The sequence below is a fragment of the uncultured Polaribacter sp. genome (assembly GCF_947503875.1).
Classification (GTDB): Bacteria; Bacteroidota; Bacteroidia; order Flavobacteriales; family Flavobacteriaceae; genus Polaribacter.
Genome location: NZ_CANNFH010000008.1, coordinates 1 through 57671, shown reverse-complemented (window position 1 = coordinate 57671; position 57671 = coordinate 1). Strand labels below are relative to the sequence as shown.

Annotated in this window: 43 protein-coding genes and 6 tRNA genes (1 of these 49 running past the window's edge); 38 read left to right on the top strand and 11 right to left on the bottom strand. The window is 31.8% G+C overall.

Going from position 1 to position 57671, the window contains the following annotated elements; genetic code table 11:
* From Q0684_RS12635 to Q0684_RS12595, 9 genes are all read right to left on the bottom strand, one after another.
* Positions 1–795: the 5' portion of a DASH family cryptochrome gene (locus Q0684_RS12635; RefSeq protein ID WP_299017408.1), read on the bottom strand. Its footprint begins 516 nt before the window's first position; 795 of the gene's 1311 nt are visible here — the first part of the coding sequence; the start codon lies at positions 793–795; the stop codon falls past the left edge of the window.
* Positions 765–905 (bottom strand): DUF2256 domain-containing protein, encoded by a 141-nt coding sequence (locus tag Q0684_RS12630; protein WP_299017405.1) that lies wholly within the window; start codon positions 903–905, stop codon positions 765–767. The genes Q0684_RS12635 and Q0684_RS12630 overlap by 31 nt, the downstream gene beginning before the upstream one ends.
* A 20-nt stretch (positions 906–925) precedes the next feature.
* The gene (locus tag Q0684_RS12625) at positions 926–2347 is read right to left on the bottom strand and encodes an SDR family oxidoreductase (RefSeq protein ID WP_299017402.1); all 1422 of its coding nucleotides are present in this window, start codon (positions 2345–2347) and stop codon (positions 926–928) included.
* A gap of 8 nt (positions 2348–2355) precedes the next feature.
* Positions 2356–2976, bottom strand: coding sequence for a flavin reductase family protein (locus tag Q0684_RS12620; protein WP_299017399.1), 621 nt, complete (start codon positions 2974–2976; stop codon positions 2356–2358).
* On the bottom strand, positions 2976–4280 hold the full coding sequence (locus Q0684_RS12615) for an AarF/ABC1/UbiB kinase family protein (RefSeq protein ID WP_299017396.1): 1305 nt from the start codon (positions 4278–4280) through the stop codon (positions 2976–2978). Before Q0684_RS12615 ends, Q0684_RS12620 begins: the two co-directional genes overlap by 1 nt.
* Positions 4281–4310: 30 nt before the next feature.
* A complete protein-coding gene (locus Q0684_RS12610; protein ID WP_299017393.1) occupies positions 4311–4961 on the bottom strand; it encodes a TetR family transcriptional regulator C-terminal domain-containing protein in 651 nt (216 codons plus the stop codon).
* 144 nt (positions 4962–5105) lie between these two features.
* Positions 5106–7559, bottom strand: a complete 2454-nt coding sequence (locus Q0684_RS12605; RefSeq protein WP_299017390.1) for an alpha-ketoacid dehydrogenase subunit alpha/beta — start codon at positions 7557–7559, stop codon at positions 5106–5108.
* A 147-nt stretch (positions 7560–7706) separates the two neighbouring features.
* Entirely contained in the window at positions 7707–10520 is a 2814-nt protein-coding gene (locus Q0684_RS12600) for an aminopeptidase (RefSeq protein ID WP_299017388.1), read from the bottom strand.
* A 42-nt stretch (positions 10521–10562) separates the two neighbouring features.
* Entirely contained in the window at positions 10563–11270 is a 708-nt protein-coding gene (locus Q0684_RS12595) for a TIGR00730 family Rossman fold protein (protein WP_299017385.1), read from the bottom strand.
* Between the two features lie 1244 nt (positions 11271–12514).
* On the opposite strand from Q0684_RS12595, the gene Q0684_RS12590 reads away from it, so the two are divergent.
* On the top strand, positions 12515–12916 hold the full coding sequence (locus tag Q0684_RS12590) for a DUF805 domain-containing protein (RefSeq protein WP_299017383.1): 402 nt from the start codon (positions 12515–12517) through the stop codon (positions 12914–12916).
* Positions 12917–13112: 196 nt separating this feature from the next.
* Here Q0684_RS12590 and uvrA read toward each other — a convergent pair whose 3' ends face one another.
* Positions 13113–15932 carry an excinuclease ABC subunit UvrA gene (uvrA, locus tag Q0684_RS12585; protein WP_299017380.1) on the bottom strand — a complete coding sequence of 940 codons (2820 nt, stop codon included), beginning with the start codon at positions 15930–15932 and terminating at the stop codon, positions 13113–13115.
* A 162-nt stretch (positions 15933–16094) separates the two neighbouring features.
* On the opposite strand from uvrA, the gene Q0684_RS12580 reads away from it, so the two are divergent.
* The 24 genes from Q0684_RS12580 (at position 16095) to Q0684_RS12465 (ending at position 38868) form a co-directional block, all read left to right on the top strand.
* Entirely contained in the window at positions 16095–16331 is a 237-nt protein-coding gene (locus Q0684_RS12580; protein WP_299017376.1) for a PspC domain-containing protein, read from the top strand.
* 3 nt (positions 16332–16334) lie between these two features.
* Complete coding sequence (locus tag Q0684_RS12575) at positions 16335–17333, top strand: potassium channel protein (protein WP_299017373.1); 999 nt, start codon at positions 16335–16337, stop codon at positions 17331–17333.
* 236 nt (positions 17334–17569) lie between these two features.
* Positions 17570–19171 (top strand): alanine/glycine:cation symporter family protein, encoded by a 1602-nt coding sequence (locus tag Q0684_RS12570; RefSeq protein WP_299017370.1) that lies wholly within the window; start codon positions 17570–17572, stop codon positions 19169–19171.
* Between the two features lie 8 nt (positions 19172–19179).
* The gene (locus Q0684_RS12565) at positions 19180–20076 is read left to right on the top strand and encodes a helix-hairpin-helix domain-containing protein (RefSeq protein WP_299017367.1); all 897 of its coding nucleotides are present in this window, start codon (positions 19180–19182) and stop codon (positions 20074–20076) included.
* A 22-nt stretch (positions 20077–20098) separates the two neighbouring features.
* Entirely contained in the window at positions 20099–21265 is a 1167-nt protein-coding gene (locus Q0684_RS12560) for an acyl-CoA dehydrogenase family protein (RefSeq protein ID WP_299017364.1), read from the top strand.
* 545 nt (positions 21266–21810) lie between these two features.
* On the top strand, positions 21811–22008 hold the full coding sequence (rpsU, locus tag Q0684_RS12555; protein WP_026777225.1) for a 30S ribosomal protein S21: 198 nt from the start codon (positions 21811–21813) through the stop codon (positions 22006–22008).
* Between the two features lie 352 nt (positions 22009–22360).
* Positions 22361–23248 carry a tyrosine-type recombinase/integrase gene (locus tag Q0684_RS12550; protein ID WP_299017350.1) on the top strand — a complete coding sequence of 296 codons (888 nt, stop codon included), beginning with the start codon at positions 22361–22363 and terminating at the stop codon, positions 23246–23248.
* A gap of 3 nt (positions 23249–23251) precedes the next feature.
* Positions 23252–23560: a ribosome-associated translation inhibitor RaiA gene (gene raiA / locus Q0684_RS12545; protein WP_299017347.1), complete on the top strand. Its 309-nt coding sequence runs from the start codon at positions 23252–23254 to the stop codon at positions 23558–23560.
* A 106-nt stretch (positions 23561–23666) separates the two neighbouring features.
* Positions 23667–23740, top strand: a tRNA-Thr gene (locus Q0684_RS12540).
* A gap of 54 nt (positions 23741–23794) precedes the next feature.
* Positions 23795–23876: transfer RNA gene (locus Q0684_RS12535), tRNA-Tyr, on the top strand.
* A 13-nt stretch (positions 23877–23889) separates the two neighbouring features.
* Positions 23890–23962 (top strand) — tRNA-Gly (locus Q0684_RS12530).
* Between the two features lie 17 nt (positions 23963–23979).
* Positions 23980–24052: transfer RNA gene (locus tag Q0684_RS12525), tRNA-Thr, on the top strand.
* A 61-nt stretch (positions 24053–24113) separates the two neighbouring features.
* On the top strand, positions 24114–25301 hold the full coding sequence (gene tuf, locus Q0684_RS12520) for an elongation factor Tu (protein ID WP_299017343.1): 1188 nt from the start codon (positions 24114–24116) through the stop codon (positions 25299–25301).
* Between the two features lie 76 nt (positions 25302–25377).
* Positions 25378–25449: transfer RNA gene (locus Q0684_RS12515), tRNA-Trp, on the top strand.
* A gap of 21 nt (positions 25450–25470) precedes the next feature.
* On the top strand, positions 25471–25659 hold the full coding sequence (secE, locus tag Q0684_RS12510) for a preprotein translocase subunit SecE (protein ID WP_299017340.1): 189 nt from the start codon (positions 25471–25473) through the stop codon (positions 25657–25659).
* A gap of 9 nt (positions 25660–25668) precedes the next feature.
* Complete coding sequence (nusG, locus tag Q0684_RS12505) at positions 25669–26217, top strand: transcription termination/antitermination protein NusG (RefSeq protein ID WP_299017337.1); 549 nt, start codon at positions 25669–25671, stop codon at positions 26215–26217.
* Positions 26218–26287: 70 nt separating this feature from the next.
* Entirely contained in the window at positions 26288–26725 is a 438-nt protein-coding gene (gene rplK / locus Q0684_RS12500; RefSeq protein ID WP_299017334.1) for a 50S ribosomal protein L11, read from the top strand.
* A 20-nt stretch (positions 26726–26745) separates the two neighbouring features.
* Positions 26746–27435: a 50S ribosomal protein L1 gene (gene rplA / locus Q0684_RS12495; RefSeq protein WP_299017332.1), complete on the top strand. Its 690-nt coding sequence runs from the start codon at positions 26746–26748 to the stop codon at positions 27433–27435.
* A 19-nt stretch (positions 27436–27454) separates the two neighbouring features.
* A complete protein-coding gene (rplJ, locus tag Q0684_RS12490; protein WP_299017330.1) occupies positions 27455–27973 on the top strand; it encodes a 50S ribosomal protein L10 in 519 nt (172 codons plus the stop codon).
* Between the two features lie 49 nt (positions 27974–28022).
* Positions 28023–28400, top strand: a complete 378-nt coding sequence (rplL, locus tag Q0684_RS12485; RefSeq protein WP_299017328.1) for a 50S ribosomal protein L7/L12 — start codon at positions 28023–28025, stop codon at positions 28398–28400.
* A 150-nt stretch (positions 28401–28550) separates the two neighbouring features.
* A complete protein-coding gene (gene rpoB, locus Q0684_RS12480; protein ID WP_299017326.1) occupies positions 28551–32360 on the top strand; it encodes a DNA-directed RNA polymerase subunit beta in 3810 nt (1269 codons plus the stop codon).
* A 103-nt stretch (positions 32361–32463) separates the two neighbouring features.
* The gene (rpoC, locus tag Q0684_RS12475; RefSeq protein ID WP_299017324.1) at positions 32464–36738 is read left to right on the top strand and encodes a DNA-directed RNA polymerase subunit beta'; all 4275 of its coding nucleotides are present in this window, start codon (positions 32464–32466) and stop codon (positions 36736–36738) included.
* Between the two features lie 163 nt (positions 36739–36901).
* Positions 36902–37213, top strand: a complete 312-nt coding sequence (locus tag Q0684_RS12470) for a DUF3467 domain-containing protein (protein WP_299017322.1) — start codon at positions 36902–36904, stop codon at positions 37211–37213.
* A gap of 143 nt (positions 37214–37356) precedes the next feature.
* Positions 37357–38868, top strand: a complete 1512-nt coding sequence (locus Q0684_RS12465; RefSeq protein ID WP_299017319.1) for an NADP-dependent isocitrate dehydrogenase — start codon at positions 37357–37359, stop codon at positions 38866–38868.
* Between the two features lie 58 nt (positions 38869–38926).
* Here the strand turns inward: Q0684_RS12465 and aroC are convergent, their stop codons facing one another.
* Positions 38927–39991 (bottom strand): chorismate synthase, encoded by a 1065-nt coding sequence (aroC, locus tag Q0684_RS12460; protein WP_299017316.1) that lies wholly within the window; start codon positions 39989–39991, stop codon positions 38927–38929.
* 241 nt (positions 39992–40232) lie between these two features.
* Here aroC and Q0684_RS12455 point away from each other — a divergent pair.
* The 13 genes from Q0684_RS12455 (at position 40233) to Q0684_RS12395 (ending at position 57465) form a co-directional block, all read left to right on the top strand.
* Positions 40233–40317 (top strand) — tRNA-Ser (locus Q0684_RS12455).
* 149 nt (positions 40318–40466) lie between these two features.
* Positions 40467–41072 (top strand): alpha-ketoglutarate-dependent dioxygenase AlkB, encoded by a 606-nt coding sequence (locus tag Q0684_RS12450; RefSeq protein WP_299017313.1) that lies wholly within the window; start codon positions 40467–40469, stop codon positions 41070–41072.
* A gap of 114 nt (positions 41073–41186) precedes the next feature.
* Positions 41187–42188, top strand: coding sequence for a GntR family transcriptional regulator (locus Q0684_RS12445; RefSeq protein ID WP_299017310.1), 1002 nt, complete (start codon positions 41187–41189; stop codon positions 42186–42188).
* Positions 42188–43675: an FGGY family carbohydrate kinase gene (locus Q0684_RS12440; protein WP_299017307.1), complete on the top strand. Its 1488-nt coding sequence runs from the start codon at positions 42188–42190 to the stop codon at positions 43673–43675. Before Q0684_RS12445 ends, Q0684_RS12440 begins: the two co-directional genes overlap by 1 nt.
* Positions 43676–43854: 179 nt before the next feature.
* A complete protein-coding gene (xylA, locus tag Q0684_RS12435; RefSeq protein WP_299017305.1) occupies positions 43855–45162 on the top strand; it encodes a xylose isomerase in 1308 nt (435 codons plus the stop codon).
* Between the two features lie 105 nt (positions 45163–45267).
* A complete protein-coding gene (gene xylE / locus Q0684_RS12430) occupies positions 45268–46686 on the top strand; it encodes a D-xylose transporter XylE (protein WP_299017301.1) in 1419 nt (472 codons plus the stop codon).
* A 25-nt stretch (positions 46687–46711) separates the two neighbouring features.
* Positions 46712–49357 carry a glycoside hydrolase family 3 protein gene (locus Q0684_RS12425; RefSeq protein WP_299017298.1) on the top strand — a complete coding sequence of 882 codons (2646 nt, stop codon included), beginning with the start codon at positions 46712–46714 and terminating at the stop codon, positions 49355–49357.
* A gap of 199 nt (positions 49358–49556) precedes the next feature.
* Positions 49557–51851 (top strand): beta-glucosidase BglX, encoded by a 2295-nt coding sequence (gene bglX / locus Q0684_RS12420; RefSeq protein WP_299017295.1) that lies wholly within the window; start codon positions 49557–49559, stop codon positions 51849–51851.
* A 151-nt stretch (positions 51852–52002) separates the two neighbouring features.
* Positions 52003–52893, top strand: a complete 891-nt coding sequence (gene rluF / locus Q0684_RS12415; RefSeq protein WP_299017292.1) for a 23S rRNA pseudouridine(2604) synthase RluF — start codon at positions 52003–52005, stop codon at positions 52891–52893.
* 231 nt (positions 52894–53124) lie between these two features.
* Positions 53125–54255: a tRNA guanosine(34) transglycosylase Tgt gene (tgt, locus tag Q0684_RS12410; protein ID WP_299017290.1), complete on the top strand. Its 1131-nt coding sequence runs from the start codon at positions 53125–53127 to the stop codon at positions 54253–54255.
* Positions 54256–54444: 189 nt separating this feature from the next.
* On the top strand, positions 54445–55536 hold the full coding sequence (locus tag Q0684_RS12405; protein WP_299017288.1) for an LptF/LptG family permease: 1092 nt from the start codon (positions 54445–54447) through the stop codon (positions 55534–55536).
* Positions 55523–56437 carry a DMT family transporter gene (locus Q0684_RS12400; RefSeq protein WP_299017285.1) on the top strand — a complete coding sequence of 305 codons (915 nt, stop codon included), beginning with the start codon at positions 55523–55525 and terminating at the stop codon, positions 56435–56437. The genes Q0684_RS12405 and Q0684_RS12400 overlap by 14 nt, the downstream gene beginning before the upstream one ends.
* Before the next feature lie 74 nt (positions 56438–56511).
* Positions 56512–57465: an acetyl-CoA carboxylase carboxyltransferase subunit alpha gene (locus Q0684_RS12395; protein WP_299017282.1), complete on the top strand. Its 954-nt coding sequence runs from the start codon at positions 56512–56514 to the stop codon at positions 57463–57465.
* The last annotated feature ends 206 nt before the right edge of the window (positions 57466–57671 follow it).

Here is a 57671-nt window from a genome sequence, read left to right as displayed (position 1 = left end):
TGTTTTGGCAGAAATGCTTCCGTTTGCTAGCCATGCAGAGAACTTGGTACTGTAATCTGTACCTACCAATCCGTTTCTTGTTTTTTTATAGAAGGCTACTTTTTTAGTTTCAAAAAAATAATTATCCAAACGCTTTAAGGCTTCATCTTCACCACCTTTAAAAGGGAAAGCCGTTTTTTCTGGAACTTCAAATGCAGCAAAACCCAACGCTTTTAATGTTGGTATTTTTGTAGTATCATCGATTATATTCGAAACTGGCAACTTAGCAATCGTTATTGCTTCTTGAATAGCAACTGTTTTTTCTAATTTTTTTCTAAAAACGGTAAATACGTTAGGTATATTAGAAAAGTCTTTAGATACATTTTCAGGATGATACAGAAATTGGTCATAATCTTCTATAAAATTAACAGAACTCGGCAATGCTTTTAAAATAGCATTATTGGTTTCAATTTCTTCTGAAGTCCACTCTTTTTGGGTATAAATATTTGATACGCTAAAATTGCTTACAATTTTTTCAATAACATTTTCTGTCGCATCAAAATAGGTGAGTAGTGTTATATTTAAATCTGCTAAGTTTTTCTTCAAGTTTTCTATAGTTTCCAACAAAAACTTCGCTCTAAACTTTGCTGTTTTTAGAAACCCAAATTTATCTTCTGCAAATTGTTTGGGGTCAAAACAATACACAGCAATTACCTTTTCATTATCTGCAATTGCTTTTTGTAATGATATATTATCGTTTACTCGTAAATTATTACGAAACCATACTAAACCTGTTTTTTCTTGTTGCTGCTGCATTTTTTACTACAATATTTTACGTTTTCCCAATTTTTCTCCCATTTTTTTCTCCAAGTGAAAGGTCTTTCACAAACCACACATATCTTTTGCGGTAAATGCTGTTTTTTCATTTTATAAAAAATAGCTTTTGCTATTTGTTGATATTATTAATCATGCCATTAAAAACAAACCAATGAAATGGCATTACTGCGTACCAATACAATCTACCCGCCAAACCATGAGGTCTAAAAGTAGCAGTTTGGTAAAGTTTATTTTCTTCTATTTTAAATTCTAACCAAGCTTCGCCTGGTAAAATCATTTCTGCATAGAGTAGGAGTTTGCCTTTTTCTTTATCGGCATAAATAACCCGCCAAAAATCTAAGGCATCACCAGCATTTAATTCAGTAGGGTGTCTTCTTCCTCTACGTAAACCTGCACCACCAAAAAACTGGTCAAAAAACCCACGAATCTTCCAAAGAAAAGTGCCATAATACCAACCAGTTTCTCCGCCAATTGCCCAAATTCTATCTAAAGCAGTTTTTTTATTTTTTACTGTTCTATTTTTAAAATCTTTAAAACAACCATGTTTTGGTACGTTTATAAATTCATGAACAAAGTTTTTTAAAATCCCACTACTTACATAAGAGTCTTTCCAACTAGAAATTATGCTGTTTTGTTCTATTTTTTTAAAGGCTAATTTTACGGCTTTTTTGTAAGACATTGGGTTTATGTCTAAAATTTTATTGATATCACTTTTTTGTCCAATAACTTCTACACCCATAGAATTTACTAAAGAACTTGCCAACTTGTAAGAAGTAGAGGTAACAAAGTACAGCCAGTAAGAAGATAGTTTTGGCGTCATTACAGGTACTGTTAAAATGTATCTTTTTAGTTTTCTAACTGCCGCAAATTGATAAAGCATTTCTTTGTACGTTAGTATTTCTGGGCCAAATACATCATAAGATTTGTTGTATAGCTCTTCTTTGCCCATAGCTCTATGTAAAAATGCTAGAACGTCTCTAATACCTAAAGGTTGTGTTTTGGTATTTAACCATTTAGGAGCAATCATAAAAGGTAGTTTTTCTACAATATCTCTTATAATTTCAAAAGAAGAACTACCAGAACCTACTATAATACCCGCTTTAAAAGTGGTAAGTGCGTAGGTTTTAGATGCTAATGTTTTTTCTACATTTTTACGTGATAATAAGTGTTTAGATAGTTTAGTATCATTAGTTATTCCGCTTAAATAAATAACTTGTTTTAATTGAGAATTTTCTGCAAACCTTTTAAAGTTAAAAGCACATTTTTCTTCTAAAACATGAAATTCTTTTGCAGAATTAGACATAGAATGTATTAAATAATACGCAATATCTATATTTTTTGGGATGTTTTTAAGTGAATCAGCATTTAAAAAATCAGCTTCTGCCAATTCAATATTGGCTCTATCTTTAAAGTAATTTTGTGCTCTTTTTTTATCGCGAACAGCACATATTACTGTATGTCCATCATTTAGTAAAAGTGGTATTAAGCGTTTGCCTATATATCCAGTTGCACCGGTTACTAAAATTCTCATACACTTTTTTATACATTTTTGGGTCTTTGGTAAGACAGTTGTTTTTTAAATTGTGGTATTGCATACGTATCTAAACCATTAATAGTTGCAATATTTCCGTTGGATAAATTTATTAAACCATCTTCTTGCAAAATTTCATCATTAACGTATAATTCTTCAATTTGTGCTACTATTAGCCAAACATTGTTAGACGGAACGTGAATTTCTTCTACAAATTTCATTGCCATTTGTACAGGTGCGCCTTTTACAAAAGGTGCTTTAAAATTCCCTTTGTATTCTTCTTCTAAATTAGTTTCATCAAATTCAGAACTGTTTTCTGGGTAAGAAGCAGAAGTATGGTGTGCATCTTCTATAATATCTTCCCAAATATGATTTATGGTAAAAACACCAGTTTCTTTTAAATTTTTGTGCGTGTTTCTTGGCACTGTTGTAGGTCTTAAAATAAAACCTAAGGTAGGTGGTTTAGAACCTAAATGGGTTACAGAACTAAATACGGCAACGTTTGTAATGCCTTCTAATGAAACAGAACCCAACAAGTTGGCAGATTTAAAACCAGAGCAACTATTAATTAAGTTTATTTTATAAAAACGTTCTAAATCGTCAATATCTTTTCTGTTGAAAAACGCCATTATAAAGAATTAAAATTATTGATTTTTACATTCTTTGCCTTTAAGTCGTGCATTAAGTTATACAAACCAAAGAAAGTTCTATTGATGTATATAAAATGTTTAGAGCCTCTATTTCCATTCATGCTCTTTAACTCCGTACTTTTTGCATATTTCTGACCTAAATCGGAAATTTTACCGAAAAACTCTTCGCTAGAAAAGTCGAAAACTTCATTATTAAATGGTTGTGTAAACAAACTTAAAAGCTCGTGAAAAATGGCTCTAAAAAAGTCTAATTCTTCTTTAGAATCGTCTTCTCTTAAGATTTCTAATTCGTACAATTTCTTTTCAAAAAACACAGGATCTTTTAAATTCTCTGCATTTGCCAATTCAAAATAAGGAACATAAAAATCATCAGGAATGGTTTTCATACAACCAAAATCGATTACAATTAATTCGTTATCTGGTGAAATCATAAAATTACCAGGATGTGGATCTGCATGTACTTTTTTAAGTTTGTGAATTTGAAACATATAGAAATCCCAAAGGGCTTGCCCTAATTGGTTTCTTACTTCTTGATCTGTAGTTTCGAATTCAGATAAATGTACGCCATTCATCCAATCCATAGTTATTATTCTATCAGAAGAAATTTCTGGATAATAATTAGGAAAACTTAAGTTAGGTATGTGCTTACACGCTTTTACAATTGCCTGACTCTGTTCTACCTCTAAAATGTAATTGGTCTCTTCTTCTAGTTTATTCTCTACTTCTTTAAAATATTTATCAGAATCTTTACCTCTAATATTAAACATTTTAATAGCAATTGGTTTTACTAAAGATAAATCTGAAGCAATACTGTCTGCAACACCAGGATACTGAATTTTTACAGCCAATTTCTGGCCGTCTTTTTCTGCTTTGTGCACTTGTCCAATACTGGCAGCGTTTACAGAAACCAAATCAAACTTATCATAAATTTCATTCGGATTTTTACCGAAATAGTTTTTGAAAGTTTTACTAACTAACGCAGGCGAAAGTGGAGGAACAGAAAATTGTGAAAGCGAGAATTTTTCTACGTAGGCAGCTGGTAAAATATTTTTTTCCATACTCAACATTTGAGCAACTTTAAGCGCACTTCCTTTCAGCTGCTTTAGACCATCATAAATATCTTCTGCATTATTTTCATTCAATCTTGCTTTTGCTTCAACTTCTGTTTTGGTAATTTTATCACCATAATATTTTAAATAGTTTACACCAATTTTAGCACCAGTGGTTACTAATTTTGATGCACGTTGCATTTTAGAAGTAGGTATAGAATCTATGGTTTTCATATGTACAGCCTTGTATTAGGTACTATTTTTTTAATTGAAGTTTACTTTTTCTTTTAAAATAAACTTTCCAAAATCAATGATAGATTTTAATGGCTTTATATCCATTAAATCGAAACGCGCATTTATAGATTTTTCTATAAAAATGTCTGTTTTTTCAAAAGATGCAGAAGTATCATCTAACCAAAACTTCATGGTAATTAACAAGTGTAACCAAGAAGATTCTTCAATACCTTTGTCTTGAATTTTTTCTAAACGTTCTTCCTTTAGGTCTATTTTTTCAATACCAATGTTTTTAATATAGGTTTTAAAATCTTTACCTAAATGTTTGAGATTCTTTAATTTTTTTAAGTCTTGACCTTTTAAAGCATAAACCACATAACTTCTATTTGCAGTTAACATTTCAAAAAATGTAAAATAGAAACTTAATAACTTGTTTCTGGCATCGTAATCTGGGTATTCTTCGCTTTTGGCTAATACTTTAATGGTGTTATTAAAAAATTCTGAGAAAATAGATTCTTCAATAGCTTCAAAAGTGCCATAAAATTTGTAAAAATCACCTTCTTCAAAGTTGTTTTCTTTTGCAAAACTGAAGACTGATTTTGGTTGATGATTGTGCTCTAGTACAAACTCCATGTACCAAGAAATAAGGTTGTCTTTAGTGATGTTTTTCTTGCGTGCCATAATAAAATTAATTTTTAGTAAAGATACAAATGTTTAATAAATTTAAAGTTTCCTTAAACAATAATCTTTTGTTAAATGTAAATTAATAAAAAAAGGCTGTCTTTAAAGACAGCCTTTTGTAAAATTGAAAAATTCCTTTTAACTTTAATACAAATTCGGAAATTTCTGTGGGTTAGATTCGTGCATAATTTCATACACTTTTTCAAATATATCTTCTGCGGATGGTTTAGAAAAATAATCGCCATCTGTTCCATAAGCAGTTCTGTGTGCTTTTGCAGTTAGTGTAGTGGGTTTGCTATCTAAATATTGATAACCATTTTGCATTTCTAAAATTTCTTGTAAAATATAAGCAGATGCTCCACCAGGTACGTCTTCATCTACAATTAAAAGTTTATTTGTTTTCTCTAAACTTTTAACACAGTCACTATAAATATCAAAAGGAAGTAAGCTTTGGGCGTCTATAATTTCTGCATCTATGCCTATTTGTAGTAAATCTTTTGCAGTTTCTTGCACTATTCTTAGTGTAGAACCATAAGAAACTATAGTAATATCTGTACCTTCTTTTACGGTTTCTACCACACCAATTGGTGTTTTAAATTCTCCTAAATTAACCGGAAGTTCTTCTTTAAGTCTATAGCCATTTAAACATTCTATAACCAATGCAGGATCATCTCCTTCTAAAAGTGTGTTGTAAAAACCAGCTGCTTTGGTCATGTTCCTTGGTGCTAAAACATGCATTCCTCTTACATTATTTATTATTCCGCCCATTGGCGAGCCTGCATGCCAAATACCTTCTAATCTATGCCCTCTAGTTCTTACAATTAAAGGTGCCTTTTGCTTACCAAATGTTCTGTAGTGTAACGTTGCTAAATCGTCACTCATAATTTGTAATCCGTACAATAAATAGTCTAAATATTGTATTTCTGCAATTGGTCTAAGGCCTCTCATGGCCAAACCAATTCCTTGGCCAATTATGGTGGCTTCTCTAATACCTGTATCTGCAATTCTTATATCGCCATATTTTTCTTGTAGCCCTTCTAAACCTTGATTTACATCGCCAATATAACCTGCATCTTCACCAAAAATAACCACTTCTGGGTGTTTTTTTAGTAATGCATCAAAGTTATCTCTCATTAAAACTCTAGCGTCTACTAGGTTTTTCTTTTCAGGATATGTGGCTGCTTTTTCTACAATTTCTTGCGGACTTAAATCTGACTCACTTAAAAGTTTTGAAGAATATTTATAATACGCGTCTTTTATTTGCTGTTTGATAAAGTTTTGTAAAAGCGTTTTTTCTGCGTAGTTTTCGTCTTTTAAATAACGCACTACTTTTCTAGCAGTAGATAAAACATCTTTTCTATTAGGTTCAGAAATTGCTAATAAATCTTCTTTATATTTCTCTATAAACACGCCATTACTACTTTTTGTAATAATTTTTTCTAAGATCTCACAAAGTGTGTTTACTTCAGCTTTAATCTCATCAATAAAAGAAGTCCATGCCATTCTTTTTGCATTTCTAACTTCTTTTTTTGCTTCTTTTTCTATAAGAATAATGTCCTCTTCTCCGTCTACAAAACGCAAAGTCTCGCCTGAATCTGTCTCTAACTGAAAATCTAAAATCCATTGACGCATTTGCTCAATACAATCAAATTCTTTTTCCCAGTTTAGTCTTTCTTTAGATTTATATCTTTCATGTGAACCAGATGTAGAATGCCCTTGGGGTTGTGTTAATTCTTTAACGTGAATTAAAACGGGAATGTGATTTTCTCTGGCAATTTTTGCGGCTTTGTTATAAACATCTACTAATTGTACATAATCCCATCCATTAATTACAAAAATTTCATAGCCATCGTTGTTTTCATCTCGTTGAAAACCTTTTAATATTTCTGAAATACTTTCTTTAGTTGTTTGATGTTTTGCGTGTACAGAGATTCCGTATTCATCATCCCAAACACTCATTACCATTGGTACTTGCAACACACCAGCAGCATTAATTGTTTCAAAAAACAAGCCTTCACTTGTACTTGCATTACCTATTGTACCCCAAGCAACTTCATTTCCGTTGTTAGAAAAGTTGCTTTTATTAGCCACACTTTTTTCATTTCTGTAAATTTTAGAGGCTTGTGCTAAACCTAAAAGACGTGGCATTTGACCAGCAGTTGGTGAGATATCTGAACTAGAGTTGTATTGTATGGTAAGGTCTTTCCAAGTTCCATCATCATTTAAACTATGTGTTGCAAAATGGCCACCCATTTGCCTTCCTGCAGACATTGGGTCTGCTTCTAAACTTGTATGTGCGTATAAACCGGCAAAAAATTGTTGCGGAGTTAATTCTCCTAATGCCATCATAAAAGTTTGATCTCTGTAATAACCCGATCTAAAATCACCTTTTTTAAAGGCTTTTGCCATGGCTAATTGAGGTACTTCTTTACCATCTCCAAAAATACCAAATTTTGCTTTTCCTGTAAGAACTTCTCTTCTTCCTAATAAACTACACTCTCTGCTAATTTTTGCAATTTTATAATCTTGCAAAACTTCGGCTTTAAAATCTTGAAAAGATAATTCTTTCGTGTTTTTAGAAAGTGTTTTTTGAAGCATTTTTATTGTTTTTAAGGATACTGCAAATATAGTTTTTTTAGTTGATATTTAAAATTGTAAATTTTCGTTAAATAATTCGCAATAAAAATGGATTAAAAAGTTAATATTTTAAGAATTGTGTAATTAATATAAAATCTAGTGCAAAGTCTATATAAACCCTCTTCTAAAAAAGTTAAAAACCCTGCCTAAATCTCCTGTGAATGTAAATCTTATTTTTTCTGCGTACGATTGTTGTGCCACCTCCCAACCATTGTTAGAATAAAGAGGGAAATAAATTTCGAAAATATTATGCACAAAGTTAAATCGAATACCATTTTCATAGCCAAAGAATACGGGTTTATTTCTGTTTTTTAGAAATGCAATATCGTTGTAAAACTCTACCCAACGCCATAAGCCAATGCTCGAGTTTAAGGCTAACATATATTGATTTGCAAACCTAGTGGGTAAAACAGATTTAAAACCACCTTCTGCAATAATATACTGCTGACTAAAAATTCCTGAACTTTCTGATCGGCCAAAGTAGTTTAATTCAAACAAATAATCATTTGCTCTATCCAATCCAAAACTAAAATAATCATCTTGTGTATTGTTGAATAAAAATGCACCAGCAAATACTCTAAAATCTAATTGAGTATTGGAAGATGTTAGTTTTCTGAATCTAATATCTGCAGATACTTTAGAGAAGTTTTTTGCAAATTCTGTGCTAAAATTATATCTTGTTTCGTCTATAATATCTGGGTCTATATAATTGTAACTTAAACTTAAAACACTGTAATTGTCTTCTTCTGTTCGTACCTCTAAAGGCGAAATTTCTCTATTTATACTGATTACCTTAGCTCTTAAAATTTCGCTACTTGCATCTCTTAAGGTTTTTCTTTTAAAAACAACATCTACAAAAGGTATTAAAGAACTGTAAGATAAATCTGGGGCATATTGCAATGTATTACCAACCAAACCATAGGTGATTTTGTAAATTTTTGTTTTTTCAAAAAACTGATTGTACAATATAGAAAAGGAACCATTTACTTTTTGACTTTTTAAAGCAAAACCTGGAGATAAATTAAGTTCTAAGTTTCTTTTAATTAGCGGTTTGTTGTTTACCTTAAAACCAAGTATTAAGCCATCATAAAAGTTGTAGGAAGCTGTAGGTTCGTAAAAGATTTGATTATAATCTGGCGCTTTCACATCTTTAATAAGCGTAAATTTTAGCGGTTTATTAAAGAGTTTTTTATTTAAGTTGAAGTAATTATCTAGTGTATTGTATTCTGGATAAATGTTTTCATGATTTAAAGCTACTTCATCAATATTGTCCTTAGAAATGGTGTATGAACCTTCGTCATTTATATCTGTTAACCATTTTTTAAATATAACTTCTTTGTTTTTTAAACCGTAAAAAGCTACGGGTGCAGTTATGTTTCTTTTATTTTTTATAACAACTGTTAAACTGTCTTTTTCTTTTTTAACGGCTTTAATGGTGTAGTCTATTTTTTTATTTGTAGAAATATAATCGTTAAAAAACCAATCTAAATTCTTTGATGTATTATTGGATAATAACTTTTCAAAGTCTTTGCTGTTTGCTGTCTGATTTTTATTTTTTTGATAAAATTCTTTAATTGATTTTTTTAAAATACTATCGCCTAAAAAACCTTTTAAATAAGTAAAACTTAAACCTGCTTTGTAATTGCTGGCAATAGTTCTATTAAAATTAGAAAGTGAATCTGCAGAGGTGGTTAACGATTGATCTAAAAATCGCCTAGCAGTAAATTGATATACAAAAGGATATTTTTCATTAAATTGTAATTTAGAAATATTGTAATTTTTTAAAAACCAAGAATTAGAAAAAGTACCTAATAACTTTACTTCAGGATAAAATTTGTTTACATATTCTATCATTAAGTAGTTTTGTAAACCGTCTAAAATCCAATAATCTTTTCTTGCATTTAAAAGTAAAGACTTACGAATGTATCTTTTTGATAATACTTTAAAAAGTATTAAATCGTATTTAAAAACATCAGAAAAGGGTCTAATAAATTTTGGGAGTTGGTTTAAACCATAAACAGGGTTTTTCTTTCGCATTACTTCGTCTATAAAAACTTTTTCTATAGGCAATTTTCCTAAATATTGTTCTAAAAAACGCAGTTCTCTGTTTAAAATATCTTTGGTTATTTTTTCATTTATTTCTTTATCAAATATGTTGGTTTCAACAGTATGTTTGTCTGTAGAAAACGTTTTAAAATCATCCTCTTTTTGAATATAAATAATAACGTCTCTCTCGTTTTTACCTTCTAAAAGGTATGTGTTTTGTGCAGCATTGGTTTCAGAAACTTGTTGCAAGCTACTAATAAATTTGTAGTTTTTAGGTGCAGTAAATTCAATATCAAATGTTGTAAAATCTTCATACAAATCATCTAAATTTAAATTACTCATATATTGCCAACCATTATTGTAAATTACGGGCGTAAAATACCAATATCTTAAATTAAAGTTTTCCTTAGAAAAACCATATCTAGTAAATTTAGCATTAGGTAGTTTTACAATATAGGTTAGTTTAATGGTTTTGTGTTCTTTTGGTTGTAATGGTTTTTTTAAGAACACTTTTAAGACATCTGCATTGTTTTCTAACTCTTCATAAAGTACAGTATTAAAATCTATAGCTATATTTTTAATAACTGTAAGGCCTAAGTTTTCTGGTTTAGCAAAGTATAAATCTTTTTTAAAATCTTTTATAAACCTTTTAGAAAGTGGTGTTTTCCGATCTTTAAAACTATTAGGCCAATTGTGTAGTAAAATTTCGTTTAAACTCTCTTCAGAATTGTTATAATAAGTTATTTCTTGTTGTATGTTTAAGGTTTTATTTTGCGTGTTTAATTCTGCAACAATATTTATTTTATTTTGCTGCGCAAAGCCAACTGCATAAAATACCAATAGCAGTAACGATGTTTTAAAAGGATTTGTAAACATTAATTTTAGCAATTAAACACGCATTGTAGTTGTGTAAATGTTTTAGAAGTTTGGTTTTAATTGATATTTCGCATAAAATTTATTTAGGTGTTCTACTGCCTCTTCAGCAGTATCTACTAGTCTAAATAAGTTTAAATCTTTTTCTGATATATTGCCTTCTTCTAATAATGTATTTTTTATCCAATCTAATAAGCCACCCCAAAATTTTGTACCTACAAGAACAATTGGAAAACGACCAATTTTATGAGTCTGAATTAAGGTTATGGCTTCAAAAAGTTCATCCATAGTACCAAAACCACCAGGCATAACTACAAAACCTTGAGAGTATTTTACGAACATTACTTTTCTTACAAAAAAGTAATCGAAATCTAAACTTTTACCTGGATCTATCCAAGGATTGTCATGCTGTTCAAAAGGTAAATCTATATTTAAACCTACAGAAATTCCTTTACCTCTATTTGCACCTTTATTACCAGCTTCCATTATTCCTGGGCCACCGCCAGTAATAACGCCATAACCGTTTTGGGTTAATTGAAAAGCAACTTCTTCTGCCAATTTGTAATAAGGGTGATCTGGTTTTGTTCTCGCAGAACCAAAAATAGAAACACAAGGCCCAATTTTACTCAGCCTTTCATAACCATCTACAAATTCTGCCATTATTTTAAATATGGCCCAAGAATCGTTGGTTTTTATTTCGTTCCAAGTTTTTGGCTGTAGTTTTTCTTTTATTTTTCTATCGTCGTTCGTCATTTTTAGTGTTTTTACTTTTGGTCAATATATAAAATTCAAGTCTAAATTAGTTCTTTTTTAATAAGTTTTTAATAGAGGTTTATAGGTTTTTTGGTTCTAAGAAATCTTTTAAATTTTGATGTTTCAAACAGTGAAAACAATGTTTATTAACGCTGATTTTTTCTACTATATTGTTATTAGAAAACAAAATTTTATATTTGTTTGACAAGATAAAAGCGTTTTACTTACAAAAAATTAAAGTAAAAATGTGAGTAAAGTAGTATGCTTGAGATAATTAGTGTTGATGAAGTGCTTGTTTCCAAACAACTAAGGTGTTTTTTACTGATACTTACTGATATGATTCATGTTTAGATTCGAGTAGCTTTTGATGCCTAACAAATTAAGGTTATACTACTACTTATAAGAATACTAAAATTGGTTAATTATGTTAGATAATAATAGTAAAGGTATTTGTTTATTGATTGTGGTAATATGGTGTTGTTATTACATTTACTCGCTTTTTAAAAAAAACAATAAAAATAAATAAATCTTAAAACGGCTAAAATTATTTTGTTGGGTAGTTGTTTTTTTTTAAAAAAAGAAGCTCTTGATTACTGTTTTTAGTAATTTAACAACTACTTTTTAATTGCTGCTATAACAACTTCTTCAAAAATTTAGCAGTATAACTTGTTCTGTGTTTTGCGACTTGTTCAGGTGTACCTTTAGTCAGTATTTTTCCGCTTTGGATTTTTTTTAGTTTATTTTTTTGTTTCAAATTGCAATTTTAATTGTAGAGGAATATTAGTGACTTAAAAAAAACATATATTATTTTTTAAAAGTGGGACTATTTGTCTCATTTTTCTTTTTTTAATTTTTTTCTTAAGGGCAAAATCAAGACTTTTTTAAATAAAATTAGCATTATTTAAAATGTAGAACTGGTAAGTGAAGCATAATACGTTAAATCTGTTTACCATTATAATTATTAGTTTTTCTTATAATTATTATTAATTTTTCTGATAACTTTTTTTTGGATTTTTTTTAGTTTTTTTCTTTTTTTGTATCAAATTGCAATTTAGTATTTAATTTTTGAGAGGCTTAAAAGAAGTTATAACTCAAAACTAAATTTTAGAAATGAAAAAAAATAAATTTACCTTATTATTGTTCTTAACAAGGCGTAAAACATCCTGCATATGCTCAATTTCAAACTTGGTATACACCGAAAATTATATTTGTATCTATGGCAGGAGGGCCTCAAGTAGTAATAAATGACTGTATTACAAGAAATTGTTTTGGGTGGTATTTATAATTTTAAGCTAATGATAAAAATTTTAAAAAAAATAATTTGTAATACATTTGTTTTTAAAGGTTTTACAAATAGAAAAGAATTTTGGACTTATTTTTTGTTTTTTCAAATATTTATAAATTCTATAGTTTTATCCTTAATTTTTGGTATTTATGAATCTTGGTACTTAAAAGTTAATAATTTAGAACCTAGTGGACTAATGTTTAGAGATCAGAGGGATTTTATTAGTATCATCATTTTTATTCCTTTAATTTCTGCTACTGTAAGGAGGCTCAGGGATGCTGGTGTTTCTATTTGGTTTGTTTTATTGCCAGTAGTTAATTTAATACTTTGTTTAAAACCATCAAAAAAGCCCCTAAATTAGTAGGAAAGTTAGGTAGAAGATTTTTGGGTTGGTTTGGTGTAGCAATATTGATTATGGATTATTGAAATGTTAAGCCTTAACTTTAAATAATTACCAGATTATTTCAACCAATGTTCAGCACCGTTTACAATTTATTTAATTACTAATTAAAAAATATGAGTAGTAAAGTTATTTAGATTTTACTACTCATTTTAATTTATAACAACTTCTTCAAAAATTTAGAAGTATAACTTGTTCTGTGTTTTGCGACTTGTTCAGGTGTACCTTTAGTCAGTATTTTTCCACCTTTTTTACCACCTTCCATACCAACATCAATAATATAATCTGCTAATTTTACAACATCTAAATTGTGTTCTATAATTAAAACAGTATTTCCTTTGTCTGCTAGTTTGTTTAAAACTTCCATTAAAACTCTAATGTCTTCAAAATGAAGACCAGTTGTAGGTTCATCTAAAATATAAAAAGTATTACCTGTATCTCTTTTAGATAATTCTGATGCCAATTTTATACGTTGAGCTTCTCCACCAGAAAGTGTTGTAGATTGTTGCCCAAGTGTAATATAACCCAAACCTACATCTTTAATAGTTTTTAATTTTCTGTGGATTTTTGGAATCATTTCAAAGAAATCGGTAGCATCTTCAATAGTCATGTTTAATACATCAGAAATTGATTTTCCTTTGTAACGAATCTCTAAAGTTTCTCTATTAAAACGCTTGCCTTGGCAAGTTTCACATTCTACTTGTACATCTGGTAAAAAATTCATTTCAATAACACGCACGCCACCTCCTTGGCAAGTTTCACATCTACCACCTTTTACGTTAAACGAAAAACGACCAGGTTTGTAACCTCTAATGGCAGCTTCAGGTGTTTTTGCGAATAAACTTCTAATTTCATCAAAAGTTTTGGTGTAGGTTGCAGGGTTAGAACGTGGTGTTCTTCCAATAGGAGATTGATCTATATCAATCACCTTATCTACATGTTCTAAACCTTCAATTTTTTTATAAGGCATTGGTTTTTTAACACCTCTGTAAATGTGTGCGTTTAAAATAGGGTATAAGGTCTCGTTTATTAAAGTAGATTTTCCACTTCCAGAAACGCCTGTAACACAAATCATTTTTCCTAAAGGAAATTCTACAGAAACATTTTTTAAATTGTTACCAGAAGCACCTTTAAGTTTGATGGTTTTTCCATTGCCTTCGCGTCTTTTTTCTGGAACTGCAATTTTCTTTTTCCCTGTAATATAATCTGAAGTTAATGTGCGCTGCTTTTTAAGTTCTGCAAAAGTACCTGCAGAAATAATTTCTCCACCATGTTTTCCTGCTCCAGGACCAATATCAAAAACAAAATCGGCTTTTTCTATCATATCTTGGTCATGTTCTACCACTAAAACAGAATTACCAACGTCTCTTAATTTTACTAAAGAATCTATAAGTTTTTCATTATCTCTTTGATGTAAACCAATACTAGGTTCATCTAAAATATATAAAACGCCCACTAATTGAGAGCCAATTTGTGTTGCCAATCGAATTCGTTGTGCCTCACCACCAGAAAGAGATTTTGATGTTCTGTCTAAAGTTAAATAATCTAAACCTACATCTAATAAAAACTGAATTCTAGTTCTTATTTCTTTTAAAATTTCTTTGGCAATGGTTTGCTGTTTTTCAGATAATTCTTTTTCAATATTTTGAAACCATTTTGCCAATTCAGCAACATCCATTTGTGCTAAATCGCTAATGTTTTTATCGGTAATTTTAAAATGAAGTGCTTCTCTTTTTAAACGATTTCCTTGGCAAGAAGAACAACTTACTTCGTCCATAAAGTTTTTTGCCCAACGTTTTATAGAAGTACTTTCTGCATTGTCATATTGCCCATTTATAAAAGCAATAATTCCTTCAAAATCTATTTTGTAATTTCTACGAACACCAGCTGCTTTAGATTCAATTTCAAAAGATTCGTTACCGCCATTTAATATAATATCTAGCGCTTCTTTTGGAATGTCTTTAATGGCATCTGTTAATTTAAATTTGTAACGTTCTGCAATATTCTGAATTTGTTTAAAAATCCAACTATTTTTTTGTTCACCTAAAGGAATAATTCCTCCTTTTTTAATAGAAATCGCATCATCTGGAATTACCTTTTTCAAGTTAATTTCATTCGTAATTCCTAAACCATTACAAGAATCGCAAGCACCTTTTGGCGAGTTAAAAGAAAACGTATTAGGCTCTGGATTTGGATATGCAATTCCTGTTGTTGGGCACATCAATTCCCTACTAAAATATCTTGGTTCGTTATCTTCTAAGCCAATAACCATCATAATGTTATTGCCAGAATATAATGCTGTTTTTATAGTTTCATCTAAACGTTTTTCTATAGATTGGTTCACTACTAATCTATCAATTACAACCTCAATATCATGAGTTTTGTAACGGTCTAGCTTCATGCCTTTTTCAATCTCTCTAATTTCTCCATCAACCCTAACTCTAATAAAGCCTTGTTTAGAAATTTGTTCGAAAAGTTCTCTATAATGCCCTTTTCTAGATTTAATTAAAGGCGCTAAAACTGCTATTTTTTTTCCGTCAAAATCTTTTAGAATCAATTCTTTTATTTGCTCATCAGAATAACTAACCATTTTTTGGTTGGTATTGTAAGAATAAGCATCGCCAGCTCTTGCAAAAAGTAATCGTAAAAAATCGTAAATTTCTGTTATGGTACCAACAGTAGAACGCGGACTTTTATTTGTTGTTTTTTGTTCTATGGAGATTACAGGAGAAAGGCCATCAATTTTATCTACATCTGGTCTTTCTAAACCACCTAAAAATTGTCTCGCGTATGCAGAAAAAGTTTCTATATAACGCCTTTGTCCTTCAGCATAAATGGTGTCAAAAGCTAAAGAAGATTTTCCGCTTCCGCTTAAACCTGTAATTACTACAAGCTTTTCACGCGGTATTTTAACATCAATATTTTTTAAATTATGAGCTCTTGCTCCGTAAACTTCAATAAATTCTTGATCTTTCAAACGTACTTATTTTAGGAAAAAAGCAAAGTTAATCAATACTAATGTAAATAAAGAACAAATCTAAAAGCGATTATTGTTAAGGTTTTCTTAGGATGAAGTTTTTAGAATTCCTTAAAAAAATCATTTAAAAACAAATGATAAAATAGTATCTTGCCTAATTAAATGAAAACAAAAAAAACAATACATATTATTCGCCATTTTTTTGAAAGGCATGGCTTTGGCTTTTTTCAAAGATTGGCAGATCGTTTAGGAATGCGAGCAAAAAATGTGCGTATTTACTTTATTTATGTAACCTTTTTTACAGTAGGTCTTTCCTTCGGTTTTTATTTAACTTTTGCCTTTGCAATGAAGTTAAAAGATATGATTTATACCAAAAGAAGTTCTGTTTTCGATTTGTAATTTATGGCATTTTTAAAATCTAAAATAAATATAATTACCTTTTTAGTAGTTGGTATAATTGCTTTTGGTACTTTGGGTTACATGTATTTATCTCACTACAACTTTGTAGATGCGTTGTACATGACAGTTATTACGGTTACTACAGTAGGTTTTGGGGAGCTAGAACCTTTTTCTCCCGAAGAAAAAATATTTACAATACTATTAATTTTAACAAGTATTACTGTTTTTGGTTATGCAGTTTCTGCATTTTCAGAATATTTGGTAAGTGGTAAGTTATTTGAACATTTTAAACACAGAAAAGTGGAAAAGCAAATAGGACATTTAAAGGGGCATACCATTGTTTGCGGTTATGGTAGAAATGGTAAACAAGCTATTTTAAAATTGGGAAATTACAATAAAAATTTTGTTGTGGTAGAAAAGAATAAAAAAATTATAGATTATTTAGATGCTTCAAGTATTTTAAATATTGAAGGTGATGCTACTTTAGATGAAACTTTATTAAAAGCAGGTATAGCAAACGCCGCTTACTTAATTACAGCTTTACCATCAGACGCAGATAATTTATTTGTTGTGTTAACCGCCAGTCAATTAAACAGTAGCTGTACAATTATAAGCAGAGCTGCAAATGAGTCTTCCTATAAGAAATTAAAATTTGCAGGAGCAAGTAACGTAATTATGCCAGACAAATTAGGTGGCGATCATATGGCATCTTTAGTTACAACACCAGATGTTATAGAGTTTGTAGATAGATTAACCATAGAAGGCGAAACCACTGCTAATTTAGAAGAAATTGCTGTAAATGATTTGCCCAAAAAATACATAAACAAAACTATTTTAGATTTAGATTTAAGAAGGCAAACAGGTTGTACTGTTATTGGATTTAGAAACCCAGATAAAGATTATGTAATTAATCCAGAAGCAGATATAAAATTAATAGAAGGCTCTCAATTAATAGTTTTAGGTAGGCCTGAACAAATTTTTAAATTAAGGGAGTTGTTTTAGTTTCTTCTAAACAACAAAGAGTTTTGTTGTTTTTGCTCAAATATTGTTTGTTAATGGTATACAGGTGTACAATAGATAAGTAGGTTTTCTTTATTTTGAATTGAATAAAAAGTAAATTACAAACTATTGGCTCAAATAAGATTATCATAAAAATACATTTAACTACTAAAACTTGTTAAAAGCGCATTTTTTTATGATATTGCGAGTTAATTATTATAAACGAACAAGAATCAATTATGAAGAAAAAACTCTTAGCATTTTTATTTTCAACAATTCCATTTTTAACATTTGCCCAAGAAAAAGGCTTAGATCAAAAAATTGATGAAGCTTTTGGAAGCGCAACAGGATGGTTTGTAGATTTTATTTTTTATCAAATTCCTTTTACAGATACAATTAGTATTTATTGGGTTTTATTTCCACTAATATTAGGAGCCCTATATTTTACCGTTTATTTTAATTTTATAAATTTTAAAGGTTTTTTTACATCCATAAATATTGTTAGAGGTAAGTATGACGATTTAGAAGGGAGGGAAGATCATAAAGTAGAAATTCAAAAATCTAAATTTACAGATGAAGATGATAATCCAGATACAATAAGGGTAGAAGGGCATGAAGGAGAAGTTTCTCACTTTCAGGCATTAACTGCAGCTTTATCTGCAACTGTTGGTTTGGGTAATATTGCAGGAGTTGCAATTGCAGTTTCAGTTGGTGGTGCAGGAGCTACTTTTTGGATGATTGTTGCTGGTTTTTTAGGAATGGCATCAAAATTTGTAGAATGTACTTTAGGTGTAAAATATAGAGATATAGAAGCAGACGGAACTGTTTATGGTGGACCAATGTACTACTTAACAAAAGGTCTTAAAAATAAAACCTTAGGTAAAGTTTTAGCTGTATTATTCGCAATTTTTGTTGTTGGTGGTTCTTTTGGAGGTGGAAACATGTTTCAGGTAAACCAAGCTTTTCAATTGGTTCAAAATATTACAGGAGGTTCAGCATCTTTTTTAGCTGGTAAAGGTTGGTTATTTGGTTTAGTAATGGCCTTTTTAGTAGGAATTGTAATTATTGGAGGAATCAAGAAAATTGCCAAAGTAACAGATAAAATTGTGCCTTTTATGGTAGCTATTTATGTGGCAGCTTCTTTATATGTAATTTTCTTTAATTATAATATGATTGGTGATGCATTTGTGCAGATTTTTAATGGAGCATTTAGTCCAGAAGGAATTGCAGGTGGTGCTATTGGAGTAATGATACAAGGTTTTAGAAGAGCAGCTTTCTCAAATGAAGCAGGTATTGGTTCTGCGTCTATTGCACATTCTGCAGTAAAAACTAAATATGCAGCAAGTGAAGGTATGGTTGCTTTATTGGAACCTTTTATAGATACAGTTGTAGTTTGTACTATGACAGCTTTAGTTTTAATTATTACAGGAAATGTAACCGCAGAAAATGCTTCTTTAAACGATGCTCAAGCAATTTTATTAACTTCAGGTGCTTTTGAATCTGCAATTTCTTGGTTTCCTTATGTGTTAACAATAGCAGTAGTTTTATTTGCATTTAGTTCTATGATTTCTTGGTCTTATTATGGTTTTCAAGGTTGGTCTTATTTATTTGGTAGATCTAAAAAGATGGAATATGCTTATAAAGTAATCTTTTGTGTATTTGTTGTAATTGGTGCAGCAGCTAGTTTAGGCTCTGTAATTGGTTTTTCAGATGCAATGGTTTTTGCAATGATGGTTCCTAACATGATTGGTTTAATCTTGTTAGCGCCAAAAGTAAAACAAGAATTAAAGAGGTATATGAATGCTATAAAAACAGGCGCAGAAGAAACTTCAAACGCATAAAAACAAATATGAATCTATTTAAATCCCATTTCTGGTATAATAAAAGCCAAAGAAATGGGATTTTTGTTTTAATAGTACTCATTCTACTTTTTCAAATAATTATTGCTTTTGATGTTTTTTCAACTAAAGAAATTATAGATGTTAATAATGCAGAGGTTTTAGCATTCCAAAAGCAAATTGATAGCTTAAAAAAGATTGAAAAAGAAAATAGAAAGCCAAAAACGTATCCTTTCAACCCTAATTATATTACAGATTACAAAGGAGAACAATTAGGCATGTCTTTAAAAGAAATAGATAGATTGCTTTCCTTTAGAAAAACGAATAAGTTTGTCAATTCAAAAGAAGAATTTCAACAAGTAACTAAGGTATCAGATTCGCTTTTAAATAAAATTTCTCCTTTTTTTAAATTTCCAGAATGGGTTGTCAATCGCATCCAGAAAAAAGCAGTTAATTCAATAAAAATTGGTAACAAAACGAATTATAAGAAAAAGGAAACAGCGGTTTCTACTGTAGATTTAAATAAGGCAACTGCAAAAGACCTACAAACTATAAAAGGAATAGGAGAGGCATTCTCCAAAAGAATTATTAAGTATCGTTCTAAATTACAAGGTTTTTCATACAGAAAACAGTTGTATGAGGTATGGGGATTGGATAGAGAGGTTGCAGATAAAGTACTGCAAAAGTTTCAAATAGTAGAAAAGCCAACTATTAAAAAAGTTAATGTAAACACAGTAACATTCAAAGAATTACTTAAAAATCCGTATATAGATTACGAGCTTTGCAAAAAGATTTTCGATTACAGAGATGAGGTTGCAGAGCTTCAAAACATAAAAGAATTAACAAATATACAAGACTTTCCAAAAGATTTGTATGATAGAATAGTGTTATATTTGGTGGCTGAATAACAAACAAATTCATTACCACTATATGAGCAGTATTTACTTTACGGAAGAGCACGAAGCTTTTCGTGCAAGTTTTAAAGAATTTTTACATAAAGAAGTAGTACCACACATAGAAAAGTGGGAAAAAACAGGCACAATAGAGCGCTTTATATGGAAAAAATTTGGAGATATGGGCTATTTTGGTCTCTCCACTCCAGAAGCATATGGTGGTTTAGATTTAGATCTTTTTTACACCATAATTTTCTTAGAAGAAATGCAAAAAATCAATTCATGTGGTTTCGCAGCAGCAATGTGGGCACATGAATATTTGGCAATGACGCATTTAAATAAAGAAGCGTCAGAAGAAACCAAACAAAAATATTTGATACCAAGTGTTACAGGAGATAAGATAGGTTGTTTGTGTATCACAGAACCATTTGGCGGAAGTGATGTTGCAGGCATGCGATCTACAGCAATAAAACAAGGTGATAAATACATTTTAAACGGTTCTAAAACCTTTATTACAAATGGTGTTTACTCAGATTATTTAATTGTAGCAGCAAAAACAGATCCATCAGACAAGTATAAAGGAATTAGCATTTTTGTAGTCGATAGAGAAACTCAGGGTATTTCTGCAACCAAACTAGATAAGTTAGGGTGGAAGGCTTCAGATACAGGTGAGTTGGCTTTTGATAATGTAGAAATTCCTGCAGAGAATCTTTTAGGAGAAGAAGGAAAAGGATTCCCTTATATTATGCAACACTTTGCATTAGAACGCTTATTAATGGGTGTAAATGCACATGCAAGAGCAGAGTATGCTGTAGATTACGCTATAAAATACATGCAAGAAAGAGTGGCTTTTGGCAAATCTTTAGATAGATTTCAAGCCTTAAGACACAAAATTGCAGAAATGGCAAGTAGAGTAGACATGTGCAGAGAATATAACTATTCTATTGCAAAAAGACTAGATTTAGGTACCTATGTTGTTAAAGAAGCAAGCATGTCTAAATTGCTATCTACAAAAATGGCAGATGAGGTAATTTATGATGCATTACAGTTGTTAGGAGGTTATGGTTATATGGAAGAATACCCAATGGCACGTTTACTAAGAGATAGTAGATTAGGTCCAATTGGCGGTGGAACCTCTGAAATCTTAAAAGAGATTATCGCAAAAATGGTAATTGATAATAAGGAATATAAACCAGCAACGTAAATTTGCCTGATTAGTTTTTTTGCGAAAATTATTTTCAATTATCGCAAAAATGGTAATTGATAATAAGGAATATAAACCAGCAACGTAAATTTGCCCGATTAGTTTTTTTGCGAAAATTATTTTCAATTATCGCAAAAATGGTAATCGATAACAAGGAATATAAGCCAGCAACGTAAATTTGCTTTTAGAAACAGGAAACAGGAAACAGGAAACAGGAAACAAGAGACAAGAAACAAGAGACAAGATAAAGTTGATAAGTTAAAGCTATATGTTTAGTTGGCTTATCAACTTTTTTATTGCTTTAAAAACTAAAAACCATTTCCTGGGCGTTCCCTAAAAAGGTTGGGCTTTACGTTATATCTTTTTTCAGAAAAAGAAAAAAGGATGCCACTTCAATCCCTAACGCAAAATCGAGAATCTAAAAAATAATTCGAATAAAAATTGCTAATTCATTATTTGTAAGTACATTTGCAGTCCAAAAAATAAAAACATCTAGCGTTAAGCAGATAAAAATATAAAGATACTATGAAGGGAGGTGCCAACTTATGTTAATTATACCTATTAAAGAAGGAGAAAATATAGATAGAGCGTTAAAGCGTTATAAAAGAAAATTCGATCGTACAAAAACGATGAAGAACTTACGTAACAGAAAAAACTTTACAAAGCCATCTGTAGCAAAGAGAGCTCAAAGAATTAAAGCCTCTTACGTACAACGACTAAGAACGCAAGAAGAAGTAGGCTAGTAAAACTCAATTTTTAAAAGTTGCATAGCAACGCCTTAAAAATTGCAAGTTGAACTAATCCCGATTTCATATCGGGATCTGCTCATTCAAAAGCGAAAACTTTAAAACTCGTAAATTAAATTTTACGAGTTTTTTTTATGCTCAATTTTTAGAAGTTGTATAGCAACGCTTTAAAAATTGTAAGCTAAAAAGAATGAATGAATAGACTAAGTAAAGATTTTTACCTATAATTGAATAAAAATCAAAAAGTCAGACTGAGCCTGTCGAAGTCCATTCCCAAAACTTCGGTAAATTTAACTATCTTCTCAATTATTATATTTCGTAGATTTACAAGTATTAAAATTATCCAAAATTGATAACATCTTTTCTAGAATACATACAATTAGAAAAACAGTACTCAGAGCACACGGTTACTGCGTATAAAAACGATTTATTAGATTTTAAAGATTTTTGTACTACAGAATTCGATCAAGAAGACCTGAACGAAATAAACTACGCACAAATAAGAAGTTGGATTGTTAGTTTGGTAAATCAAAACATCGCTAACAATAGTATTAATAGAAAAGTAAGTGCATTAAAGTCTTATTATAAGTTTTTACAAAAAACAGCACAGATAACTATAAATCCACTTGCAAGGCACAAAGCTTTAAAAGTTCAAAAAAAAATGCAAGTTCCTTTTACATCTTCAGAAATAAATGGTGTACTTCAAAATATTGGAGAGGAACAAAATTTTGTTTCTTTAAGAAATAAGTTAATTGTAGAACTTTTTTATTCAACAGGAATAAGAAGAGCGGAATTAATTAATATCAAACAATCAGATGTAGATTTGTCTCAGAAAACAATTAAAATACTTGGTAAAAGAAATAAAGAAAGACTTGTACCGCTAATAGAACTGGTTGTAAATACAATACAAAATTATATAGAGGCAAGACAAAAATATCAAAAAGAAGAGGATTTTTTATTGCTTACAGAAAAAGGAAATAAATTATACGAAACGCTTGTTTATAGAGTTATAAATTCATACTTTAGTAAGGTTTCGTTAAAGGTTAAAAAAAGCCCACATATTTTAAGGCATTCCTTTGCGACACATCTTTTAAATGAAGGTGCAAATTTAAATTCGGTTAAAGAATTGCTAGGGCATTCCTCTTTAGCCTCAACTCAAGTCTATACACATAATAGTCTTGATGCTATAAAGAAAGTATATAATAACGCTCACCCTAGGAGCACTAAAAAAAAGTGATTTATGAAGGTATTTACACAATCAGTAAATTTTAATGCAGATGCTACGTTAATAGAGTTCGTAGAAAAAAAAGTAACAGGGCTTGCTAAGTTCCACGACAAAATTGTAGATGCAGAGGTTTTTTTAAAAGTTCAGAATACAAGTGATAAAGAAAATAAAATTACAGAGGTTAAAATTAATATACCTGGTAGCGAATTAATTGTAAAGAGAGAAACAAAAACTTTTGAAGAAGGCGTTAATGCCGCTGTAGATAATTTAAAGAGGCAGTTAAAAAGATCTAAAGAAAAGCATAGAGACTCTTTAATTTCTTAAAAATTAAAAAAAAAATAAAAAAATAATTACAAAAAGTTTTAGAATATCAAAAAACTTTATACATTTGCAGTCCGTTAGAAATAGCGGTTTGTTTTTTATAACAAAAGCCGATGTAGCTCAGCTGGCTAGAGCAGCTGATTTGTAATCAGCAGGTCGGGGGTTCGAGTCCCTTCATCGGCTCACAAAAACAAGAATCGTTAATCGATTTAAAGTTCATTAAAATAGTAAATTAAAGGGGAGATACTCAAGCGGCCAACGAGGACGGACTGTAACTCCGTTGACTATGTCTTCGCAGGTTCGAATCCTGCTCTCCCCACAATTTACATTACGCGAAAGTAGCTCAGTTGGTAGAGCGTCAGCCTTCCAAGCTGAATGTCGCCGGTTCGAACCCGGTCTTTCGCTCAAATAGAATCAACAAAGCCGGTGTAGCTCAGTTGGTAGAGCGCATCCTTGGTAGGGATGAGGTCACGGGTTCAAATCCCGTCATTGGCTCAAGTTAAAAAGTATTATTAGACACTAAATATATTTAAACTAAGAATTAAAATCAATAATTATGGCAAAAGGAACTTTTGACCGTTCGAAACCACACTTAAACATTGGTACTATCGGACACGTAGATCACGGTAAAACAACTTTAACTGCGGCTATTACTAAAGTATTAGCTGATGCAGGATTCTCTGAAGCTAGATCTTTTGATCAGATTGATAATGCTCCAGAAGAAAAAGAAAGAGGTATTACAATTAACACTTCTCACGTAGAATATCAAACAGAAAACCGTCACTATGCACACGTTGATTGTCCGGGTCACGCGGATTATGTGAAGAACATGGTAACGGGTGCTGCCCAAATGGACGGTGCTATTTTAGTTGTTGCTGCTACAGATGGTCCTATGCCACAAACTAGAGAGCACATCTTATTAGGTCGTCAGGTAGGTATTCCTCGTATCGTTGTTTTCTTAAACAAAGTTGATATGGTAGATGATGAGGAGCTTTTAGAATTAGTTGACATGGAAGTAAGAGAATTATTATCTTTCTATGAATATGATGGAGATAATGGTCCTGTTGTTTCTGGTTCTGCTTTAGGAGCTTTAAACGGTGAGCAAAAATGGGTTGATACTGTGTTAGAATTAATGGCACAGGTGGATGCTTGGATTCAAGAGCCTTTAAGAGAAGTTGATAAAGATTTCTTAATGCCTGTTGAAGATGTGTTTTCTATTACTGGTCGTGGAACTGTAGCTACAGGTCGTATCGAAACTGGTATTGCAAATACAGGAGATGTTGTTGATATTATTGGTATGGGGGCTGAGAAAATGTCTTCTACTATTACTGGTATTGAAATGTTTCGTCAAATCTTAGATAGAGGTGAAGCGGGAGATAACGCGGGTATCTTATTAAGAGGTATTGCAAAAGAAGATATTAAAAGAGGTATGGTAATCTGTAAGCCAGGTTCTGTAACTCCTCATGCGAAGTTTAAAGCAGAGGTTTATGTTCTTAAAAAAGAAGAAGGTGGGCGTCATACTCCATTCCATAATAACTATCGTCCTCAGTTCTATGTAAGAACTACAGACGTTACAGGTACAATTAACTTGCCTGATGGAGTTGAAATGGTAATGCCAGGAGATAACTTAACAATTACTGTAGACTTAATCCAGCCAATCGCATTAAATGTTGGTTTACGTTTTGCAATCCGTGAGGGTGGTAGAACAGTTGGAGCTGGTCAGGTAACAGAATTATTAGACTAATTTAAATTAGTTTATTAATAATATTATAAGGGTGTCACGTTTTTTAACGTGACGCCTTTAATAATGAATTAAAGAAACGGACGTAGTTCAGCGGTAGAGCACTGGTCTCCAAAACCAGGTGTCGGGAGTTCGAATCTCTCCGTCCGTGCAAATAAAACATACAAGTAAAATGAAGTTTATACAATATATCAAAGATTCTTTTGAAGAGCTAGGCACTAATATGACTTGGATTTCTAAAGAAGATGCTCAAAAGACAACTGTAACTGTTGCAGTTTTTACAATTTTGTTTGCATTAGCGGTGGCAGGTATAGATTATGTTTTTCAAACTGGGTTAGATAACTTTTTTAAATTATTTTAAAATTATATTATGGCTGAGTCAGTAATGAAATGGTATGTGGTTAGGGCCATTGGTGGACAAGAAAATAAGGTGAAGGCGTATATCGAGACAGAAATATCTAGAGTTGGTTTGTCAGATTATGTTAGTCAGGTTATTGTGCCTACAGAAAAGGTTGTTCAAATTAGAAATGGTAAAAAAGTAAACAGAGAAAGAGTTTATTTTCCTGGTTATATAATGGTAGAAGCTAACCTTTCAGGTGAAGTTCCGCACGTTATTAAATCTATTACAGGTGTTATTGGTTTTTTAGGAGAAACTAAAGGCGGTGAACCTGTGCCTATGCGAAAATCAGAGGTAAATAGAATGTTAGGTAAGGTAGATGAGTTATCTGTCCAAGATGAAAATATTGCAATACCTTTTAATACAGGTGAAACTGTAAAAGTTGTGGATGGTCCTTTTAATGGATTTGACGGCACAATAGAAAAAGTAAATGAAGAAAAGCGTAAGCTTGAGGTAATGGTGAAAATATTCGGAAGAAAAACACCATTAGAATTAAGTTATATGCAAGTAGAAAAGATATAATTGTTACACAAATATATATCGATTTGTTTTGGGGCTTCCAACTTAAAATAAATCATTAAACATTTTTAAAATGGCAAAAGAAGTTAGTAAAGTAGTTAAGTTACAAGTAAGGGGAGGCGCAGCGAATCCATCGCCGCCGGTTGGACCCGCTTTAGGTGCTGCTGGTGTTAACATTATGGAGTTCTGTAAACAGTTTAATGCAAGAACGCAAGACAAACAAGGTAAGGTTTTACCTGTTGTTATTACTGTTTTCAAAGACAAATCGTTTGATTTTGTTGTAAAAACTCCTCCTGCAGCAGTTCAGTTACTAGAAGCGGCCAAAATTAAAAAGGGTTCAGGAGAACCAAACAGAAAGAAAGTAGCATCAGTTACTTGGGATCAGATTAAAGTTATTGCAGAAGACAAAATGGTAGATTTAAATGCCTTTGAAGTTGCTTCGGCAATGCGTATGATTGCAGGTACAGCACGTTCTATGGGATTAACAGTAAAAGGTAATGCACCAGCATAAGCTTTATAAAAAGTAGTAAAATGGCAAAATTAACAAAAAAGCAAAAAGAAGCTTACGCAAAGGTAGATCGTTCTCAATCGTATGATTTAGCAGCGGCTTCTGCGCTAGTCAAAGACATTACTAATGTAAAGTTTGATGCGTCAGTAGATTTAGCAATTCGTTTAGGAGTAGATCCAAGAAAAGCGAATCAGATGGTTAGAGGTGTAGTTACATTACCTCATGGTACAGGTAAAGACGTAAAAGTTTTAGCATTAGTAACTCCAGATAAAGAAGCAGAAGCTACAGCAGCAGGTGCAGATTATGTTGGATTAGATGAATATCTTCAGAAAATCAAAAGTGGTTGGACAGATGTTGATGTAATTATTACAATGCCTAGTGTTATGGGTAAATTAGGTCCTTTAGGTAGAATTTTAGGTCCTAGAGGTTTAATGCCAAACCCAAAGACAGGTACAGTAACTATGGATGTTTCTAAAGCGGTACAAGATGTAAAGGCTGGGAAAATTGACTTTAAAGTTGATAAAACTGGTATTGTACATGCAGCAATTGGAAAAGTATCTTTTGATGCTCAGAAAATTGAAGAAAATGCAAATGAATTAATACAAACAATTATTAAATTGAAACCAACAACTGCAAAGGGTACTTATGTAAAGAGTGTTTTTATGTCTAGTACAATGAGTCCTAGTATAGAGGTTGAGGTGAAAGCTAATTAATACGTTAAAACTTAGAATCATGACTAGAGAAGAAAAATCACAAGTAATAGAAGATTTAACGGCAACATTAGCAAATACTAATACTATTTATCTTGCAGACATATCTGGCTTGAATGCAGAAACTACCTCTAATTTACGTAGAGCTTGTTTTAAAGCAGGAGTTCAGTTATCAGTTGTAAAAAATACGTTACTTGCGAAAGCAATGGAAGCTTCAGATAAAGATTTTGAAGAATTACCAACGGTTTTAAAAGGAAATACTTCTATGATGATTTCGGAAGCTGCAAATGCTCCAGCGAAATTAATCAAAGAATTTAGAAAAAAATCTAAGGACAGACCATTATTAAAAGGGGCTTTTGCAGAAGAGTCTGTTTATATTGGTGATGACCAATTAGATGCTCTTGTTAGCATTAAGTCTAGAGAAGAGTTAATTGGAGAAATCATTGGATTACTTCAATCTCCTGCCAAGAATGTTGTTTCAGCATTACAATCAGGTGGACAAACACTTTCAGGTATTATTAAGACATTATCTGAAAAATAATTACGCGCACAAATAAACTATAATAAACAAATTATTAAAAACAATTAAAATGGCAGAATTAAAAGATTTCGCAGAGCAATTAGTTAACTTAACAGTAAAAGAAGTTAATGAATTAGCTACTATTTTAAAAGATGAGTATGGTATTGAGCCAGCAGCAGCAGCAGTAGCAGTAGCAGGACCAGCAGGTGGTGGTGATGCAGGTGGAGCTGATGAGCAAACTGAATTTGATGTAATCTTAAAAGCAGCAGGTGGTTCTAAACTAGCGGTTGTAAAATTAGTTAAAGAATTAACTGGTTTAGGATTAAAAGAAGCTAAAGGTATCGTAGATAGCGCTCCTGCAGCAGTTAAAGAAGGTGTAACTAAAGATGAGGCTGAAGGTCTTAAAGCATCTTTAGAGGAAGCTGGAGCTGAGGTAGAGCTTAAGTAAGCTTTTACTCCCGCTTTCGATTTTATTCGAAATTCGGGGAAACAAATATAGGTTTAGGATCTAGGAACGTAAGTTTTTAGTCCTAAACCATTTTGTGTATATATTCGTTCTTTATTTTAATTTAGATTTTAATCAAAAAAATATTCTCTTTTGGCAACGAAAAACACTACTGAAAGAATCAATTTCGCAACTTCTCAAATGATAAAAGAATATCCAGACTTTTTGGATATTCAGGTTAAGTCTTTTCAAGATTTTTTCCAACTTCAAACTAAGGCAGAAGAAAGAGGCGAAGAAGGTTTGTATAAAACCTTTATGGATAACTTTCCAATTACAGATACAAGAAATCAATTCGTTTTAGAATTCTTAGACTACTTTGTAGATCCACCAAGGTATTCTATCCAAGAATGTATAGAAAGAGGTCTTACACACAGTGTGCCCTTAAAAGCACGTTTAAAACTGTACTGTACAGATCCAGAGCATGAAGATTTCGAAACAATTGTACAAGATGTTTATTTAGGTACAATTCCATATATGACTAACTCGGGTACCTTTGTAATAAATGGTGCAGAGCGTGTGGTAGTTTCTCAATTACACAGGTCTCCTGGTGTATTTTTTGGACAATCTTTCCACGCAAACGGTACAAAATTATATTCAGCAAGAGTAATTCCTTTTAAAGGTTCTTGGATTGAATTTGCTACCGATATCAATCAAGTAATGTATGCTTATATTGATAGAAAGAAAAAATTACCTGTTACTACTTTATTTAGAGCTATTGGCTTTGAAAGAGATAAAGATATTTTAGAAATTTTTGATCTTGCAGAAGAAGTAAAAGTTTCTAAAGCTGGATTAAAGAAAGTATTAGGAAGAAAATTAGCTGCTAGAGTTTTAAAAACTTGGTATGAAGATTTTGTAGATGAAGATACTGGAGAAGTAGTTTCTATAGAAAGAAACGAAATTGTTTTTGATAGAGATACAATTTTAGAAAAAGAACATATAGATGAAATAATTGATGCAGGGGCAAAAACTGTTTTGCTTCATAAAGAAGATAATCACCTAGCTGATTATGCAATTATTCATAACACATTACAAAAAGATCCTACGAATTCAGAAAAAGAGGCAGTAGAACATATTTATAGACAACTACGTAATGCAGAACCGCCAGATGAGGAAACTGCAAGAGGTATTATAGATAAGTTATTCTTTTCTGAACAAAGATATAATTTAGGAGAAGTTGGGCGTTTTAGAATGAACACTAAACTTCAATTAAATGAGCCTATAGATCAAAAAGTATTAACCAAATTAGATATTATAACGATTATTAAATATTTAATTGAGTTAATTAATTCTAAGGCAGAAGTAGATGATATTGATCACTTATCTAATCGTAGAGTTAGAACAGTGGGTGAGCAATTGGCAGGACAATTTGGAGTCGGTTTAGCACGTATGGCTAGAACAATTCGTGAGCGTATGAATGTTCGTGATAACGAAGTATTTACACCAATTGACTTGATTAATGCGAAAACATTATCATCAGTAATTAATTCTTTCTTCGGAACGAATCAATTATCTCAGTTCATGGATCAAACCAATCCTTTAGCAGAAATTACGCACAAACGTAGATTGTCTGCATTAGGACCTGGAGGTTTATCTAGAGAGAGAGCAGGTTTTGAGGTTCGTGATGTGCATTATACACATTATGGTCGTCTTTGTCCTATTGAAACTCCTGAAGGACCAAACATTGGTTTAATTTCTTCACTTTCTGTATTTGCGAAAGTGAATAATTTAGGGTTCATTGAGACACCTTATAGAAAAGTTAATGACGGTGTTGTGGCATCAGAAGAGCCAATTTATTTAAGTGCAGAAGAAGAAGAAGGTATGAAAATTGCCCAATCTAACCTAGAACTTAAAGGAGATGGAGCTATTGTATTGGATAGAGTTATTGCGCGTGAAGAAGGAGATTTCCCTGTAGTTACGCCACAAGATATTCAATATATGGATGTTGCGCCTAACCAGATTGCTTCAATTTCGGCATCTTTAATTCCTTTCTTGGAGCATGATGATGCAAACCGTGCATTGATGGGATCTAACATGATGCGTCAAGCAGTACCTTTATTAAGACCAGAATCTCCTATTGTAGGAACTGGTTTAGAAAGAAGGGTAGCCAAAGATTCTCGTATTTTAATTAATGCAGAAGGAAATGGTGAAGTAACTTATGTTGATGCCAATAAAATTACAATTAAGTACGATAGAACAGAAGAAGAAAAACTAGTAAGTTTTGATTCTGATGAAGTGTCTTACAACTTAATTAAATTTAGAAAAACCAACCAAGGTACATCTATCAACTTAAAACCTATTGTAGAAAAAGGTGATAGAGTTGCAGAAGGACAAGTACTTTGTGAAGGTTATGCAACACAAAAAGGAGAATTAGCTTTAGGTAGAAATATGAAAGTAGCCTTTATGCCTTGGAAAGGGTATAACTTTGAGGATGCGATTGTAATTTCTGAAAAAGTTGTTCGTGAAGATATATTTACATCTATTCATATTGATGAGTATTCTTTAGATGTTAGAGATACAAAATTAGGAACTGAAGAGTTAACTAACGATATACCTAACGTTTCTGAAGAAGCTACAAAAGATTTAGATGAAAATGGAATGATTAGAATTGGAGCAGAAGTAAATCCTGGTGATATCTTAATTGGTAAAATTACACCAAAAGGAGAGTCTGATCCAACTCCAGAAGAAAAATTATTACGTGCCATTTTTGGTGATAAAGCTGGTGATGTAAAAGATGCATCTTTAAAAGCTTCGCCATCATTAAGAGGTGTAGTAATTGATAAGAAATTATTTAGAAGAGCCGTTAAAGATAAAAATAAGAGAATTAGAGATAAGGAAGCAGTAGCTAAATTAGAACACTCTTTTATTTCTAAGTTTGAAGGCTTAAAAGATGAATTAATTGAAAAATTATTCAACTTAATCAGTGGAAAAACATCACAAGGAGTATTTAATGATTTAGGAGAAGAAGTTTTACCAAAAGGTAAAAAGTACACGCTTAAGATGTTAAACTCTGTAGACGACTATGTGCACTTAACAGGTTCTTGGACTACAGATAGCGAATTAAATTCGTTAGTTGGAGAATTAGTACATAACTATAAGATTAAGGTAAATGATTTACAAGGTTCTTTAAGACGTCAGAAATTTACAATTTCAGTTGGAGATGAATTGCCAGCAGGAATTTTAAAATTAGCTAAAATTTACATCGCTAAAAAACGTAAGTTAAAAGTAGGTGATAAAATGGCAGGACGTCATGGTAACAAAGGTATTGTTGCACGTATTGTAAGAGCAGAAGATATGCCTTTCTTAGAAGACGGAACTCCAGTAGATATTGTATTGAATCCATTAGGTGTACCATCTCGTATGAACATTGGTCAAATTTATGAAACTGTTCTTGGTTGGGCAGGTCAAAAATTAAACACTAAATATGCTACACCAATTTTTGATGGAGCATCTTTAGACCAGATTAATGGGATAACAGATGAAGCTGGTGTACCAAGATTTGGACATACTTATTTATATGATGGTGGAACAGGAAAACGTTTCGATCAACCAGCAACAGTTGGTATCATTTATATGATTAAGTTAGGGCACATGATTGAAGATAAAATGCACGCGCGTTCTATTGGACCATACTCATTAATTACACAACAACCATTAGGTGGTAAAGCACAGTTTGGTGGTCAGCGTTTTGGAGAGATGGAAGTTTGGGCACTAGAGGCATATGGAGCATCTAGTATCTTAAGAGAAATCTTAACTGTAAAATCTGATGATGTAATGGGTAGAGCTAAAACATACGAAAGTATTGTTAAAGGTGAGTCTATGCCAGAACCAGGTTTACCAGAATCATTTAACGTATTAATGCATGAACTGAAAGGTTTAGGTTTAGACGTTAGATTAGAAGAATAAAATTTTAATAGTGGGCAGTAAAGCAGTCTGCAGTAAGCATTAACTCTATAGAGTTTTGCATACTGAAGGCTGCCAACTGAAGACTGAAGACTATATAAAAGACATGGCAAGAAAACAAGAGAAGTACACTGTAAAAAAGTTTAACAAAATATCTATTGGTTTATCATCTCCAGAAGCGATTTTAGAAATCTCTAAAGGTGAAGTTTTAAAACCAGAAACGATAAACTATCGTACGCACAAGCCAGAGCGTGATGGTTTATTTTGTGAGCGTATTTTTGGTCCTGTAAAGGATTATGAATGTGCTTGTGGTAAGTATAAAAGAATACGTTACAAAGGTATTGTTTGTGACAGATGTGGTGTAGAAGTTACAGAAAAGAAAGTACGTAGAGATAGAGTAGGACACATTAATTTAGTGGTGCCTGTTGCTCATATTTGGTACTTTAGATCATTACCTAACAAAATGGGATACCTTTTAGGTTTACCATCTAAAAAGTTAGATATGATTATTTACTACGAGCGTTACGTAGTAATTCAACCCGGTGTTGCAAAAAATCCTGAAGGAGAACCATTACAGAAAATGGATTTCTTAACGGAAGAAGAATATTTAGACATTGTTGATGAAATTCCACAGGAAAATCAATATTTAGAAGATTCTGACCCAAACAAGTTTATCGCTAAAATGGGTGCAGAGTGCCTGATAGATTTATTAGCTCGCATCGATTTAGAGTCGTTATCTTTTGAATTAAGACACAAAGCAAATACAGAAACGTCTAAACAACGTAAAACTGAAGCATTAAAGCGTTTAAATGTTGTTGAAGCATTTAGAGATTCTCAGAAAAATAGAGAAAATAATCCAGAATGGATGATTATGAAGGCGGTACCAGTAATTCCACCAGAATTACGTCCGTTAGTTCCATTAGATGGTGGTCGTTTTGCAACTTCAGATTTAAATGATTTATATAGAAGGGTTATTATTAGAAACAACCGTTTAAAAAGGTTAGTTGAAATCAAGGCTCCAGAAGTTATTTTGCGTAACGAAAAGCGTATGTTACAAGAATCTGTAGATTCTTTATTTGACAACACACGTAAATCGTCTGCAGTAAAAACAGAATCTAACAGACCTTTAAAATCTTTATCAGATTCATTAAAAGGTAAACAAGGTCGTTTCCGTCAGAACTTATTAGGGAAACGTGTTGATTATTCTGCACGTTCTGTAATTGTTGTTGGACCAGAAATGAAATTGTCTGAATGTGGATTGCCAAAAGATATGGCAGCAGAGTTGTACAAGCCATTTGTAATTAGAAAACTAATTGAAAGAGGTATTGTAAAAACTGTAAAATCTGCAAAGAAAATAATAGATAGAAAAGAACCAGTTGTTTGGGATATTTTAGAAAACGTAATTAAAGGACATCCTGTTTTATTAAACAGAGCACCTACTTTACACAGACTTGGTATACAAGCATTTCAACCAAAATTAATTGAAGGTAAAGCAATACAGTTACACCCATTAGCGTGTTCTGCATTTAATGCCGATTTTGATGGAGATCAAATGGCGGTTCACTTACCATTAGGACCAGAGGCTATTTTAGAAGCGCAATTATTAATGTTAGCTTCTCATAATATCTTAAACCCTGCAAATGGTGCACCAGTAACAGTTCCTTCTCAGGATATGGTACTTGGTTTATACTACATGACTAAGGAAAGAATTTCTACTCCAGAAGTTAAAATTAAAGGAGAAGGATTAACTTTTTATTCACCAGAAGAAGTAACTATTGCTTTTAACGAAGAAATGGTAGACTTAAATGCGGGTATTAAAGTAAGAACACAAGATATAGACGAGAATGGAGAGCAAGTAACTAAAATTATAAAAACTACTGTGGGTAGAGTTTTATTTAACGAAAAAGTTCCTGCTGCTGCTGGTTATATCAACGAAGTTTTAACTAAGAAAAACTTAAGAGGAATTATTGGTGGTATTTTAAAAGCTACAGATATTCCTACAACAGGTGCTTTCTTAGATGAAATTAAAAATATGGGGTATAAATTCGCTTTTCAAGGTGGTTTATCATTCTCATTAGGAGATATTATTATTCCTAAAGAAAAGCAAACTATGATTAATGAAGCCAACAAAGAGGTGGATGTAATTGTAGGAAATTATAACATGGGTATGTTAACGCAAAAAGAGCGTTACAATCAGGTAATTGATATTTGGGGAAGAACCAACAATCAATTAACAGAATTATCTATGAAGCGTTTGCGTGAAGACCAACAAGGTTTTAACTCAGTATACATGATGCTTGATTCTGGTGCAAGGGGTTCTAAAGAACAGATTCGTCAGTTAACAGGTATGCGTGGATTAATGGCAAAACCTAAAAAATCTACTGCAGGTGGTGGAGAAATTATTGAAAACCCAATTTTATCTAACTTTAAGGAAGGTTTATCAATTTTAGAATACTTTATTTCTACACACGGTGCGCGTAAAGGATTGGCAGATACCGCCTTAAAAACGGCAGATGCAGGTTACTTAACACGTAGATTGGTAGATGTTTCTCAAGATGTTATTATTAACGAAGAAGATTGTGGAACTTTAAGAGGTTTAGAAGTTGCTCCATTAAAGAAAAACGATGAGATTGTAGAATCTTTAGCAGACAGAATTGAAGGTAGAGTTTCTTTAAACAATGTTTATCACCCAGTAACTGGTGAAGTAATTTTAAAAGCAAACGAGCGTATTACTTTCCAATTGGCAACAGCAGTTGATCAATCTGGTTTAGACAGCATAGAAGTAAGATCTCCATTAACATGTGAGTCTACAAAAGGTATTTGTGCAAAATGTTACGGCCAGAGTTTATCTACCCTTAACAAAGTACAAATTGGTGAAGCAGTTGGTGTAATTGCAGCACAATCTATTGGAGAGCCAGGCACACAATTAACATTACGTACATTCCACGTTGGTGGGGTTGCAGGTAACATATCAGAAGACAACAAGTTAATAGCTAAGTTTGATGGTAATGTAAATATTGAAGATTTAAGAACTGTAGTAGGAAAAGATAACGATGGAAATGATGTTGACATCGTAATTTCCAGAACTGCAGAGATTAAAATTACAGATAAGAAAACAGGTATTACACAGAGTACAAACATTATTCCTTATGGTTCTATTATTTTTGATAAAGAAAGAAAGACTATTAAGAAAGGAGATGTAATTGTACAATGGGATCCATTTAACGGTGTAATTGTTTCTGAATTTGGAGGTAAAGTTAAGTTTGACAATTTAGAGCAAGGTATGAACTATGCTGTAGAGATTGATGAACAAACTGGTTTCCAAGAAAAAGTAATTACAGATTCTAAAAATAAGAAGATTATTGCTTCTTTAATTATAGAAGATGCTGATGGAAACGCATTACGTTCTTACAGTTTACCAGTAGGTGCACACTTAATGGTAGATGATGGTGAGGCTGTAGAAAGCGGAAAAACCTTAGTTAAAATACCAAGAAAATCTGGTAAAGCAGGAGATATTACAGGAGGTTTACCACGTGTAACAGAATTATTTGAAGCACGTAATCCTTCTAACCCGTCTGTAGTTTCTGAGATTGATGGTGTAGTTTCTTTCGGGAAAATTAAGAGAGGTAATAGAGAAATTATCGTTGAATCTAAAACAGGAGATGTTAGCAAGTATTTAGTAAAACTTTCTAATCAGATTTTAGTTCAAGAAAATGACTTTATTAAAGCAGGGATGCCATTATCTGATGGAGCAACTACTCCTTCTGATATCTTAAGAATTAAAGGGCCATCTGCAGTGCAGGAATACTTAGTAAATGAAATACAAGAGGTATATCGTTTACAAGGTGTAAAGATTAATGATAAACATTTTGAAGTAGTTGTGCGTCAAATGATGCGTAAAGTTAAAATTATAGATTCTGGAGATACGCTATTCTTAGAGAATCAATTAATTCATAAAACTGACTTTATCAAAGACAATGATGCTATTTACGGAATGAAAGTTGTTGAAAATGCTGGAGATTCTGAAAACTTAAAAGAGGGTCAAATTGTTACTGCACGTCAATTAAGAGATGAGAATTCTTTATTAAAAAGAAACGATCAGAACTTAGTGGAGGCAAGAGATGCAAGACCTGCAACAGCAGAACAAGTATTACAAGGTATAACAAGAGCGTCATTACAAACTAAATCGTTTATTTCTGCGGCTTCTTTCCAAGAAACCACAAAAGTATTAAATGAGGCAGCTGTAAATGGTAAAATAGATACTTTAGAAGGCTTAAAAGAGAATGTAATTGTAGGTAAGAAAATACCAGCAGGAACAGGAATGAGAGCTTACGATAAGATTATTGTTGGACCAAAAGACGAGATAGAACAAAGTTTCTAAATAAATAACGTGTAAACGTTTAAGTATTTAAAAGTTGAATTGTTTACTGTAATTTTTACAGAATTCAATTCAACTTTTTTTTGTACTTCCTGCTAAGTCAGGAATTGATAGCGTAAAGACCCTTACACAATTCAACTTTTTAACAGTTAAAAAATAAAAAAAAATGGATGAAAATCAAAATAAAGACGGGCAATTAAATATTGAATTAGATCAAGAGGTTGCAGAAGGTACGTATTCTAACCTAGCCATAATCAATCACTCTGTTTCTGAGTTTATAGTAGATTTTATAAACATTATGCCAGGTGTGCCTAAGGCTAAAGTAAAGTCTAGAATAATTTTAACACCACAACATGCTAAAAGATTAGCAAAAGCATTAGCAGACAATGTACGCAAGTTTGAGCAACAAAATGGTGAGATTAAAGATTATGAACAACCCCCAATGCCAATGAATTTTGGACCTACAGGTCAAGCCTAAAATTAAAAAAGTGAAACAATTGTTTCACTTTTTTTTTAGTCCATTTTTAAATATATAAATTTATTTAATGGATTATATAAATAACATAAATAAAAATATATAAATTATTATTCTAATATTTGCATAGATAAAAACCTCATAACATGGAAAATACATTAGAAAATAAAAAAGTACAGAATACTAACTTAAGCAAGTTAACAGATGTTGCTGTAGCTTATGGAGATGGAATTGGGCCTGAAATTATGGAGGCCACATTAAAAATTTTAGATGCTGCAGGTGCCAATATAAAACCTGAGCGAATAGAAATTGGAGAAAAAGTTTATCTATCTGGAAATTCTGCAGGCATCCAAGAAAGTGCTTGGGAAACTATAAATAAAAATAAACTGATTTTAAAGGCTCCTATTACAACTCCACAGGGTAAAGGGTATAAAAGCTTAAATGTTACTTTAAGAAAATCGTTAGGCTTGTTTGCTAATGTAAGACCAGTAACTGCTTATGCGCCTTATGTAGAAACTAATTTTGCAGGAATGGATGTTGTAATTATTAGAGAAAATGAAGAAGATTTATATGCAGGTATAGAGCACCAACAAACACAAGATGTAGTGCAGTGTTTAAAATTAATTACAAGACCAGGCTGTGAGAAAATTGTAAGATATGCTTTTGAATATGCCAGAGCTTATGGTAGAAAGAAGGTTACTTGTATGGTAAAGGATAATATTATGAAATTAACAGACGGTATGTTTCATAATGTATTTAAAGAAATTGCTTTAGAGTATCCAGAAATTGAAAGTAATTCTCAAATTATAGATATAGGTTCTGCAAGGTTAGCTGCCAATCCAAACAATTACGATGTTATTGTAACGTCTAATTTATATGGAGATATCATTTCTGATATTGCTGCAGAAATTGCCGGCTCTGTAGGCATGGCAGGTTCAGCAAACATAGGCACAAATGTAGCCATGTTTGAGGCAATCCATGGTTCTGCACCAGATATTGCAGGTCAAAAAATAGCAAATCCTTCTGGATTGTTAAATGCAGCTGTTATGATGTTGTGTCATTTAGGTAAAACAGAAATAGCAGACAAGATTAAAAACGCATGGTTAGTAACTTTAGAACAGGGGTATCATACAGCAGATGTCTATCAAAAAAATATTTCAAAAAGTAAAGTTTCTACAAGTGAGTTTGCAGATAAAATTATAGATAATTTAGGGAAAACTCCTACAGAATTGCCAAGTAGCAAACTTTCAGAAGGCAATGGAAAGATTACTATACCTAAGTATGTTAGAAAAGAAGAAAAGCAAACGTTGGTAGGTGTTGATGTATTTATAAATTGGCTAGGAAACGATCCTAAGATAATTGGAGATGCACTTTCTAGTTTAGATTCTTTTAAGATGGAGTTAAAAATGATTACCAATAGGGGAGTAAAAGTATACCCACAAGGTTTGGCAGAAACCTATTGTACAGACCATTGGAGATGTAGATTTGTAGATATTGATTCTAAAATTAATGGAGAAAAAATATACAATGCCGTAGATTTTGAAAAAGTTATTGCGCTGCTGTCTAAGTTAAATCAAGAGGGTTTTCAAGTAATTAAAACCGAAAACTTATACGAATTTGATGGTAAAAGAGCGTTCTCTTTAGGACAAGGAGAATAAAACTAAGGTTATATTATATAAAAAGGCGAAACTTTACAGTTTCGCCTTATATTTATAATTATATTTTTCTTGTTTTGTTAAGTAACCAAAAGTCAGCCAAAACTAAAGCGGTCATGGCTTCTACAATAGGTACAGCTCTAGGTACAACACAAGGGTCATGTCTTCCTTTTCCTGTAATTTCTGTTACTTCATTTTCAGAGTTAATGGTTTGTTGTGTTGTCATTATAGTAGCAACAGGTTTAAAGGCTACTCTAAAATAAACATCCATTCCATTAGAAATACCACCTTGTATACCACCAGATAAGTTAGATTGCGTAGAGCCATCTGCATTAAAAACATCATTGTGCTCAGAGCCTTTCATTTTTGCACCACAAAAGCCACTACCAAATTCAAAACCTTTCACAGCATTAATAGAAAGCATGGCGCTCCCTAGTGCAGCATGTAATTTGTTAAAAATTGGTTCACCTAAACCAATAGGTACATTTTTAGCTACACAAGTAATTGTACCGCCAATTGTATCGCCAGCTTTTCTAATTTCTTTTACCTTTTCTATCATTTTTTCTGCAGTAGTTTCATCAGGGCAACGAATGATATTGTCTTCAGTTTTAGAGAAATCTAATTCTTGGTAGGGTTTGTCTATAAAAATATTTCCAACAGAAGAAGTAAATGCATTAATATCTATAGCACTCATTAATTGTTTTGCTAAAGCGCCAGCAACAACCCAATTTGCCGTTTCTCTTGCAGAACTTCTACCACCACCTCTATAATCTCTTATACCATATTTTTGATCATACGTATAATCTGCATGAGAAGGACGGTATACATTGGTATTATGGTTGTAGTCTTTAGATTTTTGATTTGTATTTCTAATCACAAATCCAATAGATGTACCAGTAGTTTTACCTTCAAATACACCAGATAAAAACTCTACTGTATCTGGTTCTTTACGTTGTGTTACTATTTTAGATTGTCCTGGTTTTCTGCGATTCAACTCTTTTTGAATAGCATCAAAATCAATTTTTAAACCAGCAGGAAAACCGTCTATAACACCACCAATAGCAGTTCCATGCGATTCTCCATAGGTTGTAACTTTTAATAAATTTCCGAAAGTATTAAAGGACATAATTAAATAATTTAAGTAGTCTACAAAGATAATGAAGTACTTAGAAGATGTAACCAATATTTTAGTATAATACCGATTTCTATTGTTTTTAATTTATTAATAATTATTGAATATCAGGTGTTTATCTATAATTCTTTGTTATATTCAAAAAACATTAAAAATAATCTTCTTTTTATTTTACAGAACTAAAAAACCTTTCTATATTTGCAACCGCATTTGGGAAATATCCAATGAGACACTAGGAGAAATGGCAGAGTGGTCGAATGCGGCAGTCTTGAAAACTGTTGACTGTAACAGGTCCGGGGGTTCGAATCCCTCTTTCTCCGCAAAACTTCACAATTATATTGTGAAGTTTTTTTTTGCACTTTGATTATAGTTCAGGAGTCTATAATTCAGGGTTAAGCACCTAGTTGCGCTAACATTTTTTAGTTTATAGAAAGTAGCGCAGTATAACTATAATTTGTATTTTTATAGTATGGATTTATTTTCTTCAGAAAAAATAAAAAATATCTTACCTTTTGATGGAATTACCAACTATCATGGTATTGTTTTAAATAAAGAACAATCCGATTTTTATTATCAAAAATTATTGGAAACCATAGCTTGGAAAAATGATGAAGCATTAATTTTTGGTAAAAAAATAATTACTAAAAGAAAAGTGGCGTGGTATGGTAGTTCAGAATTTTCCTATACCTATTCAGGTATCACAAAAAAAGCCTTATTATTTACAGAAGAACTTACCGCATTAAAAAATCTGGTAGAAAAAGAGAGTGGAGAAACCTATAATTCTTGTTTGTTAAATCTATATCATTCAGGAGAAGAAGGTATGGCCTATCATTCAGATGGCGAAAAAATGTTAAAAAAAAATGGAGCAATAGCTTCTCTATCTTTGGGAGCAGAGCGTAAGTTTTCTTTTAAACATAAAGAAACCAAACAACGTATAGATATTCTCTTAGAAAGAGGTAGTTTATTGGTAATGAAAGATGTTACCCAACAAAATTGGTTGCACAGGTTACCACCAACAAAAAAAGTATTCACGCCCAGAATTAATCTTACTTTTAGAACTATAGATTTAAATTAAATTTTAGTTAAATTACTATTTTAATACCTAAAAAGTATTTTTTTAATAAAAATAGTGTCTTAAATTTTAATATTATATTTTTTTTGCTATTTTTACCTACCAGAGCAGAACAGTATGGTAGCCACCAATTCCCTTATTCAAATAAAACACGATAGTGTTACACCAAAGTATCAGCAAATAGTAAATGCTATTAACGATGCTATTGGTAAAGATATATTGCAAAAAGGAGACATTTTACCATCTGTAAATAAAATTTGTAAAGAATTTAAACTTTCTAGAGATACTGTTTTTAAAGCATATACTATTCTTAAAGATAGTAATAGAGTGGTTGCAGTGCCTAACAAAGGGTATTATGTAGCTAATGAAACTAAAAAAGTGCTCTTAATTTTAGACACTTTTAAAGCATATAAAGAAGTCTTGTATGATGCTTTTATAAATAATTTACCAGATAATATTATAACAGACGTACAATTTCATCATTACAATATAGATAATTTTAAAACCATTGTAAATACGAGTATTGGTAAATACTACAAGTATGTTATCATGAATTTTAATCATGCAGATGTAAAAAATACGCTAGCCAAATTTAATAATGAAAACGTATTACTAATCGATTGGAATATTTACGCAAAAAATGATAGTAATTTTGTTTTTCAAGATTTTGGACAATCATTTTACAATGCCATATTAGAAGCTAAAACACAATTTAGCAAATATAAACGTATAGATTTGTTGTTTCCAGATTTCACGTATCACCCAAAAGAAACCATACAATTTTTTAATAAATTTTGCGAAGATTATAATTTTGAAAGTAAAATAGTTACAGATTATAAAAATTTTAAAATTGAAAAAAGTATTGCTTATATAAGTGTAAGTGATAGAATGTTAGGTGAATTTTTAGAGCAATGCAAAAGCAATAATTTTGAACCTGGCAAAGACATTGGTTTTCTGTCATATAATGAAACACCAATGAAAAAATTTATTTACAAAGGCATATCTGTAGTATCTACAGATTTTAAAGAACTCGGTACAAAAGCAGCAGAATTTGTTACAGAAAACACAAGTTTACGCTGCTATATTCCAACAAAATTAACATTAAGAGAATCGTTATAATGAATTATTATTTAGGATTAGACATAGGAAGTTCGTCTATAAAAGCCGCTTTAGTAGATGTAGATTCTGGCAAAAGTATTGGTGTTGTGCAAGAGCCTAAAGAAGAAATGGGCATGTTTGCACAAAAAAATGGTTGGGCAGAACAAGCACCTTTAGATTGGTGGTTGCATATTTGTAACGCAATAAAAAGCTTACAAAAACAATATAATGTAGACAAAAGTCAAATAAAAGGTATTGGTATTTCTTACCAAATGCATGGTTTGGTTTTGGTAGATAAACAAGGTACTCCATTAAGAAGAAGTATAATTTGGTGCGATTCTAGAGCAGTGGCAACAGGTAACAAAGCTTTTGCAGAAATTGGAGAAGAAAAATGTGCCACACAATTACTAAACTCGCCTGCAAATTTTACAGCATCAAAATTAAAATGGGTAAAAGACAATGAACCTGAAATTTACAATCAGGTTTATAAATTTATGTTGCCTGGAGATTTTATTTCTTATAAATTCTCAAACACAATAAACACAACCATTTCTGGTTTGTCTGAAGGAATTTTTTGGGATTTTAAAAACGATTCAGTTGCCGATTTTTTACTGGAATATTATGGAATAAATCCCTCTTTGGTACCAGATATTGTAGATACTTTTAGCAACCAAGCACAAGTAGATGAAAAAGGAGCAGCAGAAAGTGGTTTAGCAGTGGGCACACCAATTTTTTACAGAGCAGGAGACCAACCCAATAATGCACTATCATTAAACGTATTTAATCCAGGAGAAGTTGCTGCAACAGGCGGTACTTCTGGTGTGGTTTATGCAGTAACAGAAAGTTTATCTGCCAAAGAAAGTGCTAGAGTAAACAACTTTGCACACGTAAATTATACAAAAGGTGCAGCACCAAAAATTGGTAAATTGTTATGCATTAATGGCGCAGGAATTCAATACAGATGGTTGTTAAACAATTTAGCAGTTTCCTCTTATGAAGAAATGAATAATTTGGCTTCAGAAATTGCAATAGGTTCAGATGGTGTTTGCTTAATTCCTTTTGGTAATGGTGCAGAACGCATGTTAAACAACCAAGAAATAGGCACACGTATTGTAAATATGAACCTAAACAATCATCATAAAGGCCATATGTGCAGGGCAGCTTTAGAAGGTATTGCATTTTCTTTTGTTTACGGAATGGAAATTATGAAAACAGACGGAATTGCACCAAGTGTAATAAGAGCTGGAAACGACAATCTATTTCGTTCAGAAATTTTTGCAAATACAGTAGCCACTTTAATTGAACAAGAAATAGAAATTTACAATACAACAGGCGCAATTGGTGCAGCAAGAGCAGCAAACTTACATAAAGGAGATTTTGAATCTTTTAGTAAAACCATTATGGACAATGATCATGTAATGACGTTTATGCCATTTAAAGACAAAAAACCATATTTAGAAGCCTATAATAACTGGAAAAAAGAATTAGAATTAATTTTAAATAAATAAGATTTGGGCGTTACCACGCAAAAAAGCGTGGTCAGGCTTTACACTATATCTTTTTTCTAAAACCCTGAAGAAAATTCAGGGTCTCATAAAAAAGGATGTCGTTTCAATCCCTAACGCAAAAGCAGTATTCAAAACAAAAGTTATAGAAAAAAATAATTAAACAAATAAACATAGTAAAAATGGAATATTTTAAAGGAATCGAAAAAATTCAATTTGAAGGGAAAGAGTCAGACAATCCAATGGCTTTTAAATACTACAATCCAGACCAAGTAGTAGCAGGAAAAACAATGCGCGAGCATTTTAAATTTGCAATCGCATATTGGCACACATTCTGTGGTCAAGGAGGAGATCCTTTTGGCCCAGGAACACAAAATTTTGCTTGGGATCAAGCAGCAGACCCAATTCAAGCAGCAAAAGACAAAGCAGATGCCGCTTTTGAGTTTATCAACAAAATGGGCTTTGATTATTTCTGTTTTCACGATTATGATTTAATTCAAGAAGGCGCAACTTTTGCAGAATCAGAAGCAAGATTAAATACTATTACAGATTACATCAAAGGAAAGCAAGCAGAAAGTGGTGTAAAATTATTATGGGGAACAGCAAATTGTTTTTCAAATCCACGCTATATGAATGGTGCTTCTACAAATCCAGATTTTAATGTAGTAGCAAGAGCAGGTGGTCAAGTAAAATTAGCTTTAGATGCAACCATTAAATTAGGTGGAGAAAATTACGTATTTTGGGGAGGTAGAGAAGGTTATATGTCTTTGTTAAATACAGATATGGGTCGTGAGTTAGATCACATGGCACAATTTTTAACTATGGCAAGAGATTATGCAAGAGCACAAGGTTTTAAAGGAACGTTCTTTATAGAACCGAAACCAATGGAGCCAATGAAGCATCAATACGATTTTGATTCTGCTACAGCAATCGGTTTCTTAAAAGAATACGGTTTAGACAAAGATTTTAAAATGAATATAGAGGTAAACCACGCAACTTTAGCACAACATACCATGCAACATGAATTAGCAGTTGCTGCTAAAGCAGGAATGTTAGGTAGTATAGATGCCAACAGAGGAGATTACCAAAATGGTTGGGATACAGATCAGTTTCCAAACAATATTCAAGAAACTACAGAAGCAATGTTAGTATTCTTAGAAGCAGGAGGTTTGCAAGGTGGTGGTGTTAATTTTGATGCAAAAATTAGAAGAAACTCAACAGATATGGAAGATGTTTTTCTTGCACATATTGGAGGAGCAGATACCTTTGCAAGAGCTTTAATTACAGCAGATAAAATTATGACTTCTTCATCTTATAACGCTTTAAGAGAAAAAAGATACAGCTCTTTTGATGCAGGTAAAGGAAAAGATTTTGAAGCAGGTAAATTAGAATTATCAGATTTGTATAAGATTGCTCAAGAAAACGGAGAATTAACCTTACAAAGTGGTAAGCAAGAATTGTTTGAGAATATTATCAATCAATATATTTAAGAAAAAAAAGACCAATTTGATAATATAATCGAATTGGTCTTTTTACATTTACGAGCTATGTAACAAAATAAAATCAATCAAATAACAAATAATTAGAAACAAAATATGGAAAAATCAGCAAATTCAGGATACCTATTAAAATTAACGTTAGTAGCTACATTAGGTGGTTTACTTTTTGGGTATGACACAGGCGTAATTTCTGGAACAGTAGGTTCTTTAGAAAGTTTTTTTGTTACTCCAAAAGGATTATCGGAAACTGCCGCCAGTGCTTTTAAAGGTTTTTTAGTTTCTAGTGCCTTAATAGGTTGTGTTATTGGAGGCGTTTTAGGAGGTGTAGTTAGTAAAAAACTAGGAAGAAAAAACGGATTAATTTTAGCAGCAATTTTATTTTTAATATCTGCATTGGGTTCTGCAATGCCAGAAATGTTTTTGGCACCAATTGGAGAGCTAGATCATACATTTTCAACAATTTTTATTGTGTATAGAATTATTGGTGGTATAGGAGTTGGTTTAGCGTCTATGTTATCCCCTTTGTATATTGCAGAAATTGCGCCAGCAAAGAGCAGAGGTAAATTGGTTTCTTTTAATCAATTGGCTATTGTTGGTGGTTTTATGGTGGTTTACTTTGTAAATTACTTTATTTCTAAAACAGGTGGTTCAGACGCTTGGTTAAATGAAATTGGTTGGAGATGGATGTTTGCTTCAGAAATAATACCTGCAGGTTTGTTTTTAGCATTTTTATTCCTTGTGCCAGATACACCACGTTCTTTAGTATTACGTAATAAACCAAAAGAAGCATTATCGGTTTTAACAAAAGTAAACGGAGAAGAAGAAGGTGTTAAAATTTTAGAAGAAATTAAAGGTTCTATGGATGAAAAAATTTCAGGAAACCTATTGTCTTTTGGTTGGCTAGTTATTATAATTGGAGTTTTATTATCTATTTTTCAGCAGTTTGTGGGTATTAATGTAGTTTTATACTACGCTCCAGAAATATTCAAAACAATTTCTTCTGGTACAGATACCGCTTTATTAATGACCATTATTGTGGGTATTGTTAATTTCTTATTCACCATTATCGCTATAAAAACTGTAGACAAATACGGTAGAAAACCACTAATGGTAATTGGCGCTTTAGGTATGGCGGTAGCTATGTTATCTCTTGGTTTTGTTTTTTATGCAGGCGCAACAGGTTATTTAGCATTATTTTGTATGATGTTGTATGTGGCTAGTTTTGCCATGAGTTGGGGACCTGTAACTTGGGTTTTATTATCAGAAATTTTTCCAAATAAAATTAGAGGCAAAGCATTGGCAATTGCAGTAGCAGCACAATGGATTTCTAATTATTTAGTTTCGTTAACTTTCCCAATGATGAATGATAATTCTTATTTAACAGAACAATTTAACCATGGTTTTGCATATTGGGTATATGGTATTATGAGCATTTTAGCAGCTTTATTTGTTGTAAAGTTTATTCCGGAAACAAAAGGAAAAACATTAGAGGAAATGGAAAAACTGTGGAAATAAATGAATTTCATTTTATAACAGAGATATGAATGTAAAATATAAGAGTAATGGTAGTTTAGTAAACTTTTATCATAAGATAACAGTTTTATTAGCACTTGCTTTTATGGTAGGTTCTTGCGGAGAAACTAAAGAACAACTCACAATTAATTATAATGCTGAGTTTAAAAAAAATGCTACAGCATTAGTAGCAAAAATGACCTTGAAAGAGAAAATATCGCAAATGCGTTATGATTCTCCAGAAATTACACGCTTAAATATACCAGAATACAATTGGTGGAATGAGTGTTTACATGGTGTGGCAAGAGCGGGAGAAGCTACTGTTTTTCCTCAAGGAATTGGTATGGGAGCAACTTGGAATCCGGCACTAATAAAAGAAATGGGTATTGCAGTTTCAGATGAAGCCAGAGCCAAACATCATAAGTTTAAAAGTGAAGGAAAAAGAGGTATTTACCAAGGTTTAACATTTTGGACACCAAATATTAATATTTTTAGAGACCCAAGATGGGGTAGAGGACAAGAAACTTATGGAGAAGATCCTTATTTAACCAGTAAAATTGGTGTTAATTATATTAAAGGTTTACAAGGTGACGATAAAAAATATCTAAAGGTTGTAGCTACAGCAAAACATTATGCAGTGCATAGTGGGCCAGAAAAAACAAGACATTCAGATAATTATAAAGTATCCGATAGAGATTTATACGAAACCTATTTACCTGCTTTTGAAGCAGCAATTGTAGAGGCAAAAGTACATTCTGTGATGTGTGCTTATAATAGATTTAGAGATGAAGCTTGTTGTGGCAGTAACTTATTACTTCAAAAAATACTTAGAGAAGATTGGAATTTTCAGGGTTATGTAGTATCAGACTGTTGGGCAATTAATGACTTCTGGGAACCTAACAAACATGGTTTAACAGAAACGCCAGCAGAAGCAGGTGCTTTGGCAGTTAAAACTGGTACAGATTTAAATTGTGGTAGTGTATACGACCCTCATTTACAAGAAGCTGTTTTAAAAGAAATGATAAATGAAGCCCAGTTAGATAAGGCTTTAATTCGATTATTTACAGCAAGGTATAAATTAGGTATGTTCGAAGATGATGCAAACGTAAAATGGGCAAAGATTCCTTACAATATTGTAGCGAGTAAAGCGCATTATACATTATCAGAAAAAGTAGCCAAAGAGTCTATGGTTTTACTTAAAAATGAAAAAAACATCTTACCCTTAAGTAAAAATTTAAATTCAATTGCGGTAATTGGACCTAATGCAGATTCTAAACAAGCACTTTTAGGGAATTATCATGGAACACCGCATAATTTTTTAACACCATTAAAAGGCATACAAAATAAATTGCCAAATGCTAAAGTTAAGTATGCTTTGGGTAGTCATGTTGCAGAAGGTTGGCCAATGCTAAAGCCAATTCCATCTTCGTTTTTACAAAGTAATGGTAAAGTAGGTTTAAAAGCAGAATATTTTGACAACAAAAATTGGGAAGGTGAACCTGTAATTATAAGAAATGATACAAATGTTGATTTTATATGGATGCCAAAAAAACCATTAGAAAATTTACAGAAAGATAATTTTTCGGTAAGATGGACAGGAGAGATAACTCCAAAAGAGAACGGGAAATATAGAATAGGTTTTCAAGCAAGTAATGGGGTTAAATTCTATTTTAATGATGAATTAAAGTTTCAGTTTACAGCAAAACACCAAGTAAGAACAAATTATTTTGATATTGATTTAAAAAAAGGAAAAACCAATACAATTAAGATTGAATATTTTAATTTTCACTCAGATCCTCAAGCACATTTGGTATGGGCTAAAATGGATAAAGATTTAATAACACCTGCCTTAGAAGCCGCTAAAAAATCTGAAGTAGTAGTGCTGTGTTTAGGCTTGTCTCCAGATATTGAAGGGGAAGAAATGCCAGTTTTGTTAGAAGGTTTTGATAAAGGAGATCGTTCTGATATTGTTTTACCAAAAACACAATTAGAATTAATGCAAAAAGTGGTTGCTTTAGGCAAGCCAACAGTTTTGGTTTTAATGAATGGTAGTGCATTGGCAGTAAATTGGGCAAATAAAAATGTACCAGGAATTATAGAAGCGTGGTATCCAGGAGAGTTTGGTGGTAAAGCCGTTGCAGATGTTTTGTTTGGCGATTATAATCCTGCTGGTAGATTACCTGTAACTTTTTACAAATCTCTAAAAGACTTGCCAGATTTTCAGTCTTATACAATGGAAAATAGAACGTATAAATACTTTAAAGGAGATCCTTTGTTTCAATTTGGTCACGGGTTAAGTTACACTACTTTTAAATATAGTAACTTGGTTTTAGATGATAAAATTACTAAAGAAACACCAATAGCCTTAAGTGTAAAAGTTACCAATACTGGTAAAATGGATGGAGATGAAGTTGTACAATTGTATATAAGTCACGTAGCTAGTAAAAATGAATCTCCAATAAGATCTTTAGTTGGTTTTAAAAGAATACATCTAAAAGTGGGAGAAACAAAAAAAGTTACTTTTACAATTTCGCCAAAACAGTATGCACAATTAGATAGCAGTGGAAATACTGTATATAATGCAGGCGAAATTAGGGTAAGTGTTGGTGGTAAACAACCAACAAAGTTAGGAGATAAAACTGTCATTTCTAAAACACTAACTTTAGTTAATTAATTTCGAAAATTATATCTCGTAAAAAGTAGTACTCATAAATGCTAATTTTTTTTACTTCACTATATTTAGTAAATTGAGCAACAATTCAATAGAATTTTTACATTTAGTAATGTTAGAAGATGGTCTTTTATGCAGATGGCCGTTTTTATTTCTAGGGGTAAATCAGTAGAGTTTTCACAATCTATAATAAATTATAAAAATGAATAAAAGAGTTAAGTTTATATACCTTTTAGCATTTGCCATATTAGGGTTTGCTAGTTGCAATTCTCCTAAAAATAAATCTAAAAAATCTGTAATAGACCAAAAAGTAGATTCTCTTTTGAGTGTAATGACTTTAGAAGAAAAAATTGGTCAAATGAATTTATACAATGGTTTTTGGGATGCTACTGGGCCTAAACCAAAAAATGGGAATGCAGCAAAAAAATACCAAGATCTAAAAAACGGTTTGGTTGGTGCTATGTTAAATGTACGTGGTGTAAAAAACGTAAAAGCAGTTCAGAAAATAGCGGTAGAAGAAACAAGATTAGGTATTCCTTTAATAATTGGTTTTGATGTAATTCATGGGCATAAAACATTGGCACCTATTCCGCTTGCAGAAGCTGCAAGTTGGGATTTAGAGGCTATAAAAACAGCTGCAAGAAATGCGGCAGTAGAAGCTTCTGCAGAAGGTATTAATTGGACTTTTGCACCAATGGTAGATATTTCTAGAGATGCAAGATGGGGACGTGTTATGGAAGGAGCAGGAGAAGATACTTACTTAGCCTCTTTAATCGCAAAGGCAAGAGTAGAGGGTTTTCAAGGAGAAGATTTATCTGCACATAACACAATTGCAGCTTGTGCAAAACACTTTGCTGCTTATGGTTTTGCAGAGGCTGGTAGAGATTATAATACTACAGAAGTAAATCCATCTACACTAAGAAATACAATTTTACCACCTTTTAAAGCGGCTAAAGATGCAGGTGTTAAAACGTTTATGAACGCTTTTAACGATGCAGATGGCATACCTGCAACAGGTAGCCAACACTTACAAAGAACAATTTTAAAAGAAGAATGGGGTTTTAATGGTTTTGTGGTTTCTGATTGGGGTTCTATTAAAGAAATGATTGCACATGGTTATGCAAAAGACAATAAACATGCCGCAGAAATTGCAGCAAAAGCAGGCTCAGATATGGATATGGAATCTTATGCATACGTAAAGCATTTAGCAGGGCTTGTAAAAGATGGTAAGGTAAAAGAAGCTTATATTAACCAAGCAGCCGCTAGAATTTTAAAAGTAAAATTTGAGTTGGGTTTATTTGATGATCCTTATAAATATTGTGATGAAGCAAGAGAAAAAGAAGTACTAGGAAGTAAAGAATTACATGCAGGAGTATTGGATATGGCAAAAAAATCTATGGTTTTATTAAAAAATAGTACCAATTTGTTACCGTTAAAAAAGCAAGGTTTAAATATCGCAGTTATAGGAGATTTGGCAGACGATAAAACGAGTCCTTTAGGCAGTTGGAGATTGGCTGCAGAAGATAATACAGCAATTTCTGTACTAGAAGGTTTAAAAGCATATCCTAATAACAACATAACTTTTGCTTCTGGTCCAAAATTATATACAGGAACGCCAACATTTGTAAAAGAAACACAAATAAATACAACCGATAAATCCGGATTTAATGAAGCTGTAAGAACTGCAAGAAATAAAGATGTTGTAATTATGGTTTTAGGTGAACATGGTTTTCAGTCTGGTGAAGGTAGAAGTAGAGTAGATTTAGGTTTGCCAAGCTTTCAACAACAATTATTAGAAGCCGTTTATGAGGTAAATAAAAATATAGTATTGGTGTTGATGAATGGGCGCCCATTAACCATTAATTGGGCAGATGCTAATATACCATCAATATTAGAAGCATGGCAACTAGGTACACAAAGTGGTAATGCAATTGCGCAAGTTTTATATGGTGATTACAATCCTTCTGGAAAATTACCAATGACTTTTCCAAAACATGTGGGGCAAGTGCCAATTTATTACAATCACAAAAGTACAGGAAGACCCAAAACATCAGATCACGATGCAAATACTGTTTTTTGGTCGCATTATGGAGATATTTCTAATGATCCACTATATGAATTTGGTTATGGTTTAAGTTACACTACTTTTACATACGATAACTTAAAGTTAAGCGCAAAAAGTTGCAATAAAAAAGGGAATATTAAAGTAACTTTTACCCTAAAAAACTCAGGTAATTATAGAGGTAAAGAGGTTGTGCAGTTGTATATACAAGATTTATATGCTAGTATTATAAGACCAGTAAAAGAGTTAAAAGGTTTTAAAATAGTAGATCTAAAAGCTGGCGAATCTAAGAAAGTGAGTTTTACCATAGATGCAAAAACATTAGAATTTTATTCTGCAAATAACAAATGGGAAGCAGAGGTTGGAGAATTTAAGGTATTTGTAGGAGGAAGCTCTAAAACCAATATCGAAGATTCTTTTGAATTGACCGACTAAATAGTTAAAATACTCACCTTTAGGTTCATTAATAGAAAGTTTATAACAAAGTTTCTACTTTCTTAAAATACTTTTTATAAGTTTCAATAAAAAAAGAACTTTCAAAAAAAGCATCAGAAATTAATGTTTATTTTTGCCCAAATTTTTTGCGTTGGATACCAATAACAAACAAACTATAAATCTTAATAAATACATTAGCTCTTCTGGTATTTGCTCTAGAAGAGAGGCAGAACGTTTTATTAACGAAGGTAGAGTTACCATAAACGGCAAACCTACACAATTGGGTAACAGAGTTGGTAAAAAAGATGTGGTAAAGTTAGATGGCAGGTTGGTAAAACCCCAAAACAAAACCCTTTACATTGCCCTAAATAAACCTATTGGTATTGTATCTACAACAGACGATAGAGAACCTAATAACATTGTAAAACACATCAATCACCCAGAAAGATTATTTCCTATTGGTCGCTTAGACAAACCTTCTGAAGGCTTAATTTTTTTAACCAATGATGGTGATATTGTAAACAAAATTTTACGTGCAGGTAACAATCACGAGAAAGAATATTTTGTATCTGTAAATAAAACGATCACTCCAGATTTTATCGAGAAAATGGGAAATGGAATTCCTATTTTAGGCACAGTAACCAATAAATGTTTGGTAGAAAAAGTAAGCGATAAAATTTTTAAAATCATTTTAACACAAGGTTTAAACAGGCAAATTCGCAGAATGTGCGAATATTTAGATTATGAAGTAACCAAGTTAAAAAGAACCCGAATAATGAATGTAGAATTAGGCTATCTACAAACAGGTGATTGGCGCGAGTTAACCGACGAAGAAATGCAACAAATCAATAAAATGATTGCAACTTCTTCTAAAACCGAGGAAGCTTCTGTGGTAAAAGAAAAATCGAAACCTAAAATTTCTAAGAAAAAACCAGCACCAACTAAAAATGCCTTCAATAAAAAAAGCGCATCTTTCAGAAAATCATCACCCAAAAACAAAAGAAAAAACACTAGTTTTTCATCAAAAAAGAAACGCAGGTAATTTTATTTGGGCGTTCCCACGCAAAAAAGCGTGGTCAGGCTTTCGCTACTCACTTTTTTTGCTTTATCCTGAATTTAATTCAGGGTAAAGCAAAAAAGAGTTCAAACAAACCGCTCAATCCTTAACGCACATACTTGCCAACAAATAGTGTAATTCAAAAGTTATTTCACCTTAAAAAAATACAATTTATTTAATTTTTCATTGCATACAATAATGGTATATTTGCCCACAATGAAATTCAACCTAAAAACAACAGATCCTAAGAGTAAAGCCAGAGCAGGCGTTATTACCACAGATCATGGCACCATAGAAACGCCAATATTTATGCCTGTAGGTACAGTTGGTACTGTAAAAGGCGTACATCAAACCGAATTAAAACAACAAGTAAATCCAGATATTATTCTAGGAAATACCTACCATTTATTTTTAAGACCAGGTTTAGAAATTTTAGAAAAAGCAGGTGGTTTACACAAGTTTATGAATTGGGATAGAAATATTCTTACAGATTCTGGTGGTTACCAGGTATATTCTCTTTCTGGACGAAGAAAAATTAACGAAGAAGGTGTAAAATTTAAAAGTCATATAGATGGTTCTATGCACTTTTTTACGCCAGAAAACGTAATGGAAACCCAAAGAACAATTGGAGCAGACATTATTATGGCTTTTGATGAGTGCACACCTTATCCTTGCGAATACAATTATGCAAAACGCTCTATGCACATGACGCATAGGTGGTTAGATAGATGTATAAATCATTTAGAAAAACTACCTTACAAATATGGTTTTGAGCAAACATTTATGCCAATTGTGCAAGGAAGCACATATAAAGATTTAAGAAGGCAATCTGCAGAATATATTGCAAACTCTAATCAGCAAGCCAATGCAATTGGTGGTCTTTCAGTAGGTGAACCTGCAGAAGAAATGTATGCCATGACAGAGGTAGTAACTGAAGTTTTACCAGAAGACAAACCGCGTTATTTAATGGGTGTTGGTACACCAATTAATATTTTAGAAAACATTGCTTTGGGTATAGACATGTTCGATTGTGTAATGCCAACTAGAAATGCAAGAAACGGAATGTTGTTTACTGCACATGGCAGCATCAATATCAAAAATAAAAAATGGGCAGATGATTTTTCTCCAATAGATTCAATGGGAATTACAGAGGTAGATTTAATTTATTCAAAAGCCTATTTACGTCATTTATTTGCGTCTAAAGAAATGTTAGGTAAACAAATAGCATCTATACACAATTTAGGGTTTTACGTTTGGTTAACAAGAGAAGCAAGAAAGCACATTTTAGCTGGAGATTTTAGAGAATGGAAAGATAAAATGGTTAAACAAATGGATAATCGTTTGTAGTTTTTTAGTCATTAGGCGAGAGACAAGAGACAGGAGGCAAGAAGAAAGACAAACAAGACATTAAGAGCTATTTAATTAAGTCAAGTTTATTGGTAAAAATTAATTAAATTATAAGCAATAAGTAAAAGAAATTCACTTCGCAAAAGTCCTTCTCTTTGGGAAGGATTTAGGATGGGAATTTAGCATGGGATGAAAATAATTGATTGGTACATATTAAAACGTTATTTGGTAACATTCTTGTTTACCTTATTAATCTTAATACCTATTGCAATAGCAATTGATGTATCAGAAAAAATAGATAATTTTTTAGAGCACCCAAATTTAGGTCTTCAAGAAATTTTAAACGATTATTATCTTAATTTTACAATCTATTACGCAAATACATTTATGCCTTTGGCACTATTTATTGCGGTTATTTTATTTACATCTAAGCTATCTAACAATACAGAGATTATTGCCATAACCAACGCAAAAGTATCTTTTACTAGATTATTATACCCTTATTTTGTAGGCGCAACTTTGGTTACTTTAATATCTTTAGCTATGAATCATTATGTGGTTCCTAATAGTAGTAAGGTGCGCAAAAAATTTGAGAAGCAATATATAAATAGCACCAAGCAAAAAAATGAATTAAAGTATGTAAAAGACTTTAGTTTACAACTCACAGATAGTACTTATATATATTTAAAACGCTTTAATGTAGATACCAATTCTGGTAACGATTTTACTTCTGAAACTTACAATGGTTTAGAATTAAGATCTAAATTATTTGCAGATAATTTAAAATATAATAAAGAAGATTCTACATTTACTTTAACAGGTTGGCGCAAGCGTTATCTCTTTAAAAAAAGAGATAGCATTGCAGAAGGTAGAAAAATTGACACTGTTTTTAATTTTACACCACGAGATTTAATTTATAAATCTGCATTTGCACAAGAAATGCCATCAGATGAATTAATAGACTTTATAGATTTATCTAAAAAAAGAGGGGTTAAAAATTTAAATGCATATTTAGTAGAACTTTACAAAAGAACCAGTTTACCTATTGCCAGCTATATATTAACAATAATAGCAGTTGCTTTAGCTTTTAGAAAACGAAGAGGAGGTACAGGTGTTAACTTAGCTTTAGGAGTTGGTATTATGTTTTTGTACGTGTTTTTTATGAAAATTGGAGAAGTTTTAGGTTCTGTAGCCGCAGTAAACTCTTTGGTATACGTTTGGTTACCTAATATTATGTTTGGTATATTAGCAGTATATCTATATATAAATGCCAGAAAATAAGTTACAAAACTACTTACTACTGCACCTTATTGTTTTTATATGGGGATTTACAGCAATTTTAGGGGCATTAATTACTATAGATGCCATTCCACTAGTTTGGTTTAGAATGTCCTTAGCCGTAATTTTTATTGCAATCTATTTTCTATGGAAAAGAAAATCTCTAAAAATAGACGGTAAAGCTGTTCTAAAGTTCTTTTTTACGGGCACTGTAATTGCTTTGCACTGGGTGTTTTTTTTTAAAGCGATAAAAGTTTCTAATGTTTCTGTGGCATTAGTAACTATGAGTACAGGCGCTTTTTTTACTTCCTTATTAGAACCTTTGTTTTTTAGAAGGCGCTTAAAATCTATAGAAATTATTTTAGGTTTATTGGTAATTGTTGGTCTTTATGTTATTTTTAAATTCGAAAGCCAATACACACTTGGTGTTATTTATGCGTTAATAGCCTCTTTTTTAGGTGCTTTGTTTGCCGTTTTAAACGGGCTGTTTATAAAGAGATATAGTGCAGAAATAATTTCTTTATATCAACTTTTTTTTGGTGTAGTTTTTATCAGTTTTTATTTACTAATAAATGACGCTTTTACTGCTAGTTTTTTTAGTATTCCTAAAATGGATTGGTTGTATTTGTTAATTTTAAGTAGCATTTGCACTGCTTATGCATTTATTGCATCAGTAAAAATAATGAAATACATATCTCCATACACAGTAATGTTAACCGTTAATTTAGAGCCCATTTACGCCATAATTTTAGCATTATTAATTTTTGGTGAAAAAGAACAAATGAGTAAAAGCTTTTATGTAGGTGCATTTATTGTTTTGTTTGTGGTTTTATTGAATGGAATTTTAAAGAATAGAACTACTTTAAAATCTAAAATTACTGAAAAGCTTAAGAGAAAAAAGTAAAACAAATTAACACTAAAAAGTAATTTTTATAGTATGTTTGTTATCATAAATAACTAAAATCAAATCACTACAAAATGGAATATTTAGATTTTGAAATGCCAATTAAAGATTTACAAGATCAACTGCAAAAGTGTCAGATAATTGGTGAAGAAAGTGACGTAGATGTTACCGCGACTTGCAAGAAAATACAAAAGAAATTAGCAGAGGCTAGAAAAGATATATACAAAAACTTAACACCTTGGCAGCGTGTACAATTGTCTAGACACCCTAATAGACCTTACACTTTAGACTATATAAATGCCATTTGTGGAGATACTTTTATGGAGTTGCATGGAGACAGGTCTGTAAAAGATGATAAAGCCATGATTGGTGGTTTGGGAAAAATAGGAGACCAATCTTATATGTTTATTGGTCAACAAAAAGGCTATAATACCAAAACACGCCAATATAGAAATTTTGGTATGGCAAATCCTGAAGGATACAGAAAAGCATTACGTTTAATGAAAATGGCCGAAAAATTTGGTATTCCTGTTGTTACGCTTTTAGATACACCAGGAGCTTACCCAGGTTTAGAGGCAGAAGAACGTGGCCAAGGAGAGGCTATTGCAAGAAATATTTTAGAAATGACTCGTTTAAAAACACCAATTATAACTATTGTTATTGGTGAAGGAGCTTCTGGTGGTGCTTTAGGTATTGGAGTAGGAGATAGGGTGTATATGATGGAAAATACTTGGTATACTGTAATTTCTCCAGAATCTTGTTCTTCTATTTTATGGAGAAGTTGGGAGTACAAAGAACAAGCGGCAGAAGCCCTAAAATTAACAGGTAAAGACATGAAAAAATTAAAGCTAATTGATGCGATAATTAAAGAACCTGTTGGTGGTGCTCATTCTGATAGAAAAGGAGCTTTTGAAGCAGTAGAAAGTCAAATAGTAAAAGCCTTTGAGGAATTAAAAGATTTATCTGATGCAGATTTAGTTGCAAAGAGAATGGATAAATACGCAAATATGGGCGTATATAAAGAGTAGCTTTTTTCTTAGGGTGAGTGGTGAAAATTGAAGAGTGAGGAGTTAGGAGTAAGGAGTGAAAGGAAAGAATCATAATATTTAAAAAATAAAAAAGCGAAAATCTAAAATAGATTTTCGCTTTTTTATTTTAACCATCAACCATCAACCATCAACCATCAACCATCAACCATCAACCATCAACCATCAACCATCAACCATCAACCATC

What these genes read in the sequence shown, in the direction of transcription:
- Q0684_RS12630 (WP_299017405.1), bottom strand. Translation starts at nt 905, where the DNA reads ATGAAAAAACAGCATTTACCGCAAAAGATATGTGTGGTTTGTGAAAGA.
- Q0684_RS12625 (WP_299017402.1), bottom strand. Translation starts at nt 2,347, where the DNA reads ATGAGAATTTTAGTAACCGGTGCAACTGGATATATAGGCAAACGCTTA.
- Q0684_RS12620 (WP_299017399.1), bottom strand. Translation starts at nt 2,976, where the DNA reads ATGGCGTTTTTCAACAGAAAAGATATTGACGATTTAGAACGTTTTTAT.
- Q0684_RS12615 (WP_299017396.1), bottom strand. Translation starts at nt 4,280, where the DNA reads ATGAAAACCATAGATTCTATACCTACTTCTAAAATGCAACGTGCATCA.
- Q0684_RS12610 (WP_299017393.1), bottom strand. Translation starts at nt 4,961, where the DNA reads ATGGCACGCAAGAAAAACATCACTAAAGACAACCTTATTTCTTGGTAC.
- Q0684_RS12605 (WP_299017390.1), bottom strand. Translation starts at nt 7,559, where the DNA reads ATGCTTCAAAAAACACTTTCTAAAAACACGAAAGAATTATCTTTTCAA.
- Q0684_RS12600 (WP_299017388.1), bottom strand. Translation starts at nt 10,520, where the DNA reads ATGTTTACAAATCCTTTTAAAACATCGTTACTGCTATTGGTATTTTAT.
- Q0684_RS12595 (WP_299017385.1), bottom strand. Translation starts at nt 11,270, where the DNA reads ATGACGAACGACGATAGAAAAATAAAAGAAAAACTACAGCCAAAAACT.
- Q0684_RS12590 (WP_299017383.1), top strand. Translation starts at nt 12,515, where the DNA reads ATGACTGTATTACAAGAAATTGTTTTGGGTGGTATTTATAATTTTAAG.
- Q0684_RS12580 (WP_299017376.1), top strand. Translation starts at nt 16,095, where the DNA reads ATGAAAACAAAAAAAACAATACATATTATTCGCCATTTTTTTGAAAGG.
- Q0684_RS12575 (WP_299017373.1), top strand. Translation starts at nt 16,335, where the DNA reads ATGGCATTTTTAAAATCTAAAATAAATATAATTACCTTTTTAGTAGTT.
- Q0684_RS12570 (WP_299017370.1), top strand. Translation starts at nt 17,570, where the DNA reads ATGAAGAAAAAACTCTTAGCATTTTTATTTTCAACAATTCCATTTTTA.
- Q0684_RS12565 (WP_299017367.1), top strand. Translation starts at nt 19,180, where the DNA reads ATGAATCTATTTAAATCCCATTTCTGGTATAATAAAAGCCAAAGAAAT.
- Q0684_RS12560 (WP_299017364.1), top strand. Translation starts at nt 20,099, where the DNA reads ATGAGCAGTATTTACTTTACGGAAGAGCACGAAGCTTTTCGTGCAAGT.
- rpsU (WP_026777225.1), top strand. Translation starts at nt 21,811, where the DNA reads ATGTTAATTATACCTATTAAAGAAGGAGAAAATATAGATAGAGCGTTA.
- raiA (WP_299017347.1), top strand. Translation starts at nt 23,252, where the DNA reads ATGAAGGTATTTACACAATCAGTAAATTTTAATGCAGATGCTACGTTA.
- tuf (WP_299017343.1), top strand. Translation starts at nt 24,114, where the DNA reads ATGGCAAAAGGAACTTTTGACCGTTCGAAACCACACTTAAACATTGGT.
- secE (WP_299017340.1), top strand. Translation starts at nt 25,471, where the DNA reads ATGAAGTTTATACAATATATCAAAGATTCTTTTGAAGAGCTAGGCACT.
- nusG (WP_299017337.1), top strand. Translation starts at nt 25,669, where the DNA reads ATGGCTGAGTCAGTAATGAAATGGTATGTGGTTAGGGCCATTGGTGGA.
- rplK (WP_299017334.1), top strand. Translation starts at nt 26,288, where the DNA reads ATGGCAAAAGAAGTTAGTAAAGTAGTTAAGTTACAAGTAAGGGGAGGC.
- rplA (WP_299017332.1), top strand. Translation starts at nt 26,746, where the DNA reads ATGGCAAAATTAACAAAAAAGCAAAAAGAAGCTTACGCAAAGGTAGAT.
- rplJ (WP_299017330.1), top strand. Translation starts at nt 27,455, where the DNA reads ATGACTAGAGAAGAAAAATCACAAGTAATAGAAGATTTAACGGCAACA.
- rplL (WP_299017328.1), top strand. Translation starts at nt 28,023, where the DNA reads ATGGCAGAATTAAAAGATTTCGCAGAGCAATTAGTTAACTTAACAGTA.
- rpoC (WP_299017324.1), top strand. Translation starts at nt 32,464, where the DNA reads ATGGCAAGAAAACAAGAGAAGTACACTGTAAAAAAGTTTAACAAAATA.
- Q0684_RS12470 (WP_299017322.1), top strand. Translation starts at nt 36,902, where the DNA reads ATGGATGAAAATCAAAATAAAGACGGGCAATTAAATATTGAATTAGAT.
- Q0684_RS12465 (WP_299017319.1), top strand. Translation starts at nt 37,357, where the DNA reads ATGGAAAATACATTAGAAAATAAAAAAGTACAGAATACTAACTTAAGC.
- aroC (WP_299017316.1), bottom strand. Translation starts at nt 39,991, where the DNA reads ATGTCCTTTAATACTTTCGGAAATTTATTAAAAGTTACAACCTATGGA.
- Q0684_RS12450 (WP_299017313.1), top strand. Translation starts at nt 40,467, where the DNA reads ATGGATTTATTTTCTTCAGAAAAAATAAAAAATATCTTACCTTTTGAT.
- Q0684_RS12445 (WP_299017310.1), top strand. Translation starts at nt 41,187, where the DNA reads ATGGTAGCCACCAATTCCCTTATTCAAATAAAACACGATAGTGTTACA.
- Q0684_RS12440 (WP_299017307.1), top strand. Translation starts at nt 42,188, where the DNA reads ATGAATTATTATTTAGGATTAGACATAGGAAGTTCGTCTATAAAAGCC.
- xylA (WP_299017305.1), top strand. Translation starts at nt 43,855, where the DNA reads ATGGAATATTTTAAAGGAATCGAAAAAATTCAATTTGAAGGGAAAGAG.
- xylE (WP_299017301.1), top strand. Translation starts at nt 45,268, where the DNA reads ATGGAAAAATCAGCAAATTCAGGATACCTATTAAAATTAACGTTAGTA.
- Q0684_RS12425 (WP_299017298.1), top strand. Translation starts at nt 46,712, where the DNA reads ATGAATGTAAAATATAAGAGTAATGGTAGTTTAGTAAACTTTTATCAT.
- bglX (WP_299017295.1), top strand. Translation starts at nt 49,557, where the DNA reads ATGAATAAAAGAGTTAAGTTTATATACCTTTTAGCATTTGCCATATTA.
- tgt (WP_299017290.1), top strand. Translation starts at nt 53,125, where the DNA reads ATGAAATTCAACCTAAAAACAACAGATCCTAAGAGTAAAGCCAGAGCA.
- Q0684_RS12405 (WP_299017288.1), top strand. Translation starts at nt 54,445, where the DNA reads ATGAAAATAATTGATTGGTACATATTAAAACGTTATTTGGTAACATTC.
- Q0684_RS12400 (WP_299017285.1), top strand. Translation starts at nt 55,523, where the DNA reads ATGCCAGAAAATAAGTTACAAAACTACTTACTACTGCACCTTATTGTT.
- Q0684_RS12395 (WP_299017282.1), top strand. Translation starts at nt 56,512, where the DNA reads ATGGAATATTTAGATTTTGAAATGCCAATTAAAGATTTACAAGATCAA.